General features: G+C 73.7%; 53 protein-coding genes and 1 pseudogene (1 of these 54 cut by a window edge). 19 read left to right on the top strand and 35 right to left on the bottom strand.

The genetic code is table 11. The features are described 5' to 3' along the window. Window positions 1-449: the 5' portion of a tRNA pseudouridine(55) synthase TruB gene (gene truB / locus HA073_RS01030; protein ID WP_043330544.1), read on the bottom strand. The gene continues 436 nt to the left of window position 1, outside the view; only the first 449 of its 885 coding nucleotides appear in the window; its start codon is at window positions 447-449; its stop codon lies off the left edge, out of view. Between the two features lie 108 nt (window positions 450-557). On the opposite strand from truB, the gene HA073_RS01035 reads away from it, so the two are divergent. From HA073_RS01035 to HA073_RS01045, 3 genes are all read left to right on the top strand, one after another. After that, on the top strand, window positions 558-1553 hold the full coding sequence (locus HA073_RS01035; RefSeq protein WP_166455503.1) for a hypothetical protein: 996 nt from the start codon (window positions 558-560) through the stop codon (window positions 1551-1553). Between the two features lie 41 nt (window positions 1554-1594). Next, window positions 1595-1888, top strand: coding sequence for a hypothetical protein (locus HA073_RS01040; RefSeq protein WP_166455504.1), 294 nt, complete (start codon window positions 1595-1597; stop codon window positions 1886-1888). An 84-nt stretch (window positions 1889-1972) separates the two neighbouring features. Further along, complete coding sequence (locus HA073_RS01045; RefSeq protein ID WP_043325806.1) at window positions 1973-2914, top strand: hypothetical protein; 942 nt, start codon at window positions 1973-1975, stop codon at window positions 2912-2914. Window positions 2915-2920: 6 nt separating this feature from the next. On the opposite strand, the gene HA073_RS01050 is transcribed toward HA073_RS01045, so the two are convergent. The 12 genes and pseudogenes from HA073_RS01050 to rimP all read right to left on the bottom strand — a co-directional run bounded on the left by HA073_RS01050 (window position 2921) and on the right by rimP (window position 14344). Further along, window positions 2921-4243: an MATE family efflux transporter gene (locus HA073_RS01050; protein ID WP_113971779.1), complete on the bottom strand. Its 1323-nt coding sequence runs from the start codon at window positions 4241-4243 to the stop codon at window positions 2921-2923. A 47-nt stretch (window positions 4244-4290) separates the two neighbouring features. After that, window positions 4291-4800, bottom strand: coding sequence for an adenylate kinase (locus tag HA073_RS01055; RefSeq protein ID WP_064447084.1), 510 nt, complete (start codon window positions 4798-4800; stop codon window positions 4291-4293). A 475-nt stretch (window positions 4801-5275) separates the two neighbouring features. Next, window positions 5276-5485 carry a DUF6186 family protein gene (locus HA073_RS01060; RefSeq protein WP_176722875.1) on the bottom strand — a complete coding sequence of 70 codons (210 nt, stop codon included), beginning with the start codon at window positions 5483-5485 and terminating at the stop codon, window positions 5276-5278. Continuing rightward, on the bottom strand, window positions 5485-5892 hold the full coding sequence (locus HA073_RS01065; protein WP_043325811.1) for a hypothetical protein: 408 nt from the start codon (window positions 5890-5892) through the stop codon (window positions 5485-5487). Before HA073_RS01065 ends, HA073_RS01060 begins: the two co-directional genes overlap by 1 nt. A gap of 136 nt (window positions 5893-6028) precedes the next feature. Next, a complete protein-coding gene (locus HA073_RS01070) occupies window positions 6029-7075 on the bottom strand; it encodes a bifunctional oligoribonuclease/PAP phosphatase NrnA (RefSeq protein ID WP_064447083.1) in 1047 nt (348 codons plus the stop codon). After that, window positions 7072-7554, bottom strand: coding sequence for a 30S ribosome-binding factor RbfA (rbfA, locus tag HA073_RS01075; protein WP_043330546.1), 483 nt, complete (start codon window positions 7552-7554; stop codon window positions 7072-7074). Before rbfA ends, HA073_RS01070 begins: the two co-directional genes overlap by 4 nt. A gap of 181 nt (window positions 7555-7735) precedes the next feature. Then, the gene (locus HA073_RS01080; RefSeq protein ID WP_043325814.1) at window positions 7736-8029 is read right to left on the bottom strand and encodes a DUF503 domain-containing protein; all 294 of its coding nucleotides are present in this window, start codon (window positions 8027-8029) and stop codon (window positions 7736-7738) included. A gap of 41 nt (window positions 8030-8070) precedes the next feature. After that, entirely contained in the window at window positions 8071-9114 is a 1044-nt protein-coding gene (locus tag HA073_RS01085) for a TRM11 family methyltransferase (protein ID WP_104112723.1), read from the bottom strand. A gap of 82 nt (window positions 9115-9196) precedes the next feature. Continuing rightward, window positions 9197-12202: a translation initiation factor IF-2 gene (infB, locus tag HA073_RS01090; protein WP_069089329.1), complete on the bottom strand. Its 3006-nt coding sequence runs from the start codon at window positions 12200-12202 to the stop codon at window positions 9197-9199. Window positions 12203-12295: 93 nt separating this feature from the next. After that, a pseudogene (locus HA073_RS01095) lies at window positions 12296-12632 on the bottom strand (YlxR family protein). 15 nt (window positions 12633-12647) lie between these two features. Continuing rightward, a complete protein-coding gene (gene nusA, locus HA073_RS01100) occupies window positions 12648-13691 on the bottom strand; it encodes a transcription termination factor NusA (RefSeq protein WP_030503423.1) in 1044 nt (347 codons plus the stop codon). Further along, window positions 13688-14344, bottom strand: coding sequence for a ribosome maturation factor RimP (gene rimP, locus HA073_RS01105; protein ID WP_069089328.1), 657 nt, complete (start codon window positions 14342-14344; stop codon window positions 13688-13690). Before rimP ends, nusA begins: the two co-directional genes overlap by 4 nt. Window positions 14345-14607: 263 nt before the next feature. Between rimP and HA073_RS01110 the strand changes: the two genes are divergently transcribed. From HA073_RS01110 to HA073_RS01140, 7 genes are all read left to right on the top strand, one after another. Continuing rightward, on the top strand, window positions 14608-15057 hold the full coding sequence (locus HA073_RS01110) for a hypothetical protein (RefSeq protein ID WP_176722874.1): 450 nt from the start codon (window positions 14608-14610) through the stop codon (window positions 15055-15057). Continuing rightward, window positions 15054-15497 (top strand): ferritin-like domain-containing protein, encoded by a 444-nt coding sequence (locus HA073_RS01115; protein ID WP_166455505.1) that lies wholly within the window; start codon window positions 15054-15056, stop codon window positions 15495-15497. The genes HA073_RS01110 and HA073_RS01115 overlap by 4 nt, the downstream gene beginning before the upstream one ends. A 69-nt stretch (window positions 15498-15566) precedes the next feature. Continuing rightward, window positions 15567-16148 (top strand): PadR family transcriptional regulator, encoded by a 582-nt coding sequence (locus HA073_RS01120; RefSeq protein WP_030503427.1) that lies wholly within the window; start codon window positions 15567-15569, stop codon window positions 16146-16148. Window positions 16149-16167: 19 nt separating this feature from the next. Beyond that, window positions 16168-16899, top strand: coding sequence for an ABC transporter ATP-binding protein (locus tag HA073_RS01125; RefSeq protein WP_043325826.1), 732 nt, complete (start codon window positions 16168-16170; stop codon window positions 16897-16899). Beyond that, complete coding sequence (locus HA073_RS01130; protein WP_166455506.1) at window positions 16896-19574, top strand: FtsX-like permease family protein; 2679 nt, start codon at window positions 16896-16898, stop codon at window positions 19572-19574. Before HA073_RS01125 ends, HA073_RS01130 begins: the two co-directional genes overlap by 4 nt. 153 nt (window positions 19575-19727) lie before the next feature. Further along, on the top strand, window positions 19728-20195 hold the full coding sequence (locus HA073_RS01135; protein WP_043325828.1) for a nitroreductase family deazaflavin-dependent oxidoreductase: 468 nt from the start codon (window positions 19728-19730) through the stop codon (window positions 20193-20195). Between the two features lie 105 nt (window positions 20196-20300). Then, complete coding sequence (locus HA073_RS01140; protein WP_166455507.1) at window positions 20301-21029, top strand: nucleotidyltransferase domain-containing protein; 729 nt, start codon at window positions 20301-20303, stop codon at window positions 21027-21029. 13 nt (window positions 21030-21042) lie between these two features. Here the strand turns inward: HA073_RS01140 and HA073_RS01145 are convergent, their stop codons facing one another. Further along, window positions 21043-21759: a VIT1/CCC1 transporter family protein gene (locus HA073_RS01145; RefSeq protein WP_030503432.1), complete on the bottom strand. Its 717-nt coding sequence runs from the start codon at window positions 21757-21759 to the stop codon at window positions 21043-21045. Next, window positions 21756-22613 carry a type I methionyl aminopeptidase gene (gene map / locus HA073_RS01150; RefSeq protein ID WP_043325831.1) on the bottom strand — a complete coding sequence of 286 codons (858 nt, stop codon included), beginning with the start codon at window positions 22611-22613 and terminating at the stop codon, window positions 21756-21758. Before map ends, HA073_RS01145 begins: the two co-directional genes overlap by 4 nt. A gap of 94 nt (window positions 22614-22707) precedes the next feature. Here map and HA073_RS01155 point away from each other — a divergent pair, with 94 nt between their 5' ends. Beyond that, window positions 22708-23022: an STAS domain-containing protein gene (locus HA073_RS01155; RefSeq protein WP_309227972.1), complete on the top strand. Its 315-nt coding sequence runs from the start codon at window positions 22708-22710 to the stop codon at window positions 23020-23022. Between the two features lie 22 nt (window positions 23023-23044). On the opposite strand, the gene HA073_RS01160 is transcribed toward HA073_RS01155, so the two are convergent. The 6 genes from HA073_RS01160 to HA073_RS01185 form a co-directional block, all read right to left on the bottom strand. Then, a complete protein-coding gene (locus HA073_RS01160) occupies window positions 23045-24199 on the bottom strand; it encodes an aromatic acid exporter family protein (RefSeq protein ID WP_166455508.1) in 1155 nt (384 codons plus the stop codon). A gap of 147 nt (window positions 24200-24346) precedes the next feature. Further along, the gene (locus tag HA073_RS01165; RefSeq protein WP_166455509.1) at window positions 24347-28015 is read right to left on the bottom strand and encodes a SpoIIE family protein phosphatase; all 3669 of its coding nucleotides are present in this window, start codon (window positions 28013-28015) and stop codon (window positions 24347-24349) included. Window positions 28016-28219: 204 nt separating this feature from the next. Beyond that, complete coding sequence (locus tag HA073_RS01170; protein WP_043325834.1) at window positions 28220-28930, bottom strand: gamma-glutamyl-gamma-aminobutyrate hydrolase family protein; 711 nt, start codon at window positions 28928-28930, stop codon at window positions 28220-28222. After that, the gene (locus tag HA073_RS01175) at window positions 28927-29694 is read right to left on the bottom strand and encodes a 3-oxoacyl-ACP reductase (protein ID WP_166455510.1); all 768 of its coding nucleotides are present in this window, start codon (window positions 29692-29694) and stop codon (window positions 28927-28929) included. Before HA073_RS01175 ends, HA073_RS01170 begins: the two co-directional genes overlap by 4 nt. A gap of 5 nt (window positions 29695-29699) precedes the next feature. After that, window positions 29700-31046, bottom strand: coding sequence for an aldehyde dehydrogenase family protein (locus HA073_RS01180; RefSeq protein ID WP_375336218.1), 1347 nt, complete (start codon window positions 31044-31046; stop codon window positions 29700-29702). A gap of 155 nt (window positions 31047-31201) precedes the next feature. Further along, window positions 31202-32566, bottom strand: coding sequence for a glutamine synthetase family protein (locus HA073_RS01185; protein WP_166455512.1), 1365 nt, complete (start codon window positions 32564-32566; stop codon window positions 31202-31204). Between the two features lie 86 nt (window positions 32567-32652). Between HA073_RS01185 and HA073_RS01190 the strand changes: the two genes are divergently transcribed. After that, on the top strand, window positions 32653-33825 hold the full coding sequence (locus HA073_RS01190; RefSeq protein ID WP_166455513.1) for a sorbosone dehydrogenase family protein: 1173 nt from the start codon (window positions 32653-32655) through the stop codon (window positions 33823-33825). Window positions 33826-33856: 31 nt separating this feature from the next. On the opposite strand, the gene HA073_RS01195 is transcribed toward HA073_RS01190, so the two are convergent. Together HA073_RS01195 and HA073_RS01200 are read right to left on the bottom strand one after the other, a co-directional pair. Further along, on the bottom strand, window positions 33857-34105 hold the full coding sequence (locus HA073_RS01195) for a hypothetical protein (protein ID WP_043325839.1): 249 nt from the start codon (window positions 34103-34105) through the stop codon (window positions 33857-33859). After that, window positions 34105-34497 carry a hypothetical protein gene (locus HA073_RS01200; RefSeq protein WP_309227973.1) on the bottom strand — a complete coding sequence of 131 codons (393 nt, stop codon included), beginning with the start codon at window positions 34495-34497 and terminating at the stop codon, window positions 34105-34107. Before HA073_RS01200 ends, HA073_RS01195 begins: the two co-directional genes overlap by 1 nt. 353 nt (window positions 34498-34850) lie before the next feature. Here HA073_RS01200 and HA073_RS01205 point away from each other — a divergent pair, with 353 nt between their 5' ends. After that, window positions 34851-35600 (top strand): helix-turn-helix transcriptional regulator, encoded by a 750-nt coding sequence (locus HA073_RS01205; RefSeq protein WP_051611197.1) that lies wholly within the window; start codon window positions 34851-34853, stop codon window positions 35598-35600. After that, window positions 35587-35787 (top strand): DUF397 domain-containing protein, encoded by a 201-nt coding sequence (locus HA073_RS01210; RefSeq protein WP_043325844.1) that lies wholly within the window; start codon window positions 35587-35589, stop codon window positions 35785-35787. The genes HA073_RS01205 and HA073_RS01210 overlap by 14 nt, the downstream gene beginning before the upstream one ends. A 13-nt stretch (window positions 35788-35800) precedes the next feature. Here the strand turns inward: HA073_RS01210 and HA073_RS01215 are convergent, their stop codons facing one another. The 6 genes from HA073_RS01215 to pcaF form a co-directional block, all read right to left on the bottom strand. After that, window positions 35801-36178, bottom strand: coding sequence for a nuclear transport factor 2 family protein (locus HA073_RS01215; protein WP_064447071.1), 378 nt, complete (start codon window positions 36176-36178; stop codon window positions 35801-35803). A gap of 30 nt (window positions 36179-36208) precedes the next feature. After that, window positions 36209-37783, bottom strand: a complete 1575-nt coding sequence (locus HA073_RS01220) for an amino acid permease (RefSeq protein WP_166455514.1) — start codon at window positions 37781-37783, stop codon at window positions 36209-36211. A 262-nt stretch (window positions 37784-38045) separates the two neighbouring features. Then, window positions 38046-38546 (bottom strand): DUF456 domain-containing protein, encoded by a 501-nt coding sequence (locus HA073_RS01225; protein WP_043325848.1) that lies wholly within the window; start codon window positions 38544-38546, stop codon window positions 38046-38048. Between the two features lie 90 nt (window positions 38547-38636). Beyond that, window positions 38637-40787 carry a bifunctional diguanylate cyclase/phosphodiesterase gene (locus tag HA073_RS01230; protein ID WP_043325850.1) on the bottom strand — a complete coding sequence of 717 codons (2151 nt, stop codon included), beginning with the start codon at window positions 40785-40787 and terminating at the stop codon, window positions 38637-38639. Between the two features lie 4 nt (window positions 40788-40791). Further along, window positions 40792-41610, bottom strand: a complete 819-nt coding sequence (locus HA073_RS01235) for an SAM-dependent methyltransferase (protein ID WP_064447258.1) — start codon at window positions 41608-41610, stop codon at window positions 40792-40794. Window positions 41611-41725: 115 nt separating this feature from the next. Beyond that, window positions 41726-42931 carry a 3-oxoadipyl-CoA thiolase gene (gene pcaF, locus HA073_RS01240; RefSeq protein WP_166455515.1) on the bottom strand — a complete coding sequence of 402 codons (1206 nt, stop codon included), beginning with the start codon at window positions 42929-42931 and terminating at the stop codon, window positions 41726-41728. An 87-nt stretch (window positions 42932-43018) separates the two neighbouring features. Between pcaF and HA073_RS01245 the strand changes: the two genes are divergently transcribed. The 4 genes from HA073_RS01245 to HA073_RS01260 all read left to right on the top strand — a co-directional run bounded on the left by HA073_RS01245 (window position 43019) and on the right by HA073_RS01260 (window position 47202). Beyond that, the gene (locus HA073_RS01245; RefSeq protein ID WP_043325853.1) at window positions 43019-43984 is read left to right on the top strand and encodes a glutathione S-transferase family protein; all 966 of its coding nucleotides are present in this window, start codon (window positions 43019-43021) and stop codon (window positions 43982-43984) included. Then, on the top strand, window positions 43977-44645 hold the full coding sequence (locus HA073_RS01250; RefSeq protein WP_043325855.1) for a DUF998 domain-containing protein: 669 nt from the start codon (window positions 43977-43979) through the stop codon (window positions 44643-44645). Before HA073_RS01245 ends, HA073_RS01250 begins: the two co-directional genes overlap by 8 nt. A 136-nt stretch (window positions 44646-44781) precedes the next feature. Next, window positions 44782-46062 (top strand): dicarboxylate/amino acid:cation symporter, encoded by a 1281-nt coding sequence (locus HA073_RS01255; protein ID WP_181373726.1) that lies wholly within the window; start codon window positions 44782-44784, stop codon window positions 46060-46062. Window positions 46063-46134: 72 nt separating this feature from the next. Beyond that, window positions 46135-47202 (top strand): NADH:flavin oxidoreductase/NADH oxidase, encoded by a 1068-nt coding sequence (locus tag HA073_RS01260; protein WP_166455516.1) that lies wholly within the window; start codon window positions 46135-46137, stop codon window positions 47200-47202. Between the two features lie 82 nt (window positions 47203-47284). On the opposite strand, the gene HA073_RS01265 is transcribed toward HA073_RS01260, so the two are convergent. From HA073_RS01265 to HA073_RS01290, 6 genes are all read right to left on the bottom strand, one after another. After that, the gene (locus HA073_RS01265; RefSeq protein WP_166455517.1) at window positions 47285-50770 is read right to left on the bottom strand and encodes an ABC transporter ATP-binding protein; all 3486 of its coding nucleotides are present in this window, start codon (window positions 50768-50770) and stop codon (window positions 47285-47287) included. 90 nt (window positions 50771-50860) lie between these two features. Continuing rightward, on the bottom strand, window positions 50861-51454 hold the full coding sequence (locus HA073_RS01270) for a TetR/AcrR family transcriptional regulator (RefSeq protein WP_113971795.1): 594 nt from the start codon (window positions 51452-51454) through the stop codon (window positions 50861-50863). A gap of 10 nt (window positions 51455-51464) precedes the next feature. Next, window positions 51465-53615 carry a YhgE/Pip family protein gene (locus HA073_RS01275; RefSeq protein ID WP_064447065.1) on the bottom strand — a complete coding sequence of 717 codons (2151 nt, stop codon included), beginning with the start codon at window positions 53613-53615 and terminating at the stop codon, window positions 51465-51467. Beyond that, the gene (locus HA073_RS01280; protein ID WP_166455518.1) at window positions 53612-54328 is read right to left on the bottom strand and encodes an ATP-binding cassette domain-containing protein; all 717 of its coding nucleotides are present in this window, start codon (window positions 54326-54328) and stop codon (window positions 53612-53614) included. The genes HA073_RS01275 and HA073_RS01280 overlap by 4 nt, the downstream gene beginning before the upstream one ends. Before the next feature lie 93 nt (window positions 54329-54421). Continuing rightward, a complete protein-coding gene (locus HA073_RS01285) occupies window positions 54422-55261 on the bottom strand; it encodes a DUF4081 domain-containing GNAT family N-acetyltransferase (RefSeq protein ID WP_043325861.1) in 840 nt (279 codons plus the stop codon). Window positions 55262-55337: 76 nt separating this feature from the next. Beyond that, entirely contained in the window at window positions 55338-56564 is a 1227-nt protein-coding gene (locus HA073_RS01290) for an MFS transporter (protein WP_064447064.1), read from the bottom strand. Window positions 56565-56685: 121 nt separating this feature from the next. On the opposite strand from HA073_RS01290, the gene HA073_RS01295 reads away from it, so the two are divergent. Next, window positions 56686-57273, top strand: a complete 588-nt coding sequence (locus HA073_RS01295; RefSeq protein WP_166455519.1) for a PadR family transcriptional regulator — start codon at window positions 56686-56688, stop codon at window positions 57271-57273. Window positions 57274-57277: the final 4 nt, after the last annotated feature.

Genomic DNA, 57277 nt, shown 5'->3' on the forward strand with positions numbered 1-57277 from the left:
CGGGAGACGGTGACCCGGCGGGCGGGCAGTTCGACCGTCTCGCCGTCACGGACCCGCTTGTACGCCCGCTGGCCGTTGATCTTGATGGCGCTGACCGCGCTCGGCACCTGGTCGATCTCGCCGGTGAGGGCGGCCAGCGCGGCGCGTACCCCGTCGTCGGTGACCGCGCCGGCCGGGGTGGTCGCGACCACCTCGCCCTCGGCGTCGTCGGTGACGGTGGCCTGCCCCAGCCGGATCGTCGCGGCGTAGCTCTTGCCGGCGCCGATCACGTACGTGAGCAGCCGGGTCGCCCGGCCCACCCCGATCACCAGCACGCCGGTGGCCATCGGGTCCAGCGTGCCGCCGTGCCCCACCCGGCGGGTACGGGCCAGCCGGCGGATCCGGGCCACGACGTCGTGCGACGTCATGCCGCCGGGCTTGTCGACCACGATCAGACCGTCTGTGCTCACGACCGCCAAGCCTGCCAGACGGCGCCGATCCTCCCTGCGGGGGATACCGCCCTGCTTCGGCGGGGTGTCAAGATCGTGCGCCCCCGCCCCGTCTGCCCGGGAAGTCCGATGACCGATCACCGTTCCGTCCCCGATCCCCACGCCACCGATCGCCCGTCGGAGGACACGCTGGGTCGGGTACCCGAGTGGCTGCGCCAGCCCGCGCCCGAGGTCGAGCCGGGCCGCGGCGACCGCCTGCGGATCGCGCTCGGCGGGCACTCCGGCAAGCTGCTCGGCGGCGTGGTCGTGCTGGCGCTGCTCGCGTTCTTCGGGCTCGTCGGCGGCCTCGGCTACCAGGGCTTCCAGCGCTGGCGGGAGCCGCCCGCCGAACACCCCACGGTGAGCCTGCCGGTCGGTGAGCAGGCGTCCTCGTCGGCCTCGCCGCCACCGGCCGCCGGCCCGTTCGACGGCACCCCGGCAGCCGGCTTCCCCGAGGGCACGGCCGGGATCGCGCTGCCCCGGGCCAAGCGGACCGGCGCATTCACCGAGAAGCAGGTGGCAGACACGCTGGCCAAGGTACGCAAGGCGCTGATCACCGCCCGGCTGGACCGCACGTTCTTCACCGCGAAGGACCCGGAGCGGCTGGTCCGCCAGTTCGCCCCGGACGCGCGGGCCGGCGTACGCGACGACTTCCCCACCGGCGAGGCGGGCACCTACTCGACCCGGCTCGCCCCCGGCGCCCGGCTCACCGACGACGAGCCCCGGGTCAAGGGCCGGATCAGCTACCGGGCGACGAAGGACCGGGACGGCATCCGCATCCTGGAGGTGACCACGAACTTCGTCTGGGCGTACGCGTTCTCCACCGCCCGCCCCGCCCCGGGCGCCGGCGTGGTGGTGGTCCACGACACGGTGAAGTGGAGCATGCCGCACCCGGCCGACGTGACCACCGCCTCCGCCGGGCTGTGGATCGAGCGGGCCGACTCGTACGCCTCCAACATCGACTGCGTCGCGCTGGACAAGGGGCTGCTCGCGCTGGGCCGGCCCTCGCTCGCCGGTCCGGCCGACCCGGACCCGGACGCGGTCTTCGACCCGGACAAGACGGTCGACCTGCCGGACACCTGCTGACCCGCCCACCTCACCACGCCACCCCGCGGCAGGAGCCCCCGATGAGTGACGCCCCGCCACCGCACCGCGCCCGGGTCGACCTGCCGGACTGGATGCGCAATCCGGAGCCGCCCCGCCGTACGCTCGGCCGCCGCCTGTCCGACCTGGTCGACGGCGTGCCGGCGCTGGCGGCGGCGCGCCACCGGATGTGGGCCTGGCAGGGCCGGACCCGGTTCGGCGAGCGGCACCCCACGATGGCCGCGATCGGGTCGTTCGTGTTCGTCCTGGTGACCGCGACGCTGCTGGTCGTCGGCACGCTCTACCTCGGGTGGGCGATCCGGCAGGGGCGGATCTGACCGGCACGGAAACGGGACAGCGGGATCGGCGGCGGAGTGCAATGATCATGCGCCCCCTGGCCCTGCACCCCTCTGGAACGCCGCATGAGCACCGAAGACGGAACCACGCCGCCCGAGCCGGATCCCTACGCCGTCGCCTCCCGGGGCGCGGAGATCCAGCTGCCGAGCTGGATGACCGGAGCGGACGCGGACGTCCCGCTGACCCGCGGCGAGCGCTTCCGCATGGTCTGGTCGCGGCAGCGCGGCAAGCGCCGCGTCGCCTTCGTGGTGGTGCTGGCGCTGGCGCTGATCGGCGGCACTGTCGTGCTCGGCCGGGTCACCGTGGACCGGGTGCGGTCCGGCACCGCCGCCGCGGCGTCGGCCGAGGCCAGCCCGTCGCCGGTGCCGCTCAGCCGGGTGGGCGAGCCGCGCGACCTGTTCGCGGGGACCATCGGCGCGGACTTCGCGGTGGGTGAGGCCGGGATCGTCCTGCCGGAGGCCACGGCGCGGCCCCCGTTCACCGCCCGCGAGGTGGCCGCGGCGCTGACCCGGGTCCGGGCCGCGCTGGTCCAGGCCCGGCTCGACCTGTCCATGATCCTCGGCGACACGGAGCCGTTCCTGGCGCTGCTGGCGCCGGCCGCGCGCGCTCAGCTGCGTACCGACTTCGAGGACTTGTCGTTCGTGAACTACGCCACCCGGATCGGCTCGCAGGACAGCGCGGACGAGATCCGGGTCCGGGGTGAGATGCGCTACCGGGCCGTCACCGGCGACGACGGCCGGCCGATCCTGCGGATCACCACAGAGTACGTCTGGATGTACGCGTTCGACGTGCCGCGGACGACACCGGGCCGGGCCGGGATCGCCGCCATCCGTGACCGGGTCGTCTGGGAGGTCCCCCACCCCGAAGGGTTGCCGGCGGCGAAGCGCGGGCTCTGGCTCGTCTCCGCGCAGGCGAGCACGAACAACGTCGACTGCGCCCGGCTGGACGAGGGCTTCTTCGTGGTCGAGCCGTGGATGGGCGGCCCCGGTTCGTTCCAGCCCTGCTGACCGGCGTCAGCGGACCGCGCCGACCACCGCCCACGCGCCCGAGCGCATCCGCAGCAGCAGGCCGGCCAGCCGCAGCACCACGAACAACGTCAGCCCGGCCCAGATCCCGCCCAGCCCGAGTTCCAGCCCGTACGCCAGCCAGATCGCCGGCAGGAACCCGCCGAACGCGCACACGATGGTGAGGTTGCGCAGGTAGCGCACGTCACCCGCGCCGATCAGCACCCCGTCGAGCGCGAACACCACGCCGCCGATCGGCTGGAGCGCGACGAACCAGGGCCAGGCCGTCATGGCCTGCTCGCGTACCTGCGGATCGGAGCTGAACCACGACGGCACGACGCCGGCGCCGGCGGCGATCAGCACCGCGAAGGCCACGCCGCACAGCCCGCCGAGCAGCGCGACGCGGCGGGCCAGGAACCGCGCGCCGGCTGCGTCGCCGCCGCCCAGCGCGGCGCCGACCAGCGACTGCGCGGCGATGGCCAGCGCGTCGAGCACCAGCACGGTGAAGAACCACAGTTGCAGGGCGATCTGGTGCGCGCCCACCGCGGCGGCGCCGAAGCGGGCCGCGACGGCGGTCGCGGACAGGAAGCTGGCCTGGAACGCGACACCGCGCACCAGCAGGTCCCGGCTGAGCACGAGCTGCTGACCGATCACCCGGGGCCGGGGCCGCAGCGAGACCCGCTCGCGCACCAGCGCGGCCGCGAACAGGACGCCGGAGATCGTCTGCGCGATCGCGTTCGCCACCGCCGAGCCGACCAGCCCGAGCCCGGCCGGATAGACCAGCAGCGGGCAGAGCACCGCGGAGAGCAGGTTGGGGCCGAGCACGAACAGCAGCGGCCGGCGGGTGTCCTGGATGCCGCGCAGCCAGCCGTTGCCGGCGGCGGCGAGCAGCAGACCGGGCGCGCCGAGCGCCGCGACCCGCAGCCATCCGGCGGCGGCGTCGGCCACCTCGCCGGGGCCGCCGACGAGGGTACGCGCCAGCGCGCCCCCGCCGATGCCGATGGCGACCGCCACCAGCACACCGGTGGCCAGCGCGAGCCAGGACGCCTGCACGCCCTCGGCCACCGCGGCGGCCCGGTCCCCCGCCCCGAAGCGGCGGGCCGAGCGCCCGGTGGTGCCGTACGCGACGACGGTGCCGACCCAGGCGGTGAGCGTCATGACGGTGCCGCCGACGGCGAGCGCGGCCAGCGGCACCCGCCCGAGGTGACCCACCACTGCGGTGTCGACCAGGACGTAGAGCGGCTCGGCGGCCAGCACCACGAGGGCGGGCAGCGCGAGCGTGGCGATCCGCCGGGGTGTGGCGGCGGTGGCGGGGGCGGCAGTCGTGCTCATCGACGCCGATCCTGGCACGCTCGCGGTAAGGTCCGCAAGGCGGGGGGCTACTTACTTGCGTCGGCCAGGAACCGGGCCGTGTCACGGCGCCCGCGCAGACGGCGCACCGGCAGCCCGGGGGCGTGCTCGACCAGCGCGGCCAGCACCCGGGGCCGGGAGTCGCGGGGGTAACGCCAGACGTAGGGCAGGAAGTCGAGATCGAGCCGCTCCGGGCAGCCCTCGGGCAGGTCGGCGCGGGGCGCGGCGCGATGTGCCCACCGGCGGCGGACGATCCGGACCAGGCAGCGCAGCCGGGAGGTGTCGCAGAGCACCAGCAGGTCGGCGCGGGGCAGCCGGAGGTCGAGTGTGCTCGCGTAGTTGCCGTCCATCACCCAGGCCGGGCGGGCGGCGAGCGCTGCCACCTCGGCGCGGAAGTCCGCCGGGGCCGGTGCGGTCCAGCCCGGGCGCCAGTAGTGCCGGTCGAGGTGGATCAGGGGAAGGTCGAGTCGCCGGGCCAGTTCACCGGCGAGCGTGCTCTTGCCGGCGCCGGAGGCGCCGACGACCAGGATGCGTCGCACCGGGTGACGGTAGCGCCGTCCGGCACGGCGGTCGGTCCCGAGCGGCGGTGACGTCGGCGTCGGGCCACGGGTGCGGCCCGGCCGGCGTCACCGCCGGACGGCGTACGTCACTGACGGGTGTCCATCGAGGTCTGCAGCGCGCGGCGCATCTGCTCGCGCGCCTCGTCGGTGGTGGTCTCGGTCTGCGGCTTGCGCTTGCTGGGCATCTGAGGTCCTTCCAGGGTGCGGTCCGCCGGACACGGCGGCCCTACGGGCGCCCGGCTGCGGTCCGGGATCACCGGAGCGGCTCGCCTGGCAGCGTGAGCCCGGGTCGGTCTGACCCTGGAGGGAGGCGAGGCCGGGTGCGGCAGCACCGCCCGTGACCAGCGCCGCGAAGCGCCGGCCCTCACCCAAATTAACGTTCACTTTCCAGATGCTGCCCACAGTTCCCGAAATGCGGAAAGATCAACCTCGTCGTCCGGCTCGGCCGGCCGTGTCAGCGGGCCAGGAAGTGCCAGCCCAGCCACCACCAGAAACCGAACAGGCCGATCCGCCCGACCGGCACCGGGCCCACCTCGTACCGCATCACGAAGGCGCAGACGTCGGCCAGCGACGGGACCCGCGAGCCCTCCCGGCGCGCCACCCATTCGACGACCGCGAACAGCACGAGCGAGACCAGAAACCCGCCGATCGCCAGTGCCCGCATCATCGGCGCACCAGTCCCCAGAACGTGGACAGCCACGCGAACCAGGCCGCCGAACGGATCACACTGTCCTCCAGCAGCGGATCGGCCAGCCGGGAGAGGGTGGGGAAGTCGTCACCCGCCGCCGCCATGAACGTCGCCCCCTCGAAGACCCCGAAGACGGTCACCGGCACCAGCCACCAGAGCGCGACCGACGGCAGCCGGCGGGGCGCCGGGCGCCGGGGCACCCGGTTGCTCAGGCCGACCCAGATCAACCCTCCGCCGGTGGTGAGGATGTAGAGGTTGGCCGCGGTCGAGAAGGACGGAAGTTGACCGCCGACCAGGGACAAGCAGATCAGCACCGGCACGGAGACGACCGGCCGGTCCCAGGCCCGGGGCGCCTCGACGGTGAGCTCACGGGGATGATCCATCACCCGATTGTCCCCAGCGTCACGCACGGCGGAAAGGCTGGCACGCCTCGTAATCCCTGGAAAAGCCGCCGATCAGCTCACACTTCCGATCATCGCCGCGCCTCGGCCCGGCAGAAATATCGGCACAATTCCGCTTTTAGGGGGCTACCAGCGTTGCGGTAGCGAGTTCGGCCCGGATCCGTCCGACCAGCTCGTCGAGCGCGCCCCGCCCGGTGAAGCCGGCCGCGAACCGGTGCCCGCCACCGCCCAGCGCCACCGCCACCGCGCTCACGTCCACCGCGCCCTTGCTGCGCAGCGACACCGCCCACTCGGCCTCGCCCGCCTGCTTGATCACGCAGCTCACGTCCGCCTCCTCGGTGCACCGCACCGAGTCGATGAGCGCCTCCAGCACGTACGCCGGCTGGTCGTGCCGGACCAGGTCCTCGCGGGTCGCGTACGTCCAGACGAGCCCGTGCCCGGCGGCGGCCGCCGGTTCCAGCGTGGCCCGGCCGAGCACCTCGCCGAACAGGCGGACGGCGCCGAACGGGCGGGTGTCGAACACCCGCCGGGAGATGTCGCCGGGCCGGATGCCGGTGGCCAGCAGACGCGCCGCCATCCGGTGCACGGCAGGCGTGGTCGCCTCGAAGCGGAACGAGCCGGTGTCGGTGGTCAGCGCGACGTAGAGCCCGGTCGCCACCTCCGCGTCGAGCGTCGCCCCGAGCCGGTCCAGCAACTCCAGCGCGACCACCGAGGTGGCGGCGGCGTGCGGGTCGACCAGGTTGATCCGGCCGAAGCCGGTGTTCGAGGCGTGGTGGTCGAGCACCAGCGACGTGCCCGCCGTGTCCAGCCGGCCCACCAGGTCACCCAGCCGCGACTCGCTCGCCGCGTCGAAGCAGATCACCAGATCCGGATCGGGGTACGTGTCGTCCTGCGGCACCAGCAGCTCCACGCCGGGCATCCAGCGGAACGGCTCGGGCACCTCCGGCGGGCCGGGGAAGGTCGCCTGGAGATCGCGTACGCCGAGCCGCCGCAGACCCAGCCCGAAGCCGAGCATGCTGCCCAGCGCGTCCCCGTCCGGGTTCACGTGGCAGATCAGCAGCACCCGCGCGTCGGCGGGAAGGTCGCGTACCGCCGCGACGGCCGCCGCCCACTCCGATTCGGCCGGGCCGGCCGGCAGGCCACCCGCGACGGCGACCTCGGTCACCGGCGGTCGCCCTCGCGCGGCTCGTCGTCGGCGGCCGGCTCGTCGTCCGCGGCGTCCTCGTCGTCCTCGACCCGGTACGGCTGGGCGTCGCCCGCGTACGAGGACTTGGCGGCCAGCCGCTGCACCTCGGCGTCGGCGGTACGCGCTGCGGCGAGCAGGTCGTCGATGTGCTTGACCTGGTCCTGCACGTCGTCGAGGACGAAGGTCAGCGTCGGCGAGTGCCGCAGCCCGAGCGCCTTGCCGACGGTGCTGCGCAGCATGCCCTTGGCGCTCTCCAGCGCGGCGGCGGTGCTCGCCTGGGCCGCCGCGTCACCGAGCACCGTGTAGAAGACGGTGGCGTCGCGCAGGTCGGCGGTGATCCGGGCGTCGGTGATCGTGATCATGCCGAGCCGGGGGTCCTTGATCTGGCTGCGCACCACCGACGCGACGAGTTCCCGGATACGCTCCGCGTGCCGGCGAACCTTTGCCTGATCCGTCATGTCCCCCACCTCCGGGATCACCTGTACCGATGACGGCGCCGGGTCACCGTGCGACCCGGGCCGTCGGCCGGAGACGGCGGGCGCGTGGGCGCCGCCGGGTCCGACCGCCCAACGCTGAAGAACACTACCCGCGTCCCACCGGACCTCACGCGGCACGGGCGGAGTACCGCGCGACGCGCCGTCAGTCGTCCTCGCCGTGCAGGCGACGGCGCACCGACAGCAGTTCGGTCTCCGGGCGGGCGGCGACCAGCCGCTCACAGGAGTCGAGCACCTCGCGGACGTGGGCCGGCTCGGCGGCCACCACCGCCACCCCGATCTCGGCCCGGCCGTGCAGGTCCAGCGCCCCCACCTCGGCGGCGGAGACCTCGAACTTCCGCAGCGCGGCGACGATCGGCCGGACGTAGGACCGCTTGGCCTTCAGGGACCGGGAGTCACCCGGGAGCAACAGGTCGAACAGTGCGGTTCCGGTATACACGGCGAGCAACGGTACGCCGGGTGGCGCACCCCGGCACGCGATTAAGGCGCGACCGCCACCAGCACGTCCCGCTCGATCGCCTGGTCGACCCGGTGGGCGAAGTCACCGAAGCCGGGGCCGTCGAGCACGCGCAGCCCGGCGTCGGCCAGCACCGCCTCCGCCTGCGCCCGCGGCGCCACGTGGGTGTTCCAGGACAGCCCGAGCGCGCCACCGGGGCGCAGCAGCTCCCGCCACACCGGCACGGCCGCGGTGAGCAGCTCCAGCGGGCTGCGGGACAACCCCTGATCGGTACGGCTGCCGTGCGCCACCCCGTACGGCGCGTCGGTCACGATCACGTCGGCGCAGCGGGGGCGCAGCGCCTCGCGGGCCCGGGTGGTGTCGGTGTTCAGCACGGTGACCCGCTGGGTGGCCCCGGCCCGGTGCTCGTCCCGCGACGGCGCGAGCACCGCCTCGAACCGGCGGGCCACCAGCTTGCGGTCCCGGCGCACCGACGTCGACTCGGTGGTGTGCTTGAGCCGCTTTCGGCGCAGCCAGGTACGCAGGAACGTCGCGTACGCGTCGACGTCCTTGCTGTCGCGCTCGACCCCGATGCCGTCGTAGCCGTACATCAGCGCCTGGTTGAGCGTGGTGCCCCGGCCGCAGAGCGGGTCCAGCACCACCACCGGCCCGTCCAGCATCCGCGGCGCGGCGGCGGAGGCGAGCACTGTGACGTTGAGCAGCAGCCGGGTGAACTGCTCGTTGGTCTTGCCGGCGTACTTGGGGATGGTGATCAGGTCGGAGTCGTACCGGGCCAGCGGGCGCAGCGGCACCGGCCGCAGCAGGTCGTCACCGACCCGCTCGAACAGCGCGTACGCCGCCGACAGGTTCGCCAGGTGGGCCAGGTCCCGCTCGCCGAGCCCGGGTTCGGGGGCGGTGAACGTCAGGTACTCCACCCCGCCGATCCGGGTGACCTCGGCGTCGCCCGGCACCACGTCGAGCACGCCGGAGCCGGCGAACACGGCCAGTTCGGCGCGGGCCAGCCGGGCCGCCGCGTCGGCGTAGACGCGGTTGGCGGAGGGGGCGAGGAGCAGCGCGTACCGGATCACGCCGCAGATTGTCGCAGCCTGCGGAAACGGCGACGGCCGGGGCCCGAAGGCCCCGGCCGCCGGCCGGTCGTACGTGTGGAACTCAGGCGCGCGGCTTCTCGCGCATCTCGAACGTCTCGATGACGTCGCCGACCTGGACGTTGTTGTAGCCGCCCAGCGTCAGACCACACTCGAAGCCCTCGCGGACCTCGGTCGCGTCGTCCTTGAACCGCTTCAAGGAGCTGATCGTGAGGTTGTCCGCCACGACCGCACCGTCCCGCAGCAGCCGCGCCTTGGCGTTGCGGCGGATGAGGCCGGACCGGACGATACAGCCGGAGATGTTGCCGATCTTGGACGAGCGGAAGACGTCGCGGATCTCCGCGGTGCCCAGCTCGACCTCCTCGTACTCCGGCTTGAGCAGACCCTTGAGCGCGGCGTCGATCTCCTCGATGGCCTGGTAGATGACCGTGTAGTACCGGATCTCCACGCCCTCGCGGTCGGCCATCTCGCGGACCTTGTTCGAGGCCCGCACGTTGAAGCCGATGATCGTGACCGCCTCGGACGAGGCGCTCGCGAGCATGACGTCGCTCTCGGTGATCGCGCCCACGCCCCGGTGGATGATCCGAAGCTGGACCTCCTCCGGGATGTCGAGGTTGAACAGCGCGTCCTCGAGCGCCTCCACGGAACCGGAGACGTCGCCCTTGAGCACCAGGTTGAGCGAGGTCTTCTCGCCCTCCTTGAGCTGCTCCATGAGCGTCTCGAGGGTGGCCCGGCCACGGGAGTTGGCGAACGACGCCGCCCGCCTCCGCGCCTGCCGCTGCTCGGCGATCTGCCGCACGGTGCGGTCGTCCTCGGCGGCCAGGAAGGTGTCACCCGCACCCGGCACCGTGGTCAGACCCAGCACCATGACCGGACGCGCCGGACCGGCCTCGTCGACCGGCTTGCCGTTCTCGTCCAGCATGGCCCGCACGCGGCCGTGCGCCCCACCGGCGACGATCGAGTCACCGGCACGCAGGGTGCCCTTCTGCACCAGCACGGTCGCCACCGCGCCACGGCCCTTGTCCAGGTGCGCCTCGATCGCGACACCCTGCGCCGGCCCGTCGATCGGAGCGGTCAGCTCCAGCGACGCGTCGGCGGTCAGCAGCACGGCCTCGAGCAGTTCCTCGATGCCGATGCCGGGCTTGGCCGCCACGTTGACGAACATGGTGTCGCCGCCGTACTCCTCGGCGACCAGGCCGTACTCGGTCAGCTGCTGGCGGACCTTGTCCGGGTTCGCCTCGGGCTTGTCGACCTTGTTGACCGCGACCACGATCGGCACGTCCGCCGCCTTGGCGTGGTTGAGCGCCTCGATGGTCTGCGGCATCACGCCGTCGTCCGCCGCCACCACCAGGATCACGATGTCCGTGACCTGGGCGCCACGGGCACGCATGGCGGTGAACGCCTCGTGACCCGGGGTGTCGATGAACGTCACCGCGCGGTCCTCGCCCTCGTGCGGGACGTGGACCTGGTAGGCGCCGATGTGCTGGGTGATGCCACCCGCCTCGCCGGCCACCACGTTCGCCTTGCGGATCGCGTCGAGCAGCTTGGTCTTACCGTGGTCGACGTGACCCATGACGGTCACGACCGGCGCACGGCTGACCAGGCGGTCCGCCGCGACCTCGGCGTCGAGGTCGATGTTGAACTGCGCGAGCAGCTCGCGGTCCTCGTCCTCCGGGCTGACGATCTGCACGTCGAAGCCGAGGTGCTCACCCAGCAACTGCAGGGTCTCGTCGGAGCACGACTGGGTCGCCGTCACCATCTCGCCCAGGTTGAACATCTCCTGGACCAGCGAACCCGGGTTGGCGTTGATCTTGTCGGCGAAGTCCGACAGCGAGGCGCCACGGGACAACCGGACGACCTGACCCTGACCGCGGGGCGCGCCCGAGGACATGGTCGGGGCCGACAGGTTGTCGAACTCCTGTCTGCGCTGCTTCTTGGACTTGCGACCGCGGGTCGGGCGACCACCCGGACGCCCGAAGGCACCCGCAGCGCCACCGCCACGGCCACGACCGCCGCCACCGGGACGGCCACCGCCGCCGACCGGACCACCCGGACGGAAACCACCGCCGGGAGCACCGCCACCGCCGCCGGGACCGCCGCGGTAGCCACCGCCACCGCCGCCACCACCGGGACCGCCGCGGTAGCCACCGCCACCGCCGCCACCACCGGGACCGCCGCGGTAGCCACCGCCACCGCCGCCGGGACGACCGGCGCCACCACCGGGTCCGCCACGACCGCCACCGGGGCCGCCGGGACGGCCGGTGGTCGGACGCTGGCTCGGCATCGAGGCCGGGCTCGGCCGCGGCGGCATCGACGCCGGGCTGGGCCGCGGCGGCATGCCGGCCGGGCTGGGACGGGGACCGCCCGCACCGGCGGCCGGGGGCCGCTGCTGCTGGCCGCCCTGGATGCCGAACGGGTTGTTACCGGCGCCGCGCGCCGGCGGACGACCGCCCGGCCGGGCACCGGGGCCCTGACCCTGGCCCGGACCGCCGGGGCGACCGGCGGCCGGGGAACCCGGACGCGGCGGCATGGCGTTCGGGCCGGGACGCGGGCCGGGACGGGGACCGCCCTCGGCCGGAGGCTCCCGGCGTACGGTCTCGCGCTGCTGCTGGCGGGCGGCCTGCGCGGCCTTGACCGCGGCCTCCTGCTCAGCCTTCAGCGCGGCGGCACGCGCTTCGGCGGCCGCCACTTCGATGTCGTGCGCGCTCGCCGGCTTGGCGACCGGAGTCGCCGGCTGCGGCGGGCCGGGGACCGGGCCCTTGGGCTTCGGTCCAGGGGTCGGCGCAGCCGGACGCCGGGGCGGCATCGGCTTGGCCGAGACCCGGGGGGCACCCGGGGTCGGGGTGGGCGTCGGGGTCGGTGCCGGACCGCTGGGCGCGGCAGCCGGCGGGCCGGCGGGCGCCGACGAACCGGCTACGAAGGCGCTACGCAGCCGCCGGGCGACAGGCGCCTCGACGGTGCTGGACGCGGACTTCACGAACTCGCCCATTTCCTTGAGCTTGGCGAGAACGGTCTTGCTTTCGACCCCGAGCTCCTTGGCAAGCTCGTGTACGCGGGCCTTTCCTGCCACTGCACTCCTCACTCCGAGGTCGTGCGGGCAGCACCCGCAGCGACCTCACTCGTGCACTTGAAGCCTGGTCATTTCAGGGACTTCATCGTGTGCTCATGTCGGTCGTCCTACCTTGCTAGCGACCCTCGACCGGTCGGGCTTGACCGGTCGTCGGGGGTTGCGCGTCGACGTGCTCCGCAAGCGCACCGTGGTCAGGAACCCCGGTGAGGCGCAGTGCCCGCCCGAAGGCGCGACGCCGCACCGCCTGCGCGAAGCAGGCCGGATCAGGGTGCATGTTCGCTCCCCGACCCGGCAGTCTGCGGGCCGGATCGGGCCTGAGACTGATGTGACCAGCCTCGTCACCGATCGCGACAACCCGCAACAACTCGCTGGCCGGCGCCCGTTTCCGGCAGCCCACACAGGTGCGCTCCGGAATCGCGCGTCGTGCCACTGAGTAAGTCTACCCCTAGCCGCCGGAGATCGCGCCGCCCGGCTCCGGGACGTGATCAGCTCCGCCCCGGCTCTGCGGGGCCGCGGTCTCCGCGTCGGACCGGATGTCGATGCGCCAACCGGTCAGGCGGGCCGCCAGGCGGGCGTTCTGCCCTTCCCGGCCGATCGCGAGCGAGAGCTGGAAGTCCGGGACCGTCACCCGGGCGGTACGGGAGGCCAGGTCGACCACCTCGACCCGCAGCGCCTTGGCCGGCGACAACGCGTTGCCGACGAACGTCGCGGGGTCGTCCGACCAGTCGATGATGTCGATCTTCTCGCCATGCAGCTCGCTCATCACCGCGCGGACCCGCTGCCCCATCGGGCCGATGCAGGCGCCCTTGGCGTTGACGCCGGACGCGGTGGAGCGGACCGCGATCTTCGTACGGTGACCTGCCTCACGGGCGATCGCGCCGATCTCCACGGTGCCGTCGGCGATCTCCGGCACCTCCAGCGCGAACAGCTTCTTCACCAGCGCCGGATGCGACCGGGACAGCGTGATCTGCGGCCCGCGCATGCCCTTGGCGACGTGCACGACCACGCAGCGGATCCGCTCGCCGTGCTCGTACCGCTCGCCCGGGACCTGCTCGGACTGCGGCAGGACACCCTCCAGCTTGCCCAGGTCGACGCTGACGATGCCCTTCTCCCGGCGCGTCTCGTGCGCCTGCACCACGCCGGTGACCAGGTCACCGTCGCGGCCCACGTACTCGCCGAAGTGCACCTCGTCGGTGGCCTCCCGCAGCCGCTGGAGGATCACCTGCTTGGCGGTCATGGCGGCGATCCGCCCGAAGTCGTGCGGGGTGTCGTCCCACTCCCGGGTGACCGTGCCGTCGGCGTCGAGCTCCTGCGCGAAGACCGAGGCGGCCCCGCTCTTGCGGTCGATCTCCACCCGGGCGTGCGACTCGGCGCCGTCGGTGTGCCGGTAGGCGGTCAGCAGCGCGGTCTCGATCGCCGCGAGGATCGTGTCGAACGGGATCTCCCGCTCGCGCTCCAGGGCGCGCAGCGCCGCGAGGTCGATGTTCACCTCTCCTCGTCCTCCAGATCTTCGTCGTCGTCGGTGTCTGTGTCGTCGCCGAGGTCCTCGTCGGCCAGGTCGTCCAGGCGGCTGAACTCCACCTGGACCCGGCCGGGCCCGAGCTCGGCGTACGGGTGTGCCACGGGGCCGGCGTCGGTCTCCAGCTCCACGCGCTCGTCGTCGGCGGCCGTGATCCGGCCGGTGAGCTGGCGGTCCCCGGCGTCGCCGCGGACGGTGACCTTGACCAGCCGGCCCACGTTGCGCCGCCAGTGCCGGGGCAGGGTGAGCGGGCGGTCCACGCCGGGCGAGCTGACCTCCAGCTGGTACTCGCCGGCCACGATGTCGCCGCCGGACTCCTCCGCCGCGTCCAGGGCCGCCGACACCGCGCGGGAGACGTCCGCCACGGCGTCCAGGTTGATCCCGCCGTCGGCGTCCACGATCACCCGGACCACGTGCCGCCGCCCGGCGCGGGAGACGGAAAGGTCCTCCAGGTCGTAGCCGGCCGCGGCGACGACCGGTTCGATCACCTCGCGCAGCCGGTTGCGGCGCGCGTTCAGATCGCCACGGGGTGCGCCGCTGCGCTCCGCGCCGCGGGGGCCGTCGGACCGGCGGGGCCGCCCGGCGGGCCCCGTCGGCCGGGTGGCACGGCCACGCTGCGTCATTCCGCGCACCTCTCCTGCTGTTGCCACGACCCGCGGGCCGTGTTGTCCCGGGCCGGTGCGAGCGGTCGGCCCGCCATACCGGCACGCCACCGGGGCGTCCGCGCCCGGTGGTTGCGCAGAGCGTAACGCTAACGGCCGCGGACGGACCCGGCGGCGCACCGAGACCCTGACCCACGAGGCGGCGCGAATGGTGTTGACTCTGTCAGGTGGGGACCGGCAGAACACCATCCGACCAGGTCAGAGCGGGGCATTCCCGGCGCTGGCTGCTGCGCGCCGGAGGGCTCGTGGCGCTCGGCGGCGCGGCCGCGCCGCTGACCGGTTGTGATCTTTTCGACCGCGACCAGGAGCCACCGGCGCCTGATGCGCTGGAGCCGCTGGCCGCCGAGGCGCTGGCGCTGGAGGCCCGCTACCGGGCAGCCGCCACCGCCGCCCCGGCGCTCGCCGGACGGCTCACCCCGATCGCCGACGCGCACAAGGCACACGCCGAGGAGCTACGCCGGGTCATCGGCCGGCCGGCTCCCTCCGGCACGCCGGCGGCCGCCGGCTCGGCGAGCGCGCCCGCGCCCGACGCCGTGCTCACCGAGCTGCGTCAGGCCGAGCAGGAGGGCCGGACCAACGCGGCGAAGGCCTGCGCCGAGGCGCCGGCCGAGCGGGCCGCGCTGCTCGGCTCGATCGCCGCCGCGCGGGCGACCCACGTGGAGGCCCTGAAGTGAACAACCCGACGACCGGCCCGGCCCAGGCCCTCGCCGACGCGCTCGCCGCCGAGTACGCGGCGATCTGGGCGTACGGGGTGATCGGCGTGCACCTCACCGGCGCGGCGCGGACGGCGGCCCGGGCCGCCGAGGCGGCGCACCGGTCCCGCCGCGACGCGCTGCTCCTGCAGCTCGCCGAGGGCTCCGGGCAGGTACCCGCGGACCGGGCCGGGTACGCGCTGCCCTATCCGGTCACCGACCGGGCGGGAGCGCTGCGGCTGGCGGTGGAGATCGAGGAGCGGACCGCCGGGCACTGGCGGGCCGCGCTCGCGCACACCAGCGGCGTGGAGCGGAACACGGCGCTCGCCGCGCTCACCGACTGCGCGCTGCGGGCCAGCCGCTGGCGGCGTACGGCGGGCGTGACACCGGTCACCGTTCCGTTCCCGGGCCGCCCCGCCTGAGCGCGACGCCGGTCACCCGGCGAAGCTTCCCGGTTGCGCTGCGCATACCAGGTATGCATACTCGCGGTCATGTCCATCCGTCACGGCCTGCTCGCCCTTCTCGAACGCGGCCAGATGTACGGCTATCAGCTCCGTGCCGCGTTCGAGGAGTCCACCGGGTCGACCTGGCCGCTGAACATCGGGCAGGTCTACACCACGCTGGCCCGGCTGGAACGCGACGGACTGGTGCGCCCGCTGCCGGAGAACGAGAGCGGGCAGCGGCCGTACGAGATCACCGACGCCGGACGGGCGGACCTGGCGATGTGGTTCGCCACCCCGATCAGCCGCGCCGACCGTCCCCGCGACGAGTTGTCGATCAAGCTGGCGCTGGCGTTGACCACGCCGGGCGTCGACGTGCGCGCGGTGGTGCAGACCCAGCGCACCGCCACCATGCGCGCGCTTCAGGAGTTCACCCGGTTGAAGTACACGAGCGACAAGCCGGAGGATCTACCCTGGCGGCTGGTGCTGGACGCGATGATCTTCCAGACCGAGGCCGAGGTGCGGTGGCTCGACCACTGCGAGACCAGCCTGGTCCGGCACCGCCCGGCGCCGATCCGGGCGGTCGACCACCCCGAGGCGGTGGACCGGGCCGGCGACGAAGCCCGCCGGTGAACCGGCACGGGAGGCGCTGATGGACCCCATCGACGGGGTGCTGGAACTGCGGGACGTACGCCGTACCCACGGCGCCGGTGAGGCCGCCGTGCACGCGCTGCGCGGCGTGAGCCTGACCGTGCGGGCCGGGGAACTGGTGGCGGTGATGGGCCCCTCCGGGTCCGGCAAGTCCACGCTGCTGGCGCTCGCCGGCGGCCTGGACCGGCCCACCGGCGGCGAGGTGGTGGTCGAGGGCGAGGCGCTGGTCGGGCTGTCCGCCCGGGAGCTGGCCCGGCTGCGCCGCCGCCGGATCGGGTACGTCTTCCAGGATCTGAACCTGCTCGGCAGCCTGACCGCGGTGGAGAACGTGGCGCTCCCCCTGGAACTGGACGGCGCCGGCGTACGGGCGGCCCGCCAGTCGGCCCTCGACGCGCTGCGCGAGGTCGACCTGGAGGACCTGGCCGACCGCTTCCCGGACCAGATGTCCGGCGGCCAGCAGCAGCGGGTGGCGATCGCCCGGGCCCTCGTCGGCGAACGCCGCCTGGTCCTCGCCGACGAGCCGACCGGCGCGCTGGACTCGCAGACCGGTGAGGCGGTGCTGCACCTGCTGCGCCGCCGGGTGGACGCCGGGGCGGCCGGGGTGCTTGTCACCCACGAGGCCCGGCACGCCGGCTGGGCGGACCGGGTGGTCTTCCTGCGCGACGGGGTGATGGTCGACTCGACCGCCCCGCTGATCGGCGTCGACCACCTGCTCAGCGGCAGCATCCGGTGACCGGCGGCCGCCTCGCCGCCGTACGCGGATCGTGGCGGACCGCGCTGCGGATCGCCCGCCGGGAGGCCCGGCGGTCCCGGCGGCGCACGCTGCTGGTGCTGGTGATGATCGCGCTGCCGGTGCTCGGCCTCAGCTTCGCCGCGGTCAGCTACGACATGGGCGACCTGACCCGCGCCGAGCGGATCGAACGCCAGCTCGGCGGCGCCGACGTCGCGCTGCGCTGGGAAAGCCTGACGGCGGTGAGGCAGGACGCCTGGGGCGAGTCGGCCTGGCCGGTCGAGGGCGAATGGGTCGGCCGGACCCGTCCGGCGACCGCCGAGGAGGTGCGCGCGCTGCTGCCCGACGGCAGCCGGGTCGCCCGCACGCGCTGGTGGATGACGTTCTCGACGCGGATCGGCCGGCACGTCGAGTCGCTCGACGCGCGCGCCCTGGACCTGACCGACCCGCTCACCCGGCCGCTGGCCCGGGTCCTCGACGGCCGGCCGCCGGTGCGCCCGGACGAGATCGCGGTCAGCCCGGCGGCGCTGCGCCGGCTCGACACCCGCATCGGCAACCCGGTACGCACCATCGACGGCGCCACGTACCGGGTGGTCGGGGTGGTGGAGTACCCGGACAACCTCCGGGAGGTGATCACGCTGGCCGGGGTGACCCCGGAGACCGCGGCCGGCAGCGACACCTGGCTTGTGGACCTGCCCGGACCGATCGACCCGGGGCTCGTCGACCGGCTGAACGCGCAGGGCGTCCAGGTCGTCTCCCGCGACCGGTTGCCCGGGCGGGAGGAGTTCTCCCGCGGCATGCGCGTGCCGGACGCCGACGAGGCCGGCGTCGTCGGGGTGGTCGGCGGGCTGGGCCTGCTGGAGGTGGTGCTGCTGGTCGGCCCGGCCTTCGCGGTGAGCGTCCGCCGTCGGCGGCGCGACCTCGCGCTCGTCGCGGTGGCCGGTGGCGACGCCTCCCACCTGCGCCGGATCGTGCTCGCCGACGGGGTGGTGCTCGGCGCCGGCGGGGCCGCCCTCGGGCTGCTGCTCGGCATCGGCGCCGCGTTCGCCGGCCGGCCGCTCGTCGAGCAGTACCTGCTCGGGGAGCGCCTCGGGGCGTACCGGATCTTCCCGACCGCGCTGGTGGCGATCGCCGCGACGGCGGTGCTGGCCGGGGTGCTCGCGGCGATGGCGCCGGCCTGGACGGCGGCCCGGCAGGACGTGGCGACCGGCCTGGCCGGCCGGCGCGACGGGTCCCGGCCCCGCCGCCGCTGGCTGCTGATCGGGGTGGCGCTCACCGTCGCCGGGACCGCGATCGCCGCGTTCGCCGCCGGCCGCACCTCGCAGACCGGCGTGCTGGCCGGTGTCGCCCTGGGCGAGCTGGGGCTGGTGTTCTGCACCCCGACGCTCGTCGGTGTGCTGGGCCGAGCCGGCCGGCTGCTGCCGCTCACCCCCCGCCTCGCGTTGCGCGACGCCAGCCGCAACCGGTCGTCGGCCGCGCCAGCCATCTCGGCGGTGATGGCCGCCGTCGCCGGAAGCGTCGCGCTCGGCGTCTACGTGGCCAGCGACGAGACCCGGTCGCGAGAGCTCTGGCAACCCGGCCTGCCGCCGGGCAACGTGCTGCTCACCCACTCCGGCGAGATCCCGGCGGGCCCGCCGTCGGCCGAGGTCGTCGCCAACCGGGCCCGCACGGTACTGCCCGACGCCACTGTGGTGCCCGTCGCCGTCCCCGGGTGCGCCGGCGACGTCCGGGACAAGAACGACTGCGCGGCGTACGCGCTCGTTCCGCCGGAGCGGCGCTGCCCGTACACCTCCTCCGACCCGGTCCCCGACGCGGCCCGGCGCGATCCGCGCTGCGTGAGCCCCTTCCAGGAGCCGGTCGACGTCTACCTGCCGGCGCTCGTGGACGACGGCGCCGCGCTGGCCTCGCTCACCGGCGCGCCGGACGACGAGCTGGCCGCCGCGCGCCGGACGCTCGCCGCAGGTGGCGTGGTGGTCACCGACGCCCGGCGGGTGGTGGACGGGCAGGTCCGGGTGGAGGTCAACTACAACTCCGGCGGCCCGCCCACCGGGCGTCTCCTGCCCGCGTACGCGCTGCGCGGCGGTCTCAGCGTCGACCGGCTGGTGCTCTCCCCCGCCGCCGCGGACGCGCTCGGCCTGTCCGCCGTACCGCTTGGCTACCTGCTGGACACCGCCGGCTCGCCCACCGATCGGCAGATGGAGATGCTGACCGACGAGCTGTACGACATCGGGCCCATGTCGGCGCAGGTGGCGACCGCCGACCCGCCGTCGGACCAGCGCCCGATGCTGCTCCTGCTGGCGGTGGCCTCGGGGGTGATCACGCTGGGCGCCGCCGCTGTCGCCACCGGCCTCGCCGCGGCCGAGGGCCGCCGGGACCTGTCCACGCTCGCGGCGGTGGGCGCCGATCCCCGGGTACGCCGCCTGCTGTCGCTCTGCCAGGCCGGGGTCATCGCGGTGCTCGGCTCCGCGCTGGGCATCGTCGCCGGGCTCGGCTCCGCCGTGGTCGTCCTGGCCGCGCTCAACCAGCGGTACGCGGACTCCTGGCCGGTGCAGCCGCCGTACCCGGTGACGGTGCCCGGCGTGACACTCGCCGCGCTGGTCGTGGTGCCGCTGGTGGCGATGGGCGGCGCGGCGCTGTTCACCAGGTCCCGCCTGCCGATCGAACGCCGGCTCGACTGAGCCGGCCGCCCATGCATGATCCACACCATTTCGCCGGAGTGGCGGCATCGCGGTGGGGTGGATGCCACCACTTCGGGGAAATGGAGTCGACCTTGGGGCGGACTGACCGTCCGAGGGGGTGACGGGGCGCGGTGCGGGCGGCACACTTGTCGGATGTCAGCCCTGGGAACCCTCACCCGCCGTCTCGGTCACCAGCGTTGGTTCGGCGCCACCATGCGCCTGCTCGTCCCGGCCGACCGGCTGGTCGGCCGGATGACGAAGGGCCGAGTGGTCGCCTTCGGGCTCGTGCCCACGCTGGTGCTCACCTCCACCGGCCGCCGCTCCGGCAAGCCCCGCAGCAACCCCCTGGTGTACGTCCCCGACGGCGACGCCTACGTGGTGATCGGCTCGAACTGGGGGCAGCAGCACCAGCCGTCCTGGACGTTCAACCTGATGGCTAATCCGGCCGCCGAGGTGGACGTCAAGGGCCGCCGGATCCCGGTCACCGCCGAGCAGGTCACCGGCGAGGAACGGGAACGGCTGTTCCAGCGGCTGGTGCAGGAGTGGCCCGCGTACCGCACGTACGTCGAGCGCGCCGGTAACCGCGAGATCCGCGTCTTCCGCCTGGTCCCGAACGCCTGAGCGCCCCTGCCGCGGACGCGCACAATCCGACATCCGCGCCACCGGGGCCGCCCGGCCCGATCTGGCTAGGGTTGCCGCAGGCGAGCGCTCGGACGGAGGTGGACCGTGGCTGTCGACGTGAACGCCGAGCGGCGTCTGGACGACCCGCGGTGGCAGGTGGCCGAGCGCGTCGGTGACGCCGTCCTGCGGCGGTTCCCGGCCGATGTGCTGGCGGTCGCCGTACACGGTCCGCTCGCGCACGGCGACGACGACGGCGGCGGGGACCGCGAGGTCGGGTTGCTGGTCGTCACCTACCGGCCCGACGCCGGGCCGCCGCCGGCCACCCGCCGGGTGGACGGGGTGCTTGTCGACCTCACGGTGGCCGGGGCGGACGACTACCTGCGCCGGGCGACGACGATCACGTCCCGGTGGCCGCTGGCCGCTGATCGGTACGTCACCACCCGCGCCCTGCACGACCCGACCGGCTGGCTGCCGAAGCTGCGCGACGAGCACCTGGCGCGACTGGCGCGGGCCCGGCCGGCGGAGTTCACCGGCGCCGCGCGGCAGGCGTGGTACCGGGGCAGCGCGGCGCACGCCCGGGCGTTGCGGCTGGCCGAGTGGTACGAGACGGACCAGGCGCTGCTCATGCTCGGCGAGGCGCGGCTGGCCGCGGCGACGGTGCAGGGGCTGTTCAGCCGCACCTACTTCCGCGACCCCGGGGACGCGGTGCGGCGTACCGGGCTGGCCGGCGCGGACATGACCGAGGTGGGCGCGGCGCTGACCCGCCAGGCCGAGGAGCTGGCCGCCCGGGGCCGGCCGGTCGACGGCACGATCGACGACCTGCTGTCCGGCTGAGGACGGCTCCGCCTCAGCCGATGCCGCCGCCGACGCCGATCAGCGCGCCGATCAGGTAGGTGGCGCCGGCCGCCAGCGCGCCGAGCAGCAGCTGCCGCAGACCGGCACGCCACCAGGCACGGTTGGTGAACCGGGCCACGATCGCACCGGCGACGAAGAGGCCGACGCCGCCGACGGCGAGCGCCAGCCAGAGGCTGGTGAAACCGAGCAGGTACGGCAGCAGCGGCACCAGCGCGCCGATCGAGAAGCAGACGAACGACGAGATCGCGGCGGCCCACGGGCTCGGCTGGTCGTCGGGGTCGACGCCCAGCTCCTCCCGCACGTGCACCCGCAGCGCCTCCTCCGGGTTGGCGCGTACCGCCTCGGCGACCTGCGTCGCCAGCTCGCGGGGCAGTCCACGGGCGACCCAGGCGTCGGCCAGCTCCCGGGCCTCGGCCTCGGGGTGGCGTTCCAGCTCGCGCCGCTCCTTGGCCACCTCGGCGGCGACCTGCTCGTTCGCGGACCGGACGCTCGTGTACTCGCCGAGACCCATCGAGATGGCGCCGGCCACCAGGCCGGCCGCGCCGGTGAGCACCACGTTGCGCGGGGACACCCCGCCGCCGCCCACACCGGCGATCAGCGCGATGTTGGTGACCAGTCCGTCCATCGCGCCGAAGACGGCCGGCCGCAGCCAGCCGCCGGAGACGTCCGCGTGGTGCGCCTCGCGCAGCGCCGCCGGGGTGTCGGTCACGGCAGCGTCAGGATCTCGTAGCCGTCGTCGGTGACGACGATGGTGTGTTCGAACTGGGCCGTCCACCGGCGGTCCTTGGTGACCACGGTCCAGCCGTCGTCCCACATGTCGTACTGGTAGGTGCCGAGCGTGATCATCGGCTCGACTGTGAACGTCATGCCGGGCTCCATCACGTCGGTGGGGCGCGGGCTGTCGTAGTGCGGCACGTAGAGGCCACTGTGGAACGCCTCGCCGATGCCGTGCCCGGTGAAGTCGCGGACCACGCCGTAGCCGAAACGCTTCGCGTACGACTCGATCACCCGGCCGATGACGTTGATCTGCCGGCCCGGCGCGATGGCCTTGATGCCGCGCATCATCGCCGTGTGGGTCCGCTCGACAAGCAGGCGGGCCTCCTCGCTCACCTCGCCCACGCAGAACGTGGCGTCGGTGTCGCCGTGCACGCCGTTCAGGTACGCGGTGACGTCGACGTTGATGATGTCGCCGTCCTGGAGCACCGTCGAGTCGGGGATGCCGTGGCAGATCACCTCGTTGAGGCTGGTGCAGCACGACTTCGGGAAACCCCGGTAGCCGAGCGTCGACGGGTAGGCGCCGTGGTCGCAGAGGAACTCGTGCACCACCCTGTCGATCTCGTCGGTGGTCACCCCCGGCTTGCAGTGCTCACCGGCGAGCTGGGTGGCCTGCGCGGCGAGGCGCCCGGCCACGCGCATCTTCTCGATGGTCTCCGGCGTCTGCACGTGCGAGCCGCGCCACTCCTGCGGGCGCTTCTTACCCACGTACTCCGGGCGCGGGATGTGGGCGGGAACCGCTCGCCACGGGGAGAGCGTGCCGGGGGTCAGCGGCGCACGGACGGTCATGGCCCAAGCCTATCGCCGGGGGTGGTGTGCCCCCCGCCACAGCCCGGCCGGGCAGGTTGTTGCCGTACCGCAAACGCTGTGCCATTGTTGCTCCGTGGATCAAGGGGGCGCGGCGCCCGTCTTCTCCGTGACGGCGCAGGTCGACGGCGACCAAGTGCGCGTCCAGGTGAGCGGCGAGGTCGACATGGCGACCGCCGACATCATGTTCCAGACCGCGCTCCGCGAGCCTGCCAAGCAGCTCACGCTCGACCTGCGGGCGGTGACCTTCTTCGACTCGGCCGCCATCCACGCGGTGGTCCGGCTCGCCCAGCGGTTCCCGAACGCGCTCACCGTGCTGCCGTCCCCGCAGGTCCGGCGCGTGCTGGACATCTCCGGCCTGGGCGACCAGGACTGGCTCGCCCCCACCTGACCGACTCGGGTGCCCTTCGGGTCTAGAAGGCGTCTCCCATCGCCGGCGGCAGGGGCAGGTCCGGTCTCGGCTGCCCCTGATCCGACGCGGGGTGCCGCTTTCCCGACTCCCCGGCGGTGTCCGGGGCGAGATCACGACGCAGCGACTCGGCGTCGCGCTTGCGCACCCCGCTCGCCCGGATCGTGTTCACCGCGATGATGGTGAGTTCGTTCGCCACGTTGATGCCGCTGACGCGCGGGCCGCTGCGCAACGCCTCCTGAACCAGGCGGAGGGCCGACATCGCGGCCCGCTGGGAACGGGAGGGCCGGCTGGCGGACGGGGACCAGCCCGTACCGACGGTGCGCGCGGCCTCGGCCAGGCACCGCGCGGCCTCGGCGAGCGACGGCGGAACGGGCTCGTCGTCACGGATCGCGCGTTCGAGGTTGAGCGCGACGTCGCGGCTGTGCAGCAGGGAGCGGATCATGAGGATGGCGCCGTGCCGCCATCCCTGCAACGCGCTCTGGTTGTGCCACCGCAGCGGTGAGATGCGGACGACCTCGTCGGCGCCCGACATTGCGGCCTCTACCTCCGAGGTGTCGAGCCGGCGCAGCCTGTCGAGACCCTGACGGGCCAGCTCGGCGTCCCGGGCCAGGGCCGCGTCGGCGAGGCGGTCCAGCTCGGCGGCCATCTGGTCGAGCAGTGGCCGGCCCGCCCGCCGGATCCGGTGGATCGGGTGCAGGGGCAGCACCACGACCGCGACCAGGATGCCGACCACTCCACCGACGACGCCGTCGAGGAAGCGGGGCAGCGCGATGTCGGTCCGGGCCGGGAAGAGCACGGCGATCACCAACGCGCTGCCGCCGACCTGGGTGACGAACGCGCCCTCGTCGCTGAGCAGGACGGCGACGAGGATCGCGGCGGCGACGATGACGCCGATCTGTACGTATCCCTGCCCGACCCAGGAGACCAGCAGGTCGCCCAGCGCGATGCCCACCGCCACGCCGGCGATGAGCAGCAGCGTACGGCGGAAGCGCTGACTCACCGAACTGGCGATGGTGCCGACCGCGACGGCGGGCGCGAACAGCGGTTGCGGGTTGTGGATCAGATCCTTCGCGACCCACCACGCGACTGCGGCGGCCACCCCGCACTGCACCGCCACGAGCAGGCTCAACCGCACCCGCCGCAGTCGCTCTCCCACGGTCGCCCGGCCGGTGCGGCGAATCGCCGTCCACGCCGCGCCAACCGGGTCGTTCCCGCTGTCCCGCGAAAGACGGAACGGCTCACGCCCCATGAGGCGATACTAGGGACTTCGCCGCATTTGATCCGCTTTACTCGGCAACAGCCCTCAGTCCCGGTCGGCCAGCCGGCGGCGCAGCGTCAGCTCGGTGCCCTCCTCGGTACGGGTCACGTTCATCTCCCCCAGCGCCTGGATCAGCGCCAGCCCGCGTCCCCGGAAGCTCGACCCGCTCGACTCCCGCCAGCGCCCGGTGTCCCGGACGGTTGCGGTGACCGTACGGTCGGCGATCGTCACCTCGACCTCGATCGTCGGGTCCACCGGGTCGACCGGGTGCTCGATCGCGTTCGCCGCCGCCTCGGAGACCGCCACGGTCAGGTCGAACAGGTCGGTCTCGCCGACCTGGTGGGCGACGAGGAAGTCCTCCAGCCGCTTGCGCAGCACGCTGAGCCGGGTCGGGTCGGCGGGCAGACGCAGCGCGAAGCGGTTCAACTCGGCCGCCTCCAGCGCGAGGACGGCCACGTCGTCGTGCCGGGAGCGCCCGGCCACCCGCGCCATGACGGCGTCGACCAGGTCCGCCACGTGCTCGGCGCGGGCCGTCGCGTCCGACCGCAACTGGCCCAGCCCGGCGTCGATGCCCGCGGACCGGTCCTCGATCAGGCCGTCGGTGTAGAGCAGTAGCCGGTTGCCCGGCGCGAGTTCGCCTTCGGCGGCCGGGTAGACGGTGCCGGGGATCGCCCCGATCGGCGGTCCGAGGGCCCGATCGTGCAGGAACGCCACGTCGTCTCCTCGGATCAGCAGGGGTGAGGGATGGCCGGCGCTGGCGTACCGGATCCGGCCGGTGCGCGGGGAGAAGCCGAGGCAGACGACGGTGGCGAAGGAGCCGCTGCCGGCGGAGTGGACCAGCCGGTTGAGGCGGGTCAGCGCCTCGCCCGGGTCGTAGCCCTCCAGGACGTACGCCCGCAGCGCGTTGCGGAGCTGGCCCATCGCCGCGGCGGCCCGCACGCCCTTGCCCACCACGTCACCGATGACCAGCACCAGGTCGTCGTCGGCGGTGGCCATCACGTCGTACCAGTCGCCGCCGACCTCCACGTCGGCGCTGCCGGGCAGGTAGCGGCTGGCGACCACCGCGCCGGGCAGCTGCGGCAGCGTACGCGGCAGCAGGCTGTGCTGGAGCGTGGTGGCGATGTGGTGCTCGGCCTCGTAGAGCTGGGCGTTCTCCAGCCGGACGCCGACCAGCCGGGCCAGTTCGGTCAGCGCCGCCTGCTCGGTGCCGCCGTCCTCGCGCCGCCACACCCGCAGCTCACCGAGCTGCTCGCCGGACGTGCCGGTGAGCGGCAGCACCACTGTCGGGTCGGCGGGCAGGTCGCCGCCGGCGTCCTCCTCGTGACGGGCCCCGGTGGTGGTGACGCGGACCCGTCCGGCCTCGGCCAGGCGCAGCGCGTGCCGGGCGGCCACCCGCACCACCTCGGCTGTCGACCGGGCGGTGTTGATCTCCACGGCGGCGTCGGCGAGCGCACGCAGCCGGCGGATGATCTGCCCACGCAACTGGCCCAGCTCGACGTTGGCCCGGACCCGGGCCACCAGTTCCTGGCTGGAGAAGGGCTTGGTCAGGTAGTCGTCGGCGCCCGCGGACAGGCCGGCGACCTCCTCGGCGGCGCCGGCCCGGGCGGAGAGCAGCACGATCGGCACGTACCGGGTGGCCGGTTTGGCGCGCAGCGCGGCGACCAGCCCGAAGCCGTCCAGCCGGGGCATCATCACGTCCGTCAGCACCAGGTCGAACGGGGTCTCGACGGCCAGCCGCAGCGCCTCCGCGCCGTCCGGCACGGCGACCACCTCGTACGCCGGGGAGAGCAACCGGACGACGTGCTCGCGCAGGTCGGCGTTGTCGTCGGCGAACAGGATCCGGCCCGCGCCGCCCGGCGTGCCGTTCGGCTCGGGCAACCCGACGGGCCGGGCCACCTCGTCGGTCCAGAGCGCCGTCTCGGCGACGTAGAGGCGGGCCTGCTCCGGCTCGGTCAGCGGCACCGGGGAGAGAGCGGACACCCGGTCGGCGGGCAGGTGCGCGTACCCGAACGGCATGGTCACGGTGAACGTGGTGCCCCGGTCGACGACGCTGTGCGCGGTGACGGTGCCGCCGTGCATCTCGACCAGCTCGCGGACCAGGGCCAGGCCGATGCCGGTGCCCTCGTGGGTACGCGAGCGGGCGCCGGCGACCCGGTGGAACCGCTCGAAGACCTGCGGCAGCTCCTCCGGCGCGATGCCGACGCCGGTGTCGGTCACCTCCAGGACGGCGGCCCGGTCGGTCGCGCGTACCCGGACCCGGATCTCGCCGTCGAAGGTGAACTTGACCGCGTTCGACACCAGGTTGAGGACGATCTTCTCCCACATGTCCCGGTCGACGTAGACCGGCGCGGGCAGCGGCGGGCAGTCCACCACCAGGCGCAGCCCGGCCCGCTCGGTGGCCGACCGGAACGTGCTGGCCAGCCGGGAGGTGAAGTCGGACAGGTCGGTGGGCTGGTAGCGGGCGGCCAGCCGGCCGGACTCCAGCCGGGAGAAGTCGAGCACCGTGTTGACCAGCTTGAGCAGGCGCAACCCGTTGCGGTGCATGACGGTGAGCCGGTCGAGGTAGCGATCCGGCAGTTCCCGGTCGGCGAGCATCTCCTCCAGCGGCCCGAGGACCAGCGTGAGCGGGGTGCGGAACTCGTGGCTGACGTTGGCGAAGAAGTTGGTCTTGGCGCGGTCGAGCGCGGCCAGCTCGGCGGCGCGGGCGCGTTCCTGCTCGTACGCCCGCTGCTTGCCCACCGCCCGGCTGACCTGCGCGGCGACCAGGCCGACGAAGTCGCGGTAGTCGTCACTGAACGGCAGCCGGCGGGACACGCCGAGCAGCAGCACCCCGGCCGCCTCGTTCGTCGCGGTCAGCGGCAGCAGGAGCGCCTGGCCGGCGGCGTCCGGCGGCACCGCGCCGGGCAGCTCGGCGGTGGCGATCCAACGCGGCTCGGTGAGCGGCTCGCCGTCGGACACTCCGGGCGGCGGACCGGCGACAACGGCGGGGTCCACGCCCGAACAACCGCCCGCCACGAGATCGCCGCGCTCGTCGGGGAACCACAGCGCGCTGAACGGCACGTCGGCTCGGTGGGCGTCGAGCACCCGGGTGACCGCCCGGCCCAGTTCCCGCATGTCCGGCACTTCGCCCAGCTCGTTGCCCAGCTCGGCCAGGGCCCGCAGCCGGCGCTCGCCGAGCACCCGCCCGGTGGTCTCGTTGACGAAGCAGAAGATCCCGCTGACGGTGCCGTCGACGTCGCGGATCGGGTCGTACGAGACGTCGAAGTAGACGTCCTCCAGGAAGCCGTGCCGGTTCAGCACGAAGGGATGGTTCTCACCCCGGTAGGGCACGCCCGTGCGGCGCACCCCGTCCAGCAGCGGGCCGAGCACGTCCCAGGTCTCGGCCCAGTGCCGGTGCGCGGCCTGCCCGATCACGGCGGGGTGCTTGTCGCCGATGGTCGGCCGGTAGGCGTCGTTGTAGAAGGCCAGGTGCTGCTCGCCCCAGAACACCACCATCTGGGCGCGGGACGACAGCATGGTGCTCATCGCGTGGGAGAGCGCGGCGGGCCAGCGGTCCGGGCTGCCGAGCGGGGTGGCGGCCCAGTCGAAGGCGCGCAGCCGCTCGCCCATCTCGCCGCCGGCCGCGAACGCCGCGGCGAGCAGCGGCGACAGTGACGCCTCGCCGGCCGCCGGGGACGAACGACTGTCGTCCCCGCCCCCCTGGGCCGAGCCCATGCAGCCTCCCGCTCCGGCCATGATCACGACGGTCGGCGCTGTCACGCCGACCGTCCCCGCCTACTACCCCGACGGACGAGCAACGTAACGCACCCGCACCGTTCGACGCTGGTTACCTCCGCCTCATCCTGGCGTAACAGACGGGCCGGGGCGACTCGGGCGGTCCGGCCGGGATGACCAGGCCGGAGATTCGGCTGTCCCCACCTACGAAATGTGAGTGTGTGATCTGGCCGACACCACGGACCGGACCAGCGCGGCCACCGGTCGCGGGTCCGGCTCGTTCTCCGGATGCCACTGCACCCCGAGCACGAAGCGCCGCGCCGGATCCTCCACCGCCTCGATCACCCCGTCGTCGGCCCAGCCGGTCACCGCCAGGCCGCCGGGGTCGGCCACCGCCTGATGGTGGTACGAGTTGACCCGGTCCACCCCGGCCATCACCTCGGCGGTCCGGCTGCCGGCGGCGAAGCGCACCGGGTGCGACCCGTACACGCCCGGCGCGGGACGGTGCCCGTCGTGCCCGACCACGTCCGGCAGGTGCTGGTGCAGCAGGCCGCCGTACGCCACCGCGAGCAGCTGCATCCCCCGGCACACGCCCAGCACCGGCAGGTCGGCGGCGAGCGCGGCGCTCAGCAGCGTCGTCTCCCCGGCGTCGCGCTCCGGCCGGCTCTCGGTGCGCGGGTCGGGCGGCTGCCCGTACCGCTCCGGGCCGACGTCCGCGCCGCCGGCCAGCAGCAGCCCGTCCAGCATCCCCAGCACGTCCGCGTCGGCGTCGTCCGGGGGCAGCACCACGGCCCGGCCGCCCGCCGCGGTGACCGCCCGGACGTACGCGTGCGGCACGAGCGTCGCCGGCACGTCCCGCCACACCGCCCAGCCGGCCGGCTCGACGTACGCGGTGATGCCGATGACCGGCCTCATAGCGGTGTGACGTAGGCGCCGGTGATGCCGCCGTCGACGACGAACTGCGCGGCGGTCATGAACGAGGCGTCGTCGCTGGCGAGGAACGCCACCGCGGCGGCGATCTCGGTGGGATCGCCGAACCGGCCCATCGGCACGTGCACCAGCCGCCGGGCCGCCCGCTCCGGGTCCTTGGCGAACAGCTCCAGCAGCAGCGGCGTCGCCACCGGACCCGGGCACAGCGCGTTGACCCGGATGCCCTTGCGGGCGAACTGCACGCCCAGCTCCCGGGTCATCGCCAGCACCCCGCCCTTGCTCGCCGTGTACGCGATCTGCGACGTCGCCGCGCCCATCAGCGCCACGAACGACGCGGTGTTGATGATCGAGCCCTTGCCCTGCCGCCGCATGTGCGGGATGACGTACTTGCAGCACAGGTAGACGCTCGTGGTGTTCACCCGCAGCACCCGTTCCCAGGCGTCCAGGCCGGTCTCCAGGATGGAGTCGTCGTCCGGCGGCGAGATGCCCGCGTTGTGGAACGACACGTCCACCCGGCCGTGCCGCTGCACCACCCCGTCGAACAGGTCGCGGACCGCCGTCTCGTCGGCCACGTCGGCGGCGACGAACTCGCCGTCCACCTCCTGCGCGGCCCGGGTACCGGCGTCGGCGTCGATGTCCACGCACACCACCCGGGCGCCCTCGGCGGCGAAGCGCCGCACGGTGGCCAGCCCGATGCCGCTGCCCGCGCCGGTCACGACCGCCACCCGGTCGGAAAGCCGTCCCTGCACTGTGATCACTCCTCGGTGCCGATGAACACGTTCTTGACGTCGGTGAAGGCGTGCAGCGCGTCCGGACCCAGCTCCCGGCCCAGGCCGGAACGCTTCATCCCGCCGAACGGGGTCCAGTAGCGCACCGAGGAGTGCGAGTTGACGCTGAGGTTGCCGGCCTCGACCGCGCGGGCCACCCGCACCGCCCGCCCGACGTCCCGGGTCCAGATCGAGCCGGAGAGGCCGTACTCGGTGTCGTTGGCGAGCCGGATCGCGTCCGCCTCGTCGTCGAACGGCAGCACCGAGACGACCGGGCCGAAGACCTCCTCCCGCCAGTGCCGGTCGGCCGGGGAGCCGGCGAGCAGCACCGTCGGGGCGTACCAGAAGCCGGGGCCGTCGGGGCAGGAGCCGGTGAACGCGACGTCCGCGCCGTCGACGTACCCGGCGACGCGGTCCCGGTGCGCGGCGGAGATCAGCGGGCCCATCTCGGCCGTGTCCCGGGCCGGGTCCTCCACCCGCACCGCCCGTACGGCCGGTTCGAGCAGTTCCAGGAACTTCTCGTACACCTGACGCTGGACCAGGATGCGGGAGCGGGCGCAGCAGTCCTGGCCGGCGTTGTCGAAGACCGCGTACGGCGCGGTGGCCGCCGCCTTCTCCAGGTCGGCGTCGGCGAAGACGATGTTGGCCGACTTGCCGCCCAGCTCCAGCGTCACCCGCTTCACCTGGGCGGCGCAGCCGGCCATGATCCGCGTGCCGACCTCGGTCGAGCCGGTGAAGCAGATCTTGCGGACCGCCGGGTGGGTCACGAACCGCTCGCCGACCACGCTGCCCCGGCCGGGCAGCACTGTGAACACGCCGTCGGGCAGCCCGGCGTCGCGGGCCAGCTCGGCGAGGCGCAGCGCGGTCAGCGGGGTCAGCTCGGCCGGTTTCAGCACGACCGTGTTGCCGGCGGCGAGCGCCGGGGCGAACCCCCAGCCGGCGATCGGCATCGGGAAGTTCCACGGCACGATCACGCCGACCACGCCCAGCGGTTCGTGGAACGTGACGTCGAGCCCCCCGGGCACCGGGATCTGGTGCCCGGTCAGCCGTTCCGGCGCGCCCGCGTAGTAGTCGAGCACGTCGCGGACGTTGCCCGCCTCCCAGCGCGCGTTGCCGATGGTGTGCCCGGCGTTGCGCACCTCCAGCAGAGCCAGCTCCTCCAGGTGCGCGTCGACCTGGGCCGCGAACCGCCGCAGCAGCCGCCCCCGATCCCCCGGCGCCACCCGACGCCACGTCTCGAACGCCGCGGAAGCCCGCGCGACAGCCGCATCCACGTCCTCAACGGAGCACCCCGGAACGACCCCGATCCCCGCCCCGTCAACAGGCGAGATCACCTCACCCACGCGGTCCCCCTCCCCTCAGCTCGGCGATCTTGTAGTTGCTGCCCCGGCGAAAGCCGCACAACGCCCGCGTCGAGGGCTGTAAGTGCAAGATCGGCGTCGACAGCGGGAGCGCGAGGGCGGGCGCGGGGGCGAGGGAGGGCGGCGGGTCAGAGGCGTTCGAAGCCACGGGTCAGCTCCCAGTCCGTCACCGCGGCGTCGAAGGCGGTCAGCTCGACCTTCGCCTGGTTGGCGTAGTGGTCGGCCACCTCGTCGCCGAACGCCGTCCGGGCCACCTCGGAGCGCTGCCACAGGTCCAGCGCGTCACGCAGCGTGGTTGGCACCCGCTCGGCGTCCGGGTCGTCGTACGCGTTGCCGGTGCACTCGTCCGCCAGCTCCAGCTCGTTCTCGATGCCGTGCACCGCCCCGGCCACCAGTGCGGCGATCGCCAGGTACGGGTTGACGTCGGCCCCCGGCACCCGGTTCTCCACCCGCATCCCCTGCCCGTGCCCGACCAGCCGCAGCGCGCAGGTGCGGTTGTCGGTGCCCCAGCGCAGCGCGGTCGGCGCGAACGAGCCCGGCTGATAGCGCTTGTAGGAGTTGATGTTCGGCGCGAAGAACAGGCTGAACTCGCGCATCGTGGCGAGCAGCCCGGCCAGCACCCGCTGACCGGTGACGCTCAGGTGCGCGGGCCCGTCCCCCAGCATCGCCGACGAGCCGGAGGCGTCACGCAGCGAGAAGTGGATGTGGCAGGAGTTGCCCTCCCGCTCGTTCGGCTTCGCCATGAACGTGATCGCCATGCCCTCCTGGGCGGCGATCTCCTTCGCGCCGTTCTTGTAGATGACGTGGTGGTCGGCGCAGCGCACCGCCTCGTCGTACCGGAAGGCGATCTCGTGCTGGCCGAGGTTGCACTCGCCCTTCGCGCTCTCCGGGGTGAGCCCGGCGCCGGCCATCTCGGTGCGAATGCGGCGCAGCAGCGGCTCGACCCGGGCGGTGCCGAGCAGCGAGTAGTCCACGTTGTACTGGTTGGCCGGCGTGAGATCGCGGTAGCCGCGCCGCCACGCCTCCTCGTACGAGTCGCGGTAGAGCACGAACTCCAGTTCGGTGCCGGCGTACGCGGTCAGCCCGTGCGCGGCCAGCCGGTCCAGCTGCTTGCGCAGGATCTGCCGGGGCGAGGCGACCACCGGGCCGGAGCCGTCCAGCCACTCCAGGTCGGCCAGCAGCAGCGCGGAGCCGGGCTGCCAGGGCATCCGGCGCAACGTGTCCAGGTCGGGGCGCATGGCGAAGTCGCCGTAGCCGCGTTCCCAGCTCGACATCGCGTACCCGTCGACGGTGTTCATGTCGACGTCCACGGCGAGCAGGTAGTTGCAGCCCTCGCTGCCGTGCGTGACCACCTGGTCGAGGAAGTAGGGCGCGTGGAACCGCTTGCCCTGCAAGCGCCCCTGCATGTCGGTGAGGGCGAGCACCACCGTATCGATCTCACCCTCGGTGACGGCGACCCGCAACTGTTCCAGCGAGAGCGGCGTTGGTTTCATCAGGGGCCTCCATCACCAAGGTCTACTGGCAAACCGGATCACCGTCAATGCCCCGGCGAGGCCGGGTGCGAAACCGGGGAGAGCACATGCGCCGTCGTACCGTCGCGGTCGTCGCCGCCGTCCTCGCGATCGTGCTGGCCGCCACCGACGCGCACGCCGACCGCAGACCCGCCGAGGGGCGACCCGCTGCCGGGCCGGACCGGCCGGCGACCGCCGACGCGCGACCGGTCATGCTCGACCTGCGCGGCTTCGACGGACGCTCCGGCTGGTCCGGCTACGACCTGAGCCGCCCGCACGTCGTCGCCACCGGCCTGGAGGCGCCGTGGGGCCTGGGCTTCCTGCCCGACGGCAGCGCCCTGGTCGCGCAGCGGGACCGGGGCACGATCCTGCGCGTACGCCCCGGACGCCCGGCCCGCGAGGTGGCGCGGATCGCCGACGTGGTCGCCGGTGGGGAGACGGGCCTGCTCGGGCTGGCGGTCTCCCCCACGTACCGCCGGGACCGGTGGGTCTACGCCGCCTACACCACCGCCACCGATATGCGGATCGTCCGGTTCCGCCTCGGCTCCTCCCGCGCGCCCCGGGTGCTGGTCAGCGGCATCGCCCGCGGCTCGGTGCACGCCGGCGGGCGGATCGCGTTCGGCCCCGACGGCATGCTCTACGCCGGGATCGGCGACGCCGGGGTGGCCGCCCGCGCGCAGGACCTGACCAGCCGCAACGGCAAGATCCTGCGGCTCCGCCCGGACGGCCGGACACCCGCGGACAACCCGTTCCCGGGCTCGCTCGTCTACAGCTACGGCCACCGCAACGTGCAGGGCCTCGCCTGGGACCGGCACGGCCGGCTCTTCGCCACCGAGTTCGGGCAGAGCACCTGGGACGAGGTGAACCGGATCGTGCCCGGCGGCAACTACGGCTGGCCGATCGTCGAGGGCGCCGCCGGTGATCCCCGGTTCCGGGACCCGGTCGTCGTCTGGCCGCCCGCCCAGGCGTCCCCGAGCGGCGCCGCTTTCGCCAGGGGCACGCTCTACGTCGCCGCGCTGCGCGGCGCCCGGCTGTGGGCGGTGCCCGTCGACGCCGCCGGCCGCGTCGGCGTACCGGTGGCGGAGCTGGCCGGCACGTACGGCCGCCTGCGTACCGTCGAGGTGGCCCCCGACGGCGCGCTCTGGGTCGCGACCAGCAACCGCGACGGCCGCGGCACCCCGGCGGCCGGCGACGACCGCATCCTGCGCTTCCCGCTCACCCACCGCCGCCCCACGATCTGACCCCTGGGGTACGCGGACAGCCCGCGCCGCGTCAGCCACGAACCCGCGCCCAGGCCAGGAATCGGCTGTGCAGGTCCGGCGCGTGGTCGGGATTCAGTTGGGCGAGTTGTTCCCGCGCCTCGGTCATCAGCCCGCCGAGATAGAGCAGCAACGCGGTGCGGTCCTCCCGGTACTCGACGAGCAGCGACAGCCGGGCCGGCTGGCAGGGCCACTCCGCCCCGCAGTTGCGGCACCGCCAGAGCGGGCGCACAGGCAGGTGCGGAACCACGCGCCGGCCCATCACCGCAACCTTCGAGCGATCGCACGCGCCTCGTCGTCGCTGAGCGGAAGGAACCAGAAGAACCGCCGGACGATCTCGGGCGGTTCCGGCCCCTCGACGCGGCCACGCAGATCCCGGATCGCGCCGCGTACGAGGAACGCCATCATCCGGATGAGCGCCGCCGGATCGAGCTGATCGCGCGGAATGCGACGCAGGGTGGGACACGGCCACGGCTCCCGGCAGCGCTCGCATGTCCAGTCCGGCTGATACCCGACGTGCCCGATGGCGCTGAGCACACCGACCAGAGCCGTCACCAGCGGCCCCCGTTCGCCCGCCACTCCTGCGCCGGTGTCAGACGCCCCGGGCTGCCCGGGCGAACCGTGGGAAACACCCGGGTCGGCTCGCGCATCCACGCCGGCAGGTTGCTGCCGGGGTCTCGCTTCGGCAGGGTGGGCAGCTCCCGGGTACGGCACCGGAACCATCGGACACGCACAACGGCCTCCTCGTTGATGGAGGGGGCCGCCCGGCATCGTCGGGACCGGGCGGCCCCGGGCTGGAATCCGCCCGTGCTCGCCTGCGACGAGCGAATCCGCATGCGTGACAGTCTGGTGAGGACACCGCTACGGTCGGAAGGCATCGAGCCTGGTCACGGCGCACGAGTGAAGCACCGGGCCGGTCGGCGGATGTCGAATGAAATTCACGCACGGACTGTGGAGGAACTGTGGAGGAACCGACAGCCGATCTCATCCGATCGCAGCTCCGCCGGATGCGCTCCGCCGCCGGTCTCAGTCAGGAGGAGTTCGGCAGGCTTCTGCACTACTCCGCGTCCATGGTCTCGGCAGTGGAGACTGGGGCCCGTCCGCTGGATCGCGTGTTCCTTGCGCGAGCAGATGAGGCGCTGAAGACCGGCGACCTGCTGACAACGCTGCTGAAGATGGCCGAACGGGAGAGCCAGCCTTCGTGGTTCCGTCCCTGGCTGGAGGCCGAGCGCTCGGCCCGTCAGCTTCGGTATTTCAATCCGTCCCTGATCCCTGGCCTGCTTCAGACGGCGAACTATGCCCGGATGGTGCTGCGCTTCGACAGCACGAGACCCCACGAGGAAGTGGAGAAGCAGGTAGCTGCACGATTGGAGCGGCAGGAGATCTTGCTTCGCGACCGTCCCCCGCTCGTCATCGCAGTGACTGATGAGTCAGCGCTCCGCCGCCGTGACGCCATCATGGCCGAGCAGCTCGCGCACCTGCTGCACATGGCCGAACTGCCGCACGTCCAACTACACGTTATTCCAGCCGATGCCGGTCATCACGTCGGCCTTTCCGGGCCGCTGGCGCTGGCCCACTCGGCGGAAGGCGGCTGGGTGGGGCACCTGGAGAACCAGCTTGCGGGTCTGGTCGTCGATGGCGAGGATGCGATGGCGACGCTCCTGGCACGGTGGGAAGGCGTCCGCAGCGTAGCCTTGCCGCAGACCCTGTCGGTCGCCCTGATAAAGGAAGTAGAGAGTCAGCATGGACCTCAGTAGCGCGATCTGGAAGAAGTCCACCCGCAGCGGCACGAGCGGTGGTGACTGCGTGGAGGTGGCCGACAACCTGCCGGGAGTCGTACTCGTACGCGACAGCAAGGACCGCGACGGCGGCACCCTCCACGTCACCCCGTCCTCGTGGCGGTCATTCATCGCCCTGGCCAAGCAGACCGGACCCGCAGCCTGACCAACAGGCCACTTCACATCGGCTGGACCCAGGCCGCTCGCCACTGCGGAGACGGGTCATGGCCGAGGCTGGTCCAGTACTCCCGGCCCTCGACGATCCGTCCGTCGCGCACGGTCCAGAACGACGCGACCCGGTGCACGCCCATCCCCTCGTGCGGCACCTCCACCTCGGACACCACCGTCTCGCCCGACGCCACCACCCGCAGCACCCGGATCGACCAGCCCTCCGGGTACTCGGCGTTGATCTTCACGTAGTTGTCGCGACCCACGATCCGCTCGGCGCTGGCCGGCCACTCCACCACCACGTCGTCGGCCAGCAGCTCGCCGACGCCGGCCCAGTCGCGGGCCTGCATGCGATCCCACAGCGCGCGTACCACCGCTTCCGCATTCATGGGCCGGATCATGGCAGGCCCCACCGACAGCTACGACGGCTCGGCGGGCTCCGGCTCCGGATCGGCCTGTTCGACGGTACGGCGCGGGCCGGTGAACCACCTGCGGGCCGAGGCGTACCACCAGATGGCGACGCCGAGCAGCACGCCACCGATCGCGATCGGCGCGTAGTTGACAGCCGTCCAGCTGAAGTCGGGGTTGCCGGGCACCCCCGCCGGGACGATCGGCAGCACGAAGTAGATCGAGATGACGGCGATCTCGACCACCGCGATCCAGCCGAGCAGCTTGTAGCGGCGGCCGAGCGTCCACGGGCCCGGGGTGAACCGGTCGCCCATCCGCAGCCGCAGGAAGATCGGGATGATGAAGGACAGGTACAGCCCGATCACCGCCACCGACACCACCGCGTAGAACGCGACAGGGATGCCGCCGCGCTGGTAGAGCGCGGGCAGCGTGAGCACCAGCCCGGCCAGCGTCGCGCCGATGATGGCGTTGACCGGCGTGCCGTTGCGGTCGACAGTCGACCACAGCCGCCAGCCCGGCACGGCCCGGTCGCGGCTGAACGCGTACGCCATCCGCGACATCGACGTCACGCAGCTCATGCCGCAGAAGAACTGCCCGATGGTGGAGATGATGATGACGGCCTTGAAGAAGAACGGCGTCAGCGCCGTCTCGAAGATCGCCCCGGAGAAGCCGCCCGCCTCGTTTATCGCGTCCACGTCGGTGGCCGCGAACAGGAACGCCAGCAGCAGGATCCAGCCGCCCACCGCCGAGTAGAAGATCGACCGCCACAGCCCCTGCGCGGCGGCCTTGGACGCGCCGCGGGTCTCCTCGGAGACGTGCGCGCAGGCGTCGAAGCCGGTGATCGTGTACTGCGTGAGCAGGAAACCCAGCGGCAGCACGTAGAACCAGAACGCCAGCCCGCCGGTGTCGCCGTCACCGAAGCCGGAGTTGTTGAACCGCTCGGTGAACACGAACTGGAAGCTCTGGTGGTTGTCCGGGACCAGGACCAGGATCAGCACCACGGCGGCCGCGCCGGCCACGTGCCACCAGACCGAGACGTTCTGGAGTACGTCGATGATCCGGTGCCCGTAGATGTTGATCAGCCCGTGCAGCGCGAGGATCACCACGAACAGCCCGAACGTCTGGTGCCCGGTGCCGGCCCAGCCGTCGAACAGCGCCGACAGCGTCAGGTTGAGGAACGTGGCGCAGCCGTAGTCGACAGAGGCGGTCACCGCGACCAGCCCGATCAGGTTGAGCCAGCCGGTGAACCAGCCGTGCACCGGCCGGCCCATGGTCGCCGCCCACCAGTAGATCCCGCCCGCCGTCGGGTACGCGGAAACCAGCTCGGCCAGGCAGAAGCCGATGATCAGGATGAACAGCGAGATCAGCGGCCAGCCCCAGGAGATCGCCACCGGGCCACCGTTGTTCCACGCCTGGCCGAACGTGGTGAAGCAGCCGGCCAGGATCGAGATGATGGAGAACGAGATCGCGAAGTTGGAGAAGCCGCTCCACTTGCGGCGCAACTCCTGTTTGTAGCCGAGTTCGGCGAGTCGTCGGGCGTCGTCGTCCATCGGCTGCTCGGCGGTCGGCGCGGGCGTCGTGGCCACTGCACACCTCCTCGAGGCGATGCTCGTGCGAGTGCTCGCAGTGTGCTCCCGGCCGATCAAGGTGGTCAATACGTACCCCGGTAATTGCGTTGTCGCCGGATCCCACCGGGGGCATCATTGTGGGCGTGACCAGGCCCGACCCGACGGGCCGGCGCCGGGCGCTCGGCAACGCCCGGTCCGCGGCGGCGCGCGGCGTCCACCTCTCTCTCACTGAAGTACGGCGATCGGCCGTACCCTCCGGACGCCCCGCGCCGCCGCACCTCTAGACGAACAGCAACCCGGCGACCCAGAGCGCGGCGATCATCAGGCCGGCCATGAACTCCAGCAGCATGGACAGCCCGGCCGCCTTCAGCGCCTGCACGGTGGCCGGCCAGGCGAGCCGGGTGTCGCCCAGCCGCAGCCGCTCCGCGCCGAAGATCCCGCCGACGAAGCCGATCGGCAGCCCGACCACCGGGATCACGAAGAAGCCGACCACCCCGAGCAGCCCGCCGACCAGCAGCGACGACGTGGGCACGCCGGTCCGCTTCAGGTTCCGCCCGGGCCACAGGTACTTGAGCACGGTGCCGCCGGCGGCGATCACTGTGGCGGCGGCGAGCACCGCCCAGCGGCCCGGCCCGGCGCCGCCGAACAGCGCCCACACCAGTACGCCGCCCCAGCACAGCGGCAGCGCCGGCAGCCCGGGCACTACCACTCCGGCCAACCCGGCGATGATCGCCAGCGCGGCGACCACCGACACCACGGCCTGCGAATCGGTGAGGCTCACCGTTCTCCCTTCCTCGCCTGCCGCCGCGTGAGCGGGAGGTGTTAAGCGGGGCCCCCTGCTCTACCGGAGGCGTTAACAGGGGGCCCTTCCTTACCCGCCCAGGCGGGCGCGGATGCCGTCGGCGGGCATCGGGGCGCCGAACAGGCGGCCCTGCCCGGTGTCGCACCGCAGCGCCCGCAGCCGCTCGGCCTGCACCTCGGTCTCCACCGCCTCGGCCGTCACCGACAGCTCCAGCGCGTGCGCCAGCCGGACCAGCGCGTCCACGATCCGCTCGTCCCGGTGGTCGGCGACCGCGTCCCCGCCGTCACCCTTTATCCCCTCGACGAACGGGCCCGCCAGCTTCACGCAGTGGATCGGCAGCCGCCGCAGGTACGCCAGGTTCGAGTACCCGGTGCCGAAGTCGTCGATGGCCAGCCGCAGCCCCAGGTCGGCGAGCTGGTGCAGGGTCCGCAGCGGCTCACCCGCGCTGCCCATGACCGCGCTCTCGGTCAGCTCCAGCTGCAACAGCTCGGCCGGCAGGCCGGTGTGCTGCAACGCCTCCGCGACCGTCTCCACGATGGCCGGGTCGTCCGCCTGCCGGGCGGCCAGGTTGACGCTGACCACCAGCGACGTCTCCGGGTACGCGCGCCGCCACGACTCGGCGTCGCGGCACGCCTGACGCAGCACCCACGCGCCGAGCCGGACGATCAGGCCGGTCTCCTCGGCCAGCCCGATGAACCGGTCCGGCCCGATCAGGCCCAGCTCGGGGTGCTGCCAGCGCACCAGCGCCTCGACCGCCACCATCGTGCCGTCCAGCAGCGACACGATCGGCTGGTAGTGCAGCACGAACTCGTCCCGGTCCAGCGCGGCGGGCAGGTTCGCGGCCAGCGCCGAGCGGGCGATGTCGGCGGCGCTGCGCTCCGGGTCGTACACCGCCCAGCGTCCCCGGCCCTCCGCCTTGGCCCAGTACAGCGTGGTGTCGGCGGCCTTCATCAGGTCACCGACGCTGGTTTCCGCCGCCGGGCACTCCACGATGCCGATGCTCGCCGACACGGCGAGCTGCTGGTCGGCGACGTGCACCGGCGCGGAGACGGCGGCCAGCGCCAGTTCGGCGACCTCCACCGCGTCGTCGATGCCGCCGTCGGAGTCGACCAGGATGACGAACTCGTCGCCGCCCATGCGGGCCACCAGGTGACCGCGCCCGGCCACGCAGTCGCTGAGCCGGCGGGCGATCACCTTGAGCAGCCGGTCGCCCAGGTCGTGGCCGAGGCTGTCGTTTATCGCCTTGAAGCCGTCCAGGTCGATGAAGCAGAGCCCGACGCGCTGGTCGTCGCCCGCCCCGTCGAAGACGGTGCCGAGCGTCTCGAAGAACAGCGTCCGGTTGGGCAGGCCGGTCAGCGGGTCGTGCAGCGCCTGGAACCGCAGCCGCTGCTGCAGCTCGTACCGCTCGGTGATGTCCTCGACCATGGCGACGGTGAACCGGGGCCGGCCGTCGTCGTGCCGGATCAGCGAGACCGCGAGGTCGGTCCAGACGACGCTGCCGTCCTTGCGGTAGTAGCGCTTCTCGACCCGCGCGCTGTCCCGCTTGCCCTCGATCAGCTCCTGGTACAGCTCCCACATGCCGGCCGCGTCGTCGGCGTAGGCCAGCGCCGACACGTTCATCCGCCGCATCTCCGCGACGGTGTAGCCGAGCATGTCCGCGAAGGACTGGTTGACCTCGATGATCTGCCCGTCCACACCGGCGATGCCGATGCCGATGACGGCGCCGGTGAAGACCGCCCGGAAGCGGGCCTCGCTGTCCCGCAGCGCCTGCTCGACGGTGTCCCGCGCCTGCCAGGCGGAACGGGAGATCCGCTCCTGCTGGCTGAACACCCGGTCGCGCAACGCGCGGGCGAACCCGGCGGCGAACGCGCCCTGCAGCAGCGCGACCCGCTCGCGCAGTTCGGGTGACTCCGCCCGGCCGGGCAGCACCCACTGCAGGAACCGGTCACCGAGCGCCTGCACCGACCAGTCGAGCACGCCGGGCTCGGTGAGATGCGCCTGCACCAGGGCCCGTCCCACCTCCTCCGCCGGGCGGGCGGAGAAGGTGGGGGCGAGCAGGGCCTCGCCGAGCCGCTCGGTGAGCGGCACCAGCAGGCGCTCGGTCTCGGCCGCGGTCAGCGGCACGAATCCGATGCGGCGCACCGCACGAGCCCACTCGGCGGCGTACGCGACGGCGCCGGGCCGGCTGACGTCTCCCCCGTCGATGTCCGGGGCGCGCATGGGATCAGCCGAGGGCGCGGTCGTGCCGGGCGACGCCGCCGAAGGCGCCGAACCGCTCCGGGTGCTCGTCCACGTCCGACGGTGACTCGGGCCGCCACAGCGGCATGTGCACCACGCCCGGTTCGAGGATCGTCCAGTCGCCGAAGAAGCCGGTGATCTCGGCCCGCGAGCGCAGCGTGATCTCGGTGGCGGTACGCGCGGACAGCCGCTGCGCGTCCAGCATCTCCTGCGGCTGGTCCTCGAACGTGGAGTGGGAGATGACCAGGTAGCTGCCCGGGGCGGCGGCCGCCCGCAGGGTGGCCAGGATGTCGGCCGGGCGGTCGGCGTCCGGGACGAAGTGCACGACGCCGGCGAGCAGGATGCCCAGCGGCCGGTCGAAGTCGATCAGCCCGCTGGACCGGGCGTGGTCCAGGATCAGCTTCGGCTCACGCAGGTCGGCCAGGACCGCGGTGGCGCGCTCGTTGCCGGCGAGCAGCTCGTGGCTGTGCGCCACGGCGACCGGGTCGATGTCGACGTACACGATGCGGGCGTCCGGGTTCGCGGCCTGGGCGACCTCGTGCACGTTGCCGACGGTGGGGATGCCGGAGCCGATGTCGAGGAACTGGTCGATGCCGGCGTCGAGCAGCACCCGTACCGCCCGGCGCAGGAACTCCCGGCCCGAGCGCATGGTGGCGGCCAGGTTCGGTGTCATGGCCGCGATCTGCTCGGCCAGCTGCCGGTCGATCTCGAAGTTGTGGGCCCCACCGAGGAAGTAGTCGTAGACCCGGGCGGCGCTCGGCCGACTCAGGTCGATCTCGGTGGGCGCGCCGTCCGGCGTCTGCATCGCTCGGTCCCCCAGGTCGTCGCCGCCGTCGCTGGCGGGTCGTGTGGTGCAGACCACTCTAGGCCGGTACGGCCAGGTATGGGAGATCCACAACGGGCGATGCTGCCGGCCGGCGTCAGTCGGCCGACTCCAGCAGCAGCGAGATGCCCTGGCCGACGCCGACGCACATGGTGGCGAGCGCCCGGCGGCCGCCACGGCGGCGCAGTTCCAGCGCGGCGGTCAGCGCCAGCCGGGCGCCGCTGGCGCCGAGCGGGTGGCCCAGCGCGATCGCCCCGCCGCCCGGGTTGACATGCTCGGCGTCCTCCGGCAGGCCCAGCTCGCGCAGCACCGCCACGGCCTGCGCGGCGAACGCCTCGTTCAGCTCGATCACGTCCACGTCGGCGAGCGACAGGCCCGTCCGGTCGAGCAGCTTGCGGGTGGCCGGCACCGGGCCGACGCCCATGATCCGCGGCGGTACGCCGGCCGCCGCCGCGCCGCGTACCCGGGCCAGCGGGGTGAGGCCGTAGCGTTCGACGGCGGCCGCGGAGGCGACGAGCAGCGCGACCGCGCCGTCGTTGACGCCGGAGGAGTTGCCGGCCGTCACCGTGCCGCCCTCACGGAACGGGGTGGGCAGCGAGGCGAGCTTCGCCAGCGTCGTCTCGCGCGGGTGCTCGTCGGCCTCGACCAGCTTCGTCTCGCGCTTGCCGGCGGGCACCGTCACCGGGACGATCTCCTCGGCCAGCCGGCCGTCGGCCTGCGCCTTGGCGGCCCGCTGCTGCGACCGGTACGCGAAGGCGTCCTGCGCGGCCCGGTCCACGCCGAACTCGGCTGCCACGTTCTCCGCCGTCTCCGGCATCGAGTCGACGCCCCAGCCCTTGCGCATCAGCGGGTTGACCAGCCGCCAGCCGATGGTGGTGTCGTACACCTCGGCGGTGCGGGCGAACGGCGTGGCCGCCTTCGGCATGACGAACGGCGCGCGGCTCATGCTCTCCACGCCGCCGGCCACCACCAGGTCGGCCTCACCGGCGACGATCGCGCGGGCGGCGGAGGCGAGCGCGTCCAGGCCGGATCCGCAGAGCCGGTTGACGGTGCTGCCCGGCACCTCCTCCGGCAACCCGGCGAGCAGCGCGGCCATCCGGGCCACGTTGCGGTTGTCCTCGCCGGCCTGGTTGGCGCAGCCCAGGATCACGTCGTCGGTACGCGCCCAGTCGACCGACGGGTGGCGGGCCACCAGCTCGCGGACGACGTGCGCGGCCAGGTCGTCGGGGCGGACCCCGGCCAGGGCGCCGGCGTACCGGCCGATCGGGGTGCGGACTCCGGCAACGAGATAGGCCACTGTCATCGCGCGTACGTCCTTCGGGGGTGGGAAGGGGTCGGTGGGGGTACCCGGCGCCAGGATATCCGTGACCGGAGCGGATAGGTTTGCCGCATGTCCGGGGCCCAGTTCAGCGCAGAGACAAGCGGCGGCGGCGCGTTCGTCCGCCAGCCCAACCGGTTCACCGGCCGGGTCACCCCGCACTCCACCTCCCCGGAGGGCGGCGGGCCGGACGATCAGGGGCGCTGGCCGCTGGAGGCGGGCCGCTACCGGCTGATCTGGTGCCGGGCCTGCCCGTGGGCGCACCGGGCCCGGATCGTGCGCGGCCTGCTCGGGCTGGACGAGGTGATCTCGCTGGGCACCGTCGACCCCATCCGGGACGAGCGGGGCTGGCGGTTCGCGCTCGACCCGGACGGCTTCGACCCGGTGCTCGGCATCGGCTTCCTGTCCGAGGCGTACCTGTCCACCGACGCGGACTACACCGGCCGGGTCACCGTGCCGGCGCTCGTGGACACGCTCACCGGACGGGTGGTCACGAACGACTATCCGCAGCTCACGCTCGACTTCTCGACCGAGTGGCGGCGGTTCCACGCGCCGGACGCGCCGGATCTGTACCCGGTCGAGCTGCGCCCGGAGATGGACGCGCTGATGGCGGAGATCCACCGGGACGTCAACAACGGCGTCTACCGATGCGGGTTCGCCACCTCCCAGGAGGCGTACGACGAGGCGTTCACCGCACTGTTCGCCCGCCTCGACGCGCTGAGCGAGCGGCTGGCCGGCCGGCGCTACCTGATGGGCGACGCGATCACCGAGGCGGACGTGCGCCTGTTCACCACGCTGGTGCGCTTCGACGTGGCGTACCACGGGCACTTCAAGTGCAACCTGCGCAAGCTGACCGAGATGCCGGTGCTCTGGGCGTACGCGCGGGACCTGTTCCAGACGCCGGGCTTCGGCGAGACGGTGGACTTCGACCACATCAAGCGGCACTACTACGCCACCCACGACATGATCAACCCGACCCGGATCGTGCCGCTCGGCCCCGACCTGTCCGGCTGGACCACCCCGCACGGACGTGGCTGAGGACACCGGCCGCCGGATCTCCGCCGCGTTCGCCGCCGTCTGCCTGGCCGCCGGCGCGGCTGCGGTGACTGTTGCGGTGGTCGCCGGTCCCGGTCCCGGACCCGTCGCGTACGTGAGTGAGGCGGGCATCGCGGACAGCGGGTACGCCGGGGCGTACCGGATCGGGATCTTCTCGGTGGCCGCGTCGCTGCTGCTGCTCGCCGGGGCGCTGCCGCCGGGTTTGCGGGCGGCGGCCGGGCTGCTCGGCATCGGCGCGGTCGCGACTGTGCTGTCCGGCGCTGTCACGTGCAGCGAGGGCTGTCCGTTGCCGCCGTTCGAGGCGCCCACGGTGGCGGACCTGGTGCACGGCGGGGCCAGCATCGCGGCGACCGCCGCTGTGGTGCTCGCCATGCTCGTGGTGCTGTTCTCCCGGGCGGCGGACCAGGGGCTGCGGCGGATCGCCGCGGTCGGCGCGGCGGTGGCGCTGCCGGTGGCCGTCGTGGTCGCGCTGGCGCTGCTGCTGGTCGGCCGCAGCACGCTGCTCGGGCTGTCGGAGCGGGTGCTGCTGGTCGTGGTCGCCGCCTGGGGACTGGTCACCTCCGGATACCTGGCTGTAAGGAGCCTCACCGGCGACGGTCCTTCCGTTCCCACCCGCGACGGGAGTAACGTGTCGCGACGATGACCAATGTCTGGTGCCTCACCGAGCGCCTGTACGTCGATCTGCGACGGCAGGCCAGCGGCGTCTGTCCGGCGTAGCTCCACGCCCTGACGCCCGCCTTCCCTCTCCAGACCTTGGACCCGTCCTCATGGCTTCCGCCCTGCGCAGAATTCCCTTCTCCGTCCAGATCCTGCTGGGCCTCGTGCTCGGTGTGGCGCTCGGTTTCCTCGCCCGCGCCGCCGACCTCGCCTGGCTGACCAGCACGCTCGACACCGTCGGCGGCCTCTTCGTCCAGCTGCTCAAGCTGGCCGTGCCGCCGCTTGTCTTCACCGCCATCGTGGTCAGCGTGGTCAGCCTGCGCGGCGTCGCCAACGCCGCCCGGCTCGCCGTCAAGACGCTGCTCTGGTTCGCCGTCACCGCGCTCATCGCGGTGAGCATCGGCATCGGCCTCGGCCTGCTCACCGACCCCGGCCGCGGCGTCAACCTGGACCCGGCCGGCGCCACCGCGCCGAAGACCACCGGCTCCTGGATCGACTTCCTCACCGGCATCGTCCCGACCAACCCGGTCGGCGCGTTCGTCGAGGGCAACGTCCTGCAGATCGTCTTCCTCGCCCTGGTGGTGGGTGCCGCCGCGCTGCTCGTCGGCGACGCCGCCGAGCCGTTCGTGTCGCTCAACCGCTCGCTGCTGTCGATCGTGCAGAAGGCGCTCTGGTGGGTCATCCGGCTCGCCCCGATCGGCACGCTCGGCCTGATCGGCAACGCCGTCGCCTCGTACGGCTGGGACCTGCTGGCCCCGCTCGCGAAGTTCACCACGGCCGTCTACGTCGGCTGCGCGCTGGTGCTGTTCGTGGTCTACCCGGTGCTGCTCGCGGTGGCCGGCAAGCTCAACCCGCTGCGCTTCTTCGCCGGCGCCTGGCCCGCCATCGAGCTGGCGTTCGTGTCCCGCTCCTCGGTGGGCACCATGCCGGTGACCCAGCGCTCGGTGGAGCGCCTCGGCGTCCCCCGCGAGTACGCCTCCTTCGCCGTGCCGTTCGGCGCCACCACGAAGATGGACGGCTGCGCCGCCATCTACCCGGCGCTCGCCGCGATCTTCGTGGCGCAGGTGTTCGGCGTGAACCTGGGCGTCACCGACTACCTGCTGATCGCGTTCGTCTCGGTGGTCGGCTCGGCCGCCACCGCCGGCCTGACCGGCGCGATCGTCATGCTCACGCTGACCCTGAGCACGCTGGGCCTGCCGCTGGCCGGGGCCGGCCTGCTGCTGGCCATCGACCCGATCCTGGACATGATCCGCACCGCCACGAACGTGGCCGGTCAAGCGGTGGTGCCGACCATCGTGGCCGCCCGGGAGGGCACGCTCGACCGGGCCGCGTACGACTCGGCCGGCAAGCGCGACCTGATCGAGCCGGTCGAGACCGAGCGGCTCGACCCCGTACCCGCCTGATCCACACTTCTTCGGGTGCGTCTTCCGAAAGCGGGAGGCGCACCCGAAGCCATGACCGGAGGATCTTCGACAATGAGCGCCCTGTTCACCCCGCTCGCCCTGCGCGGCGTCACGCTGCCCAACCGGATCGCGCTGGCGCCCATGTGCCAGTACAGCGCCGGGCCCGACGGCCTGCCCACCGACTGGCACCGCGTCCACCTCGGCTCCCGCGCGGTCGGCGGGGCCGGGCTCGTGATCACCGAGGCGACAGCTGTGGTGCCCGAGGGCCGGATCAGCCCGCAGGACACCGGCCTCTGGTCCGGCGCGCACGTCGACGCCTGGCGGCCGATCACCGCGTTCGTCGCCGACCACGGCGCGGTGCCGGCCGTGCAGCTCGCGCACGCCGGGTTCAAGGCGTCCACGTACCGGCCGTGGGCGCCCGCGCGCGGCGGCGTGCCGGACGCCGAGGGCGGCTGGACCCCGGTGGGCCCGGGCGACCAGCCGTTCGTGCCGGAGTACCGCAAGCCCACCGCGCTGGACGAGGCGGGCATCGCCGCCGTGGTGGACGCCTTCGCCACCGCCGCCGGGCGGGCGCTCGACGCCGGGTTCGCCGCCGTGGAGATCCACGCCGCGCACGGCTACCTGCTGCACGAGTTCCTGTCGCCGCTGACCAACCGGCGCACCGACGGCTGGGGCGGCGACCGGGCCGCCCGGATGCGGCTCACGCTGGAGGTGGCCCGCACGGTACGCGCCGCCGTCGGCGAGTCGGTGCCGGTGCTGACCCGGATCTCCGCCACCGACTGGACCGACGACGGCTGGACCGTCGAGGACAGCGTGGTGCTCGCCGGTGAGCTGGCCGCCGCCGGAGTGGACCTGGTCGACACGTCCTCCGGCGGCGCGGCGGTCCGGGCGTCCATCCCGGTCGGGCCCGGCTACCAGGTGCCGCTGGCCGCCCGGATCCGCCGCGACGCCGGGGTGCCGACCGGTGCCGTGGGCCTGATCGTCGAGCCCGAGCAGGCCGAGCAGATCGTGGCCGGCGGCGAGGCGGACCTGGTGCTGCTGGGCCGGGAACTGCTGCGCGACCCGTACTGGCCGCGCCGCGCCGCCGCCAAGCTTAACGCCACCCCCGCCTGGCCCAACCAGTACGCCCGCGCCTTCTGACCGTGCCCGTCGATCATGAAGTTGGCGGCGTTCCGCGTCCGATTTGACGCCGCCAACTTCATGATCAACCGGGAGAACGCGGTCAGCCGGCCAGGTGGTTCCAGCGGGGTTCCAGGTCGGTCCAGGCGCCCTGGTCGGCCACCGTGCCGTCGATCAGCACCACCACGTGGTCGGCCCGGACCAGCGCGGCCCGCTTCGCGGTCGAGCCGACCACAGTCACCCCGTGCTCGCGCAACGCCGCCCACAACGCCAGCTCCGTGCTCACGTCCAGCGCCGACGACACGTCGTCGGCCACCAGCAGCTCGGTACGCGGCGCGAGCGCCCGGGCCAGCGCCAGCCGCTGGAGCTGACCACCGGAGAGCCGGGTGCCCTTGTGCCCGATCAGCAACCCGAGCCCGCCCCCCGCGGCGGCCAGGTCGTGTTCGAGCTGGGCGGTCGAGACCGCACCGGCGGCGTCCACCTGGTGCCCGAGCGCGATGTTGTCGGCCACCGTGCCGGAGAGCACCCGGGGCAGCTGACCCACGTACCCGACCTGGTTGGGGCGCAGGAACATCTCCGGCTCGGTCACCGGGTCGCCGTTCCAGCGCAGCTCGCCGACGTGGTGCACGATCCCGGCCAGCGCGCGCAGCAGCGACGACTTGCCGGACCCGACCGGGCCGACGACCAGCACCAGCTGCCCGCGCTCGACCACCAGGTCGACGTCGCGCACGGCCAGCGTGCCGTCGGAGTGCAGCGCGCCGAAGCCGGCCAGTTCCAGGCGGCGCAGCGGGTGCCGGGGCGGCGGCTCGGGCGCGGGCGCGGTCCCGGCGACCAGATCCAGGCCGGGCACCGGCGCCGCGTACACGGCCTCGCCGGTCATCGCCACCGTCCGCTTCGTCCACACCCGCGCCGACGGGTACTGCGACACCAGTGACGCGGTGGTCCACGCGAACCAGCGGGCCGCGCCGAGCGTGGAGACGGCCACCAGCGTGGCGCCGGCGGACAGCCCGCCGGCCAGGTAGAGCGCCCACGCGCCGATCGGCAGCAGGCCGCTGGCCACCGACGGGGTGGACCGGGCCCACACCTGCATGGCGATCTCGCGCCGCTGCCGCTCGCTGCGTACCTCGTCGAGCCGGGCGAGGTGCCGCAGCACCGGGCGGGTGGCGCCGGCCAGCTTGACCGTACGGGCGGCGGACAGCGCGGAGACCAGCGCGGTGGCGAACGCGGCGCGCGCCTTCACCGTGCCGGCCGCGGTGCGTTCCAGCCTCGGCCCGAACAGCGTCGCCGCCAGCCCGGAGACCACCATCGTGCCGACGAAGAACAACGCCGGTACGAAGCTGCCGGTCACCAGCGTCATGGTGACCACGATGACCAGCGAGATGAACTGGTCCATCAGGTTGTCGGCCAGGTGCACCACCCGGTCGGTGTCACCGCCCTGGGCCACCACCTCGGCCGGGGTGTGCCCGCTGACCCGGCGCGCGCCGGTCTGCCCGTGCACCAGCCGGGCGCTGATCCGCAGCATCTGCCGGATCCACCACTGCGGGAACCACAGGTTCGTCAGGTACGGCAGCGGCAGCACCACGAGCAGCGCGGCCACGATGCCCAGCGCCGGCAGCCACGGGTCGCCGCCGCCGACCAGGTCGGCCCAGAGCCAGGGCAGCACCGCGCCGTCCATCCCGAGCACAGTCATCACGATGAACAGGCCGACCGAGATCAGGCCGTACCGCGGGTCGTTGAGGCCCAGCCGGAGGATCTCCCGCATGGTCCGCGCGGGGGGCGCGGGCGGCGCGGGTGGCGGGTCGGCGCGCGGCACGGCGGCCGGCCGCGTCGCGGGCGCGGTCGGCGTGGCGGGCGCGTCGTCCCAGGCGGGCGCGTCGAGCAGGTCGACGCCGCCGCGCCGGGCGCCCACTCCGGCGTACGCCCCGGCGTGGCTGGTGGCGAGCAGTTCGGCGAAGCGGGCCGACTCGCGCAGCGGACCGGCCTCCAGCACCGCTCCGTCGGCCATCACCACCACCTCGTCGCAGCGGCGCACCGAGGAGAGCCGGTGCGCGATGACGATGCCGATCCGGTCGGTGAGCAGCCGTTCGGTGGCCTCGCGTACCCGGTTCTCGGTGACCGGGTCGAGCCGCGCGGTGGCCTCGTCGAGGATCACCACGTGCGGGTCGCGGACCAGGATGCGGGCGAACGCGACGAGCTGCTCCTGCCCGGCGGAGAGCACGTAGCCGCCGTCGCCGAGCCGGGTGTGCACGCCGTCGGGCAGCTCGGCGATCCAGGCGGACAGGCCCAGCTCGGCCAGCGCCCGCTCGGCGGCGTCCAGCAGCTCCGGGTCGAACAGCGCCACGTTCTCGGCGAGCGTCCCGGCCAGGATCTCGGTGCGCTGCGGCACCACGGCGATCCACCGGCGCAGTTCCTCCACGTCCAGGTCGACCAGGTCGGTGTCGCCGAGGAACACCGTGCCGCGGGGCACGTCCACCGCCCGGGTGAGCACCTTTGCCAGCGTCGACTTGCCCGAGCCGGTACGCCCGACGAGCGCGTACGAGCGGCCCCGGACGAAGTCGAGGCGCACGTCGCGCAGCGCCGGCCCGCGCTCGTCCCCGCCGGCCGGGTAGCGGTAGGTGAGCCCGCGCACGGTCAGGTCGCCGTCGACGGGGGTGGCCCCGCCCTCCGGCTCCTGCGGCGACCCGGCGAGCAGTTGCACCCGGCCCCACGCGCCGAACGCCTGCTGCAGGTGCGGCACCCAGCGGGCGATGTGCTCGACAGTCGCGCCGAACGCGATGGCCAGCAGCCAGATCCCGGTCAGCCGGGCGGCGTCGACGCGGCCGGTGGCGAGCGCCCACGCGCCGCCCAGCACCACACCGGCGATGCCGACCCGGACCGCGCCGGCGGCGGCCGCGGTGACCCGGGCGGAGAGCCGGAACACCCGGACGCACCGGGCGATCACCTCGGCCGCGCGGCGGGCGTAGAGGCGCAGCACGTACGGCCGGGCGAGGCTGGTGCGCACGTCGTCCTGCCCGTGCACCGCCTCCTCCATCACCGCCGCGAGGTCCGACCACGCCTCCTCCTCGGCCATCCGGGCCGGGGCGATCCGGGCGGTCGGGCGGCGCAGCGTCACCGCGAGCAGGGAGGTGAGCACGATCATGCCGACACCGGCGGGCCACCAGACGATCAGCGCGCTCACCGTCGCGAGGACGCAGACCGCGAGGCCCTGCGCCAGCCGTACGCCGGTGTTCCGCATCTCGGCGGCGACCTGGTAGACGTCGTTGTCGATCCGGTCGAGCAACTCGCCGACCGGCGTGGTCTCCAGGGTGGGCAGGTCCTGGCCGAGCGCGACCCGGCAGAGCCGCCGCCGCACGTCGGCCGACCAGTCGGCGGTGAGCCGCGCCATGATCAGGCCGATCAGCAGGTCGGTGACGACAGCGGCGACGAGCGCCACCGCGAGCGCGACGAACCAGCCGGACGAACGGTGCACCAGCACCGGCCCGGCCAGCGCGGACGCGGCCGCCTGGCCACCGGCCCCGAGCACGATCAGCAGCAGGACCGCCGCCATCCGCCGGGGCGCCGTGGCCCAGAGATCTCGGAGCAGGCGCATGGAAGGTCCTCCGGACTCGGATCGGTGGGGGCGGTGACCTCACCCTCACCCTTCCGGCGGCCCGGAATCAACCGAATTACCGACCGCTGGTCAGGTCCGCGCGACCCGCCGGACGATGCCGAGCAGCGACTCCTGCACCTCGTCGATCGAGCGGTCCGGCGAGAAGACGAGCCAGTCCACCGCCACCACCAGCCCGACGCCGAACAGCGCCGAACTCGCGGTACGCACGTCCAGGTCGGCCGGGAGGTCGCCGCTGTCCACGCCGGCCTGCACCGTGTCGGCGATCACCGCGATGGCCTCGCCGCGCAGCAGCCGCAACGTCTGCTGCCACTCCCGGTTGGTCCGCCACATCTCCGAGAGCAGCAGCTGGGCGAAGGCGCGGTAGCGGCGGATGTACTCCAGTTGCGCGCGGACCAGCGCGCCCAGCGCCTCCAGCGGCGGCAGCTTGTCCACGGCGGCCCGGAACTCGGCGGTGAGCAGGCCGATGCCGTGCCGCAGCAGCTCCTCGAACAGGACGGTCTTGGACTCGAAGTTGTAGTAGACGGTCCCCTTCGCCACGCCGGCCCGGGCCGCGATGTCGTCCACCGTGGTGGCCGAGAAGCCCTGCTCGGCGATGAGGTCCACCGCCGCCACGAAGAGGCGCTGGCGGGTGTCCTCGCGCCGGCGTGTCCGTCCGTCCGTCACCGGCTCATCCTCACATGGTCAGTTCGGGGTGCAGCTTGGCCGGGGTCAGCCGGCGGGAGCGGCGGGCTGCGCCGACGGTGAGCGCCATGGCGCCCAGCCCGAACGCGAGCAGCACCAGCGCGCCGGTGACCACCGGGGCGGTGGTGCCGCCGTTGATGGTGTGCCGCAGGCCGTCCACCACGTACGTCATCGGCAGCCAGGGGTGGATCGCCTGGAAGAAGCCGGGCGACGTCTGCACCGGGTAGGTGCCGCCGGACGAGGTGAGCTGGAGCATCAGCAGCGCCAGCGCGGCCAGCCGCCCGGCCGGGCCGAGCGCCACGCCGAGCAGTTGCATGATCGCGGTGAACGCCAGCGAGGTGAGCGCGAGCAGCCCGAACGTGGCCGCCCCGTGCCGCGGGTCGAGCCCGAGCGCCAGCGTCACCACCGTGTAGAGCACGGTGACCTGGGCCAGGCCGATGCCCGCGGCCGGGAGCCACCCGGCGAGCACGACCCGCCAGCCGGGCGCGCCGGACATCACGTGCCGCCGGTTGACCGGCCGCAACAGCATGTACGTGATCATCGCGCCGACCCAGAGCGCCAGCGACAGGAAGTACGGGGCGAAGCCCACGCCGTACGAGCCGGCCGGGTTCTGCGAGTCGCGGATCAGGCCGACCGGGTCGCCGAGGACGCCGGCGCGGGTGGTCGCGTCGTCGTACCCGGGTAATTTCCGCTCCCCGGCGGCGAGCCCGTCGGCGAGGTCGCCGGCGCCGCCCTCCAGCCGGGTCAGCCCGTCGACCAGCCGGTTGCTGCCGCTGCCGAGCTGGGCCAGGCCGCCGTCGAGCTGGCGGGCGCCGGTGGCGAGCCGGTAGAGGCCGCCGCGCAGCTCGGTCGCGCCGGTCGACGCGTCGCCGAGGCCGTCGCGGAGCTTGGCGCTGCCCTGGGCCAGCGTGGCGAGCCCGCCGGCCAGCTCGTTCACCTTGGCGCGGGCGGAGGCGACGTCGTCGGCCAGGTGCGGCGCGGCGGCGGCGACCTCCCGGGCGGTCTTCGCCACGTCGGTCATCTGCTTGCGCAGCGTGGCCATGTCGGTCTCGTCGAGCGCGGCCACCACGGAGCGGGCCTGCGTGACGGCCCGGTCGGCGGCCTTGCGGGCGGCGGCGAAGTCCGGGTCGTCCGCCAGTTCGGGGTGTTCCTTCGCGACCGCGTCGAGCCGGTCACGGATCTCCTCGGCGGTCGCCACCACCTCGGCGGCCTTGCCGGGGAGCGCGTCCAGCCCGGCGGCGAGCTGCTGCGCGCCGTCGGCGACGAGCGTGGCCGCCTTCTCGATCTTGTCGGCGTTGCGGCGCAGCACCGGCTCGTACTTGTCGGCGGCGGCGTTCACCGTCGCCGCCGCGGCCTTGGTCTCGGTGGCGGCGCGCCCGGCGCCGTCGGCGAGCTGGGCGGCGCCGGTACGCAACTGGTCGAGGCCCTTGGCGAGCTTGTCCGCGCCCTGGACGGACTGGTTCAGTCCACCGGTGAGCTGCCCGGCGCCGTCCGAGGCGTCACCGAGCCCGTCGGCGAGCTGATCGGCCCCCCGCTGGGAGCTGCCGAGCCCGTCGGCGATCTTCCCGGCGCCGTCGGCGGCGCGGCCGGTCTCGGCCTTGGCATCGGTGAAGCCGATCAGCATCCGGTCGAAGTACGTGGCGGCGGTGCTCTGCGCGGCGGCGGCCCGGATCTCGCTGAACGCCGACCGGGCGAGCAGACCGGAGAGGTAGTTGGTGGCGTCGTCGTTGACGACCTTCAGCTCACCCTGCCGGGCCGGACGGTCCGGTTCCGGGGCGGCGGCGAGCGAGGCGGAGAAGTCCTCCGGAATGGAGAAGACCAGGTGGTAGCGCCCGTCGCGCAGCCCCTTCGCGGCGTCGGCCTGGTCGGTGACGGTCCAGCCGAACACCTTGCGGTCGAGCAGCTTCTCGGTGAGGTCGCGCCCGGCGTGCACCTCGCTGCCGTCGCCGGCGGTGGCCGGGCGGTCGGCGTTGACCAGGGCGACGGGGATCCGGTCCATCTTCCCGTAGGGATCCCAGAACGCGTACAGGTAGAGCGCGCCGTAGAGCAGCGGGACGATGGTGAGCACGGCCAGGGCGGCGCGCGGCAGCCGGCCCCGGGTCATCCGGCGCAGCTCGAACAGGGCAAGTCGCAGGACGCTCATGCGGGCACCTCGGCGGAACGGTCGGGAGCGGGCTCGGCGGTAAGGGCGGGGGCGGGGGCTGCCGGGTCGCCGATGCGGTGCACGGTGGCGGCGACGCCGGGTTCGACCGCGCGGGCGCTGGCGACCACCGCGTACCCCTGATCGGCGAGGCGTTCCAGCGCGCCCCACATCCACTCCCGCTCGGGGCGGTCGGCGCCGGCGTCCACGTCGTCGGCGACGATCAGGCTGGGGCCGCCGAGGCTGGCCAGCACCAGGCCGAGCACCTGCCGTTCGACGGGGGTGAGGTCTCTGCCGTACCGGTCGGGGTCCAGTGGCGCGTCGGTGAGGCCGGCGCCGGCGACGGCGGCGGCGTAGGCGTCGCGGCGGTAGGCCCGGCGGGCCCGCACCGCGGCCACCGGCACCAGGCGCCGACGGCGGCGCGGCACCGGCCCGAGCAGCAGCAGCCGTTCGGTGATGTGCTCGGCGACGGTGAGCGTCGGGTCGGGCTCGTGCACGCCGGCCACCTGGCCGAGCGCGGCCGGACCCCGGCGGCGCAGCTCGCCGTGGCTGTGCGGGAAGCGCCCGGCGAGCGTGAGCAGCAGAGAGGTGCGTCCGCTGCCGGGCGGGCCGGTGACCGCGACCAGCTCACCGCTCGCGGCGGTGAGGTCGACGTCCCGGTAGACCCAGCCGCGGCGCGTCCGCAGCCCCAGGCCGCTGGTCTCGACGATGTTCATCAGACCCCGAATTCCGAACTGACTAGTCAGTATAAAAACATGCCCAGCCTAGCGCCGGGTGTCCGGTTCGGGACCTCCGGCGGGACGTGATCCTCAGAACAGCACTGTGGCGAGCGTGCCGACCGGGCGGAAGCCGCAGCGCTCGTAGACCCGGCGGGCGGGCAGGTTGAAGTCGTTCACGTAGAGGCTCACGGTGGGCGCGACCCGGTCCAGCGCGTCGCGCACCACAGCGGCCATCGCGGCGGTGGCGATGCCCCGGCCCCGCCACTCGGGCGCCACCCAGACGCCCTGCACCTGCGCGGTCCGGCGGGTCACCACCGCCAGCTCCGCCTTGAAGACCACCCGCCCGTCGACGAAACGGGCGTAGGCGCGGCCGGCGCGCACCAACTCGGTCACCCGGCGCCGGTAGCCGCGCCCGCCGTCCTCGGCCAGCGGCGACACCCCGACCTCCTCGGTGTACATCGCCACCGCGGCCGGGAACAGCCGGTCGACCTCACTGCCGCGCACCCGCCGCACGTCCGGGTCGGGCGCCACGGCGGGCAGCGCGTCAGTCGCCAGCAAGGGCTGGTTCGGGCGTACGTCCCGGGCCGGCCCCCAGTACGCGGAGAGGCGGTCCCAGAGCCCGAGCACGGCGTCGGCGCGGCCCACGATCGAGGAACAGAGCCGCTCCTGCCCGCTCAACTGCTCGGCGAACGCGGTCACCGCCGGCTCGGACGCGAGCACCGGCGTCAGGTTGCCACCCAGCCAGCAGATCGACTCCAGGTTGCGGCGGGAGCCGTAGCCGAGGATCCGCGCCTCGGCCCGCCACCAGGCCAGCCCGCGCGCCGCCACCCGCTCGGCGACCTGCGCGCCGGCGTACGGGTCGAGGTCGAGCAGCCGCTCGACCGCGCGGCGCTCCGACTCCCCGAGTTGGCGTACCGGCATCGTGAGCACGGTTACCAGCCTGCCAGATCCGCGCCGGGGCGCGCGGGCCGACCGGGCACCCCGGACCGCTCCGGTGAGCGGCGGCTCAGCCGACCGTCACGGGCGCCGGTTCGGGCACGGGCGGCCGGGTCCGGGCGGCCCACCGCACCACCGGCGGCACGAGTGCGCCGAGCAGCAGGAACACCCCGCCGAGCACCAGCCAGCCGGGCACGCCCCAGCCGATCGCGAGCGTGGTCACCACCACCGGGGCGACCATCGAGCCGAGCTGCATGCCCATCCCGTACGCCCCCTGATACTGGCCGTGCGCGTGCGCCGGGGCCAGCCCGAACGAGATGCCCCAGCCGGCCGCCGCGTGCCACAACTCCCCCACCACGTGCACCAGCGCGCCGGCCAGCAGCAGCGGCACCGCCACCGCGACCGGTACGCCGCCACCGGCGGCGAACAGCGCGCAGGCGCCGGCGAGCAGGACGCCGGCCCGGCGGGCGGCCCGGCCCGCGCCGGTCAGGTCCTCGGTGCCCCGCGAGGCGCGGACCTGGAACAGGATCACCACCACCGTGTTGACGAGCAGGCAGACGGAGATCAGCCAGTTCGGCGCGGTGGTGTGCCCGGCGATCCAGAGCGGCAGGGCGATGTTGATCAGCGAGAAGTGCATGGACATCAGCCCGTCCAGCACGGTGAAGGCGAGGAACGGGCGGTCCCGCAGCGCGATCAGCCGCGGTCCGTGCGCCGGGGCGGGCACCGGCGGGACCGGCGGGAGCCGCAGCAGCACCGCCGCCGCCAGCACGTAGGTCGCGGCGTCGAGCAGGATCAGCGTGACGTACGCGCCGCGGGTGTCGGCGGCGAGCGCGAACCCGGCCAGCACGGTGCCCACCGAGATGCCGACGTTGGTGACCGCGCGCAGGTAGGCGCGGGTGCGGACCCGCTGGTCGGGTGGGACGGCGCCGGCGATCAGCGCGCCCCGGGCGCCCCGGGTGCCCGCGTCGGCGAGCGCCATCAGCACGCCGACGGCCAGGAAGCCGGGGAACGAGCGCACCGCTACCAGCGCGGCGGTGCACCCGGCCGAGGCGAGCAGCGCGGCCATCTGGAGCCCGCGCGGGCCGAGGCGGTCGGCCAGGTAGCCCATCGGCGTGCTCGCCACCAGGCTGACCAGCGCGGTGAGGGTGAGCGCCACGCCGACCTCGGCCACCGTGAGCCCGACCGAGCGGGTGAGGAAGAGCGCGCTGGCGGTGAGCCAGGTGCCCCGCCCGACGGTGTTGACGAGCGTGGAGAGGGCGAGGGTCCGGGACGGGCCCGGTTCGGGAAGCAGGCGCACGCCGGCAGCCTAACAGTACGAACGTACGGTTTGCAGCCGAGTTCCATCCGCGTCTTGTCGGCGATGCATTGCCGATATATCGTTGATGCATCAGTGATACGACGACAGAAGGAGAGCCCTGATGGGTTTCCATCGACGCATGCACGCCATGCACGACGAGATGCGCCGCCGGGGCGGCTTCGGCTTCCCGCCCGTACCCCCCGGTCCGCCGCCCTTCCCGCCCGGACCGCACGGCCACGGGCGGGGCCGCGGCGGGCGCGGACGAGGCCGGCGGCCCAACGTGCGCGGCGCCGTGCTGGCCCTGCTCACCGAACGTCCGATGCACGGCTACGAGATGATCCAGGAGATCGACTCCCGCACCGGCGGGGCCTGGCGGCCCAGCCCCGGGTCGATCTACCCGACGCTGCAACTGCTGGAGGACGAGGGCCTCATCGCGACCGCCGCCGACTCCGAGGGCGGGCGCAAGCGGTTCGCGCTCACCGAACAGGGCCAGGCCGAGGCGACCGCCGCGGCGCAGACCCCGCCCTGGGCGGAGTTCGCCGAGCAGACGGTAAACAGCTGGCACGACATCCGCGACGCCGGCGCACAGGCCATGCAGGCGCTGCGGCAGGTGATGACCACCGGCACCGACGACCAGCGCGCCCGCGCCGCGCAGGTGCTCGACGAGACGCGGCGCAAGCTCTACGCCATCCTCGCCGAGTCCGAGTGAGCGC

The sequence above is a fragment of the Micromonospora sp. CMU55-4 genome (assembly GCF_011602315.1).
In the GTDB taxonomy this organism is placed as follows: domain Bacteria; phylum Actinomycetota; class Actinomycetes; order Mycobacteriales; family Micromonosporaceae; genus Micromonospora; species Micromonospora chalcea.

Excerpts from the sequence above, each read along its gene's own strand:
- HA073_RS01035 (WP_166455503.1), top strand. The coding sequence starts at position 558 with ATGACCGATCACCGTTCCGTCCCCGATCCCCACGCCACCGATCGCCCG.
- HA073_RS01040 (WP_166455504.1), top strand. The coding sequence starts at position 1,595 with ATGAGTGACGCCCCGCCACCGCACCGCGCCCGGGTCGACCTGCCGGAC.
- HA073_RS01045 (WP_043325806.1), top strand. The coding sequence starts at position 1,973 with ATGAGCACCGAAGACGGAACCACGCCGCCCGAGCCGGATCCCTACGCC.
- HA073_RS01050 (WP_113971779.1), bottom strand. The coding sequence starts at position 4,243 with ATGAGCACGACTGCCGCCCCCGCCACCGCCGCCACACCCCGGCGGATC.
- HA073_RS01060 (WP_176722875.1), bottom strand. The coding sequence starts at position 5,485 with ATGCGGGCACTGGCGATCGGCGGGTTTCTGGTCTCGCTCGTGCTGTTC.
- HA073_RS01065 (WP_043325811.1), bottom strand. The coding sequence starts at position 5,892 with ATGGATCATCCCCGTGAGCTCACCGTCGAGGCGCCCCGGGCCTGGGAC.
- rbfA (WP_043330546.1), bottom strand. The coding sequence starts at position 7,554 with ATGACGGATCAGGCAAAGGTTCGCCGGCACGCGGAGCGTATCCGGGAA.
- rimP (WP_069089328.1), bottom strand. The coding sequence starts at position 14,344 with ATGACGCAGCGTGGCCGTGCCACCCGGCCGACGGGGCCCGCCGGGCGG.
- HA073_RS01120 (WP_030503427.1), top strand. The coding sequence starts at position 15,567 with ATGTCCATCCGTCACGGCCTGCTCGCCCTTCTCGAACGCGGCCAGATG.
- HA073_RS01125 (WP_043325826.1), top strand. The coding sequence starts at position 16,168 with ATGGACCCCATCGACGGGGTGCTGGAACTGCGGGACGTACGCCGTACC.
- HA073_RS01135 (WP_043325828.1), top strand. The coding sequence starts at position 19,728 with ATGTCAGCCCTGGGAACCCTCACCCGCCGTCTCGGTCACCAGCGTTGG.
- map (WP_043325831.1), bottom strand. The coding sequence starts at position 22,613 with ATGACCGTCCGTGCGCCGCTGACCCCCGGCACGCTCTCCCCGTGGCGA.
- HA073_RS01165 (WP_166455509.1), bottom strand. The coding sequence starts at position 28,015 with ATGGGCTCGGCCCAGGGGGGCGGGGACGACAGTCGTTCGTCCCCGGCG.
- HA073_RS01170 (WP_043325834.1), bottom strand. The coding sequence starts at position 28,930 with ATGAGGCCGGTCATCGGCATCACCGCGTACGTCGAGCCGGCCGGCTGG.
- HA073_RS01185 (WP_166455512.1), bottom strand. The coding sequence starts at position 32,566 with ATGAAACCAACGCCGCTCTCGCTGGAACAGTTGCGGGTCGCCGTCACC.
- HA073_RS01190 (WP_166455513.1), top strand. The coding sequence starts at position 32,653 with ATGCGCCGTCGTACCGTCGCGGTCGTCGCCGCCGTCCTCGCGATCGTG.
- HA073_RS01195 (WP_043325839.1), bottom strand. The coding sequence starts at position 34,105 with ATGGGCCGGCGCGTGGTTCCGCACCTGCCTGTGCGCCCGCTCTGGCGG.
- HA073_RS01205 (WP_051611197.1), top strand. The coding sequence starts at position 34,851 with ATGCGCTCCGCCGCCGGTCTCAGTCAGGAGGAGTTCGGCAGGCTTCTG.
- HA073_RS01210 (WP_043325844.1), top strand. The coding sequence starts at position 35,587 with ATGGACCTCAGTAGCGCGATCTGGAAGAAGTCCACCCGCAGCGGCACG.
- HA073_RS01215 (WP_064447071.1), bottom strand. The coding sequence starts at position 36,178 with ATGAATGCGGAAGCGGTGGTACGCGCGCTGTGGGATCGCATGCAGGCC.
- HA073_RS01230 (WP_043325850.1), bottom strand. The coding sequence starts at position 40,787 with ATGCGCGCCCCGGACATCGACGGGGGAGACGTCAGCCGGCCCGGCGCC.
- HA073_RS01235 (WP_064447258.1), bottom strand. The coding sequence starts at position 41,610 with ATGCAGACGCCGGACGGCGCGCCCACCGAGATCGACCTGAGTCGGCCG.
- pcaF (WP_166455515.1), bottom strand. The coding sequence starts at position 42,931 with ATGACAGTGGCCTATCTCGTTGCCGGAGTCCGCACCCCGATCGGCCGG.
- HA073_RS01245 (WP_043325853.1), top strand. The coding sequence starts at position 43,019 with ATGTCCGGGGCCCAGTTCAGCGCAGAGACAAGCGGCGGCGGCGCGTTC.
- HA073_RS01260 (WP_166455516.1), top strand. The coding sequence starts at position 46,135 with ATGAGCGCCCTGTTCACCCCGCTCGCCCTGCGCGGCGTCACGCTGCCC.
- HA073_RS01265 (WP_166455517.1), bottom strand. The coding sequence starts at position 50,770 with ATGCGCCTGCTCCGAGATCTCTGGGCCACGGCGCCCCGGCGGATGGCG.
- HA073_RS01275 (WP_064447065.1), bottom strand. The coding sequence starts at position 53,615 with ATGAGCGTCCTGCGACTTGCCCTGTTCGAGCTGCGCCGGATGACCCGG.
- HA073_RS01280 (WP_166455518.1), bottom strand. The coding sequence starts at position 54,328 with ATGAACATCGTCGAGACCAGCGGCCTGGGGCTGCGGACGCGCCGCGGC.
- HA073_RS01295 (WP_166455519.1), top strand. The coding sequence starts at position 56,686 with ATGGGTTTCCATCGACGCATGCACGCCATGCACGACGAGATGCGCCGC.